The sequence below is a fragment of the Niabella pedocola genome (assembly GCF_021044425.1).
Classification (GTDB): domain Bacteria; phylum Bacteroidota; class Bacteroidia; order Chitinophagales; family Chitinophagaceae; genus Niabella; species Niabella pedocola.
In genome coordinates this window covers 749,555-807,225 of the sequence record NZ_JAJNEC010000007.1, presented here as the reverse complement: position 1 = coordinate 807,225, position 57,671 = coordinate 749,555, and the positions used below count along the sequence as shown (strand labels likewise).

Here is a 57,671-nt window from a genome sequence, read left to right as displayed (position 1 = left end):
GGAACCTGCTGAATGAAAAGGAAAGCGAACTGCGGCATAAGATCCGCGAAAAGGAACAGGTAGAGCACCTGCTGGCCGCCATAAAAGATAAACTGAATGAGCTGAAGCTGCAGCTGGCCGGTACGCGCGAGCGGCTGAACGTGGAATTTAAGATCCAGATCGAAGACATACTGGATGATCCGCGCAGCAGCGAAACGGCAGTGGAAGATTTACAGGAGAAGGCAGACCGGATGAAGAAGCGCCTGGAGAACCTGGGCGAGGTGAACCCCACTGCTATAGAAGCCTTTACCGAAATGAAAAAGCGCTACGAGTTTATTGTAGAGCAGAAGAATGACCTGGTAGATGCCAAGGAAAGTTTGTTGAAAACGATTGAGGAGGTAGAAACCACCGCCAACCAGAAGTTCCTGGACACCTTTAACCAGGTGCGGGAAAACTTTCAGAAAGTATTTAAATCGCTGTTTACCGAAGACGACCAGTGCGACCTGGTGCTGGAAGATCCTGAAAACCTGGCAGATACCGGTATTGATGTAGTGGCCCGGCCCAAAGGAAAACGGCCCACCTCCCTTACCCAGCTGAGCGGGGGTGAGCGTACCTTAACCGCAACTGCGCTGCTGTTTGCCATTTACCTGATCAAACCGGCGCCCTTCTGTATCCTGGATGAGGTAGATGCGCCGCTGGATGATGCCAACGTGGGTAAGTTTACCAATATGATCCGCCAGTTTAGCGAAAACTCGCAGTTCATCATTGTAACGCACAATAAAACCACCATGAGCACGGTGGATGTGATTTACGGGGTAACCATGCAGGAGCCGGGGGTAAGCAAGCTGGTAAGCGTAGACTTCCGCAGCCTGGCTGCACAGAATTAGGTTTTTAGTTGTGTTATCAATAGGGCCACCTGTGTTGCGGGTGGCTTTTTTTATGGGCCTGCTTCTGACGGCCGCAGCCGCACTGAAAATACCTGCCGGTAGCGCCAACCAAAAACAGCGGTGGTTGGGTACCTCCGCTGTTGGCCTCAGAAGCGCTGAAGCACAGACAACCTCTTGTTGTGATGAATGCGGGGGATCGCCATAACGAATTCAGTGCTTCTGTGTTTCAGTGGCAACCAACAGGGTACTGAAAAAATTTATACCTACTGCTGATCTTCATCAGTCTTCAATAGCAGGCTGTCCGTAATTTTGCTGCTCGTAAAACATCCATCATTCTTCAAAACCTGCAACATGTTCAACGAACGCATACGGCTGGAGCGGTTAAAAAGTAAAATAACCACCGCAGAAGAGGCCGTAACATTATTTAAAGACGGCATGACCGTAGGCGCCAGCGGTTTTACCAAGGCGGGCGACAGCAAAGTGATATTGCCGGCACTGGCCGCACGCGCACAAAATGAACGGCTGCAGATCAACCTGATTACGGGCGCGTCCTTAGGCCATGGTACCGATGGAAAACTGGCCGCGGCACATGCGTTAAAAAAGCGGATGCCCTTTCAGGTGGATAAGGTGTTGAGGGATAAGATCAACCAGGGCGAGATCCTGTTTATAGACCAGCACCTGAGCGAAAGCGCGGAGCAGATCCACAACAAGATCATCGACCCGCTGGATATGGCCGTAATTGAAGTAGCCTTTATTGAGCGGGACGGCAGCCTGGTGCCCACCACCTCGGTGGGTAACTCCGTAACCTTTGCGGCGTTTGCCAAACAGGTGATCATCGAAATCAATACCACGATACCCATGGAGGTATATGGTATCCATGATATTTACCAGGCGGAGGACTACCCGCACCGGAACGTGATTCCCATTGTAGCGCCCTGGAATAAGATCGGCCGCAAATCCATACCGGTAGACCCGGATAAAATAGCCGCCATCGTATTTACGGATCTGCCCGACAGTCCTGCAGACATTGCGCCGCCGGATGAAAAAACGGCTGCCATGGCCGCGCATATCCTCCGGTTTTTTGAGGCGGAAGTGCGGCTGGGCCATCTTACGGACCGCTTGTTACCCTTGCAGGCAGGCATCGGCCGGGTGGCCAATGCCGTGCTGGCAGAATTCCGGCAAAGCAATTTTTATGACCTTACCATGTTCTCCGAAGTACTGCAAGACAGCACCTTTGAGCTGATGGATGCGGGCATTCTTTCCTTTGCCTCCGCCTCCTCCCTGGCCGTGTCTGAAGGATGGCACCGGCGGTTATTTGAAAACCTGCAGCAGTACAAGGAAAAATTTGTGTTGCGGCCGCAGAATATTTCCAATACACCGGGCCTTATCCGCCGGCTGGGGGTTATTGCCATTAACACCGCTATTGAGTTTGACCTATACGGTAACGTAAACTCTACCCATATCGGCGGCACGCAGATCATGAACGGCATCGGCGGCTCCGGCGATTTTGCCCGCAATGCCTACCTCAGCATTTTTGTAACACAGGCGGCATCAAAGGACGATGCCATTTCCCATATTGTGCCCATGGTATCGCATGTAGACCATACGGAGCATGATGTAGACATACTGGTTACGGAGATCGGTATTGCCGACCTGAGAGGCCTGGCGCCCCGGGAGCGGGCACAAACCATCATCGATCATTGTGTGCACCCGGATTATAAGGAAGCACTGCAGTCCTATTTTGACCGGGCCTGTGCACGCGGCGGCCATACCCCGCATGTACTGGAAGAGGCCCTGAGCTGGCATACCCGTTTCCGCGAAACCGGGTCGATGAAACCCATACCTGTACTTTAAAAAATAAAAGCGTTAAACACGTTTATGCCTGTATTCAATAAGCCGAGAGGCTATGTGATAAAGCTGATTATTTTATGTGTATTTGCGCTGATTGTGGCCCAGCTGGCCAACCTGCAGCTGGTAAACCGCAAATACCTGGAACTGGCAAAGGACAATGCCGTTTTTCAAAAGATCATTTACCCGGAGCGGGGGATTATTTACGACCGGAAGGGAAGAGCTGTTTTGAACAATACCATCATGTTTGACCTGGTGGTAACACCGGCCGAAGTAAAGCACCTGGATACGGCTGCGTTTTGTACGCTGATGGGGATTGATACGGCAACGCTCCGGAGCCGTATGGTAAACGCTATTGTAAAAAACAGCAGGATGCGGCCCTCCGTATTTCAATCGCTGCTGGAGCCTGGGTTGCAGGCGCGCTTTGAAGAGAACAGCTGGCGCTTTCCCGGTTTTGCCTTGCAGCAACGGCCGGTACGTACCTACCCGTATAATGCGGGCGCGCATTTCCTGGGATACATCGGGGAAGTGGATGAAAAAGATATCCAACGGTCGGACAATTTTTACCATATGGGTGATTACCGGGGTAAGAACGGGCTGGAATACCAGTATGAACAGGTATTGATGGGGCGGCGCGGGGTGCAGTATATGATCAAGGACAATAAGAACCGGCTGGTAGGGCATTATGAAAACGGTAGTTTTGATACCACGGCCATTGCGGGCAGGGGGCTCAAAACCTGGCTGGATGTAGACCTGCAGGTGCTGGCGGAAAAACTGATGGCCAATAAAGTGGGGGCTGTGGTGGCGCTGGATCCCAAAACCGGCGGCATCCTGGCCATGGCATCGGGGCCGGTCTTTAACCCGAATGATCTTACCGGGCCGGAAAAAAATAAAAACTACGCAAAAATGGCGCTGAATGTACGGGCGCCGTTATTAAACAGGGGCATTAAGGGACGCTATCCGCCGGGCTCTACATTTAAACCCTTGGGCGGACTGGTGGCGCTGGACGAAGGGGTAATTACGCCCGCTTCCGGTTACCCCTGCCGCGGCGGGTACTATGCCTGCGGCAGGAGGACGGGCTGCCTGGAGTCCTGGGCCGGGCATGCGGATAACCTGCGCCTGGCCATTGCACATTCCTGTAATGCTTTCTTCGTTAATACTTACCGGCTTACCGTAGATAACCCCAGGTATGGAAATGTGAAAGAAGGGTATAAAAAATGGGAGGCGTATATGCACCGGCTGGGGTTGGGCGTGCGCCTGGGGACAGACCTGCCCAGTGAAGATAAGGGGAACATACCCACCGTAGGAGATTATGATGCGGACTATAAAGGCAATTGGACCTCCTGTACCAATCTTACCCTGGGTATGGGGCAGGACAAGATGCTGCTAACGCCCCTGCAACTGGCCAATGCCACCTGTATTATTGCAAACCGGGGTTATTATTATATTCCGCATTTTATCGACAGCATTGAACGGGAAACAGCGGCGGATGCCCCGCTGTTGAAAAAGTACCGCCAGCGGCAGGAAGCCTTAACGCATATTTCCGCTGTTGCTTATGATGCCATCATTAACGGGATGCAGGATGTGGTTACACAGGGTACCGCAAAAGTAGCGGCCATCCCGGGCATTGATGTATGCGCCAAAACCGGTACGGCGGAAAATGCTACCGTATTGGATGGCCGGCGTATACAGCTGGACGATAACTCGATGTTCATCTGCTTTGCGCCAAAGGACAATCCAAAAATTGCGATTGCCGTGGTGGTGGAAAATGCCGGCTTTGGTGGAACCTGGGCCGGACCCATTGCCCGCATCCTGATGGAGCAATACCTGCTGGATAGCCTGACCAACAGGAGCAAGGCCGACCTGGAGCGGATTGCCCATGCCAACCTGATGCCCTGGTATTTTGACCGGCTGCAATATAAAACCGACTCTATCAGGGCCGAACAATGGACCAAACTGACGAAGGACAGCACCCGGCTGCGAACGTTTTTAAAACACACTGTTCGCACCGTAATGGCTGAAAAAAAAGATAGTGCTTCTGGAACAGTGCGCCCCCAACCCCTCGCCATACCGGTAGCTGCAGGAGGAATGAAGCGCCCGGGAACTCCGCTATACCACATCAGCACCCCCCGGATCGTTGCGGGCGAAAGAAAATGGCGGTGGGGTATTACCGGAACGGGTTACCCCATATAAGAATATGCTCCTGGTTGTTACGGGGTATTACCGGAACGGATTGCGGATGCCGGCGCAGCGCTGCCCGCACCAATGATTCAGTCGTTGGCCCATAAAACATTTCATACGGAAAAATATACATTTCATGCAGCCCTGGCAAGGTGATATCATGGTGTGCGGGCATCTTTGCAGCATCAACCCAACTAACTGCTTTTTTCTTTTACTATTTTTTTGATGATGAAAACAACAGCTCCCCCGCGGTTTAATCTTTTCAACCGGGCACATAAAGCCATCAGGGCCCTGCTCTGCAACACATTACTGCAGGTGCAAAAAACAGACTTTACATCGCCGGATGCCACAGGTTGTGTGGCCGGTATCCGGCTATCGCTGGAAGTGCTGCAGGAACATGCATATCTTGAAGATCATTTTATTTTTCCGCTGCTGCAATCCAACGCACCCTCCCTGGCTGCGTTTTTTGAAAAACAACATCATCAGGATGAATTGCTGACACAGGATGTGGAGGCTGCGCTTACCGGTTTTGAAAGTGCCTCCGGTGAACAGGAACAATTATTAACGGGCATTGTGATCCTGGAACAATATGCCGGCTTTGTGGCTTTTAACCTCTCCCACATGAATATGGAAGAGCAGCTCATCAATCCCTTTTTGTGGACACTTTATTCAGATGCGGAGCTGGTGCAACGGGTAACCGAAGCCCTGCAAAAAGCACCACCGGCGCATGATGACCTGTTGCTGCGCCTGATGATCGAAAACCAAAACAGCAGGGAACTGGCGGCATGGTTTGCCGCAATGGGACCTGAGGCCACGGAAAACCTCAACGCACGCCTTTCTGCCGCCGGCGTGTAACGGACGGTAAAACGGCAATGATCCGGCAAAGAAAGCGGCGAACTGCTTTTTTAAAATAATCCGGATGGTTCCTTTTTCTGCTGACATAAGGCTGTCACACCGTGGTAATAGCTTTGTATTATTGAATCACTTAAATGTGGATGATATGACAACAATAGCACAATGGCCCGCAGATCGTTTACAAACCGTCCTGTACCGGTTGCTGATACATAAAGATGCAGCCCAGGAGCCACTTACCGATTATAGTGAAGGAAAAGGACATTTTGAAACGGCATCCATAGTGGATCCGTTTGGTGCCCTTTTCAGCATGATGACCGGTAAATACACTTCTGCTGTATTGGATCAAACACATACAACCCGTTAACGATGGAACTAAAAGATGGAAAAATAGCGGTGTATGCCAAAACCCGTCGTCAGTGGCGCAGCTGGCTTCAAAAGCATGCCGCCAAACAGGAGCCGGTGTGGCTGATCCTTTTTCACAAGGGGTGTAAAACGCCTTCGGTGGACCGCATTGAAGCCACGGAGGAGGCGCTTTGCTTTGGCTGGATCGACAGCTTGTGTAAGAAACGGGATGCGGAAAGTTATTACCTCACCTTTTCGCCCCGCAACCCCCGGAAAAGCAACTGGAGCCTGCCCAATATTGAACGGGCAAAACGCATGATGGCAGAAGGAAAAATGACGGCGGCAGGACGGCGGCTGATCGAAATTGCAAGAACCAGGGGGGGCTGGCCGGAGGCGTAAACAGGCAGGCTTGATCAAGTATGACATTCCTTGATGACCGAAGAAAAACTGACCATTCTCGAAAATATTCATTTGAACATGCTCTTCGCTTTAATAGTGAAGATTGCAAGAGGACAGGTGTTTTGTATACTTGAAATGGAGCTCAGTTCATAGTAATCGGTTTAAGATTCGAATCTTAGCGAACTTGAGCTCACTGTAAAATCGCTTGTGTCTTTTTGCGTTCCATTTTATCTTTGAATAAAAATTTTTTGATATTTGAATTATATTTATATTTTTATGATACCTAAATAAAACATTAGTATAAATATCATGAGAAGCCTATAGCCTTCAATGAGCTATGAAATATTGAATAACTGCACTAGATCACTTTAGCATGTTTTATGGGGTGAACTTGGGAATATATTATCAATACACCAAAATAAAGAATATGAAAATCCCTAGACAACTATCTGCGCTATTACTGCTTATCTCGCTTTTGCTTGTTTTTTACGGATGTAGCCGAAGGAGCTTTTCCGAATCAGGCATCATGAAAGATGGTTCAGTGAATATAGCTTGGTTAAGAAGTAATTTTGAAAAAGGCAATGCCAATGTGCTGCTGAATGTCTCGTATGGCGCGCATTTTTCCTATAATCTAACTCCACAATGGGAGAAAGCATCAAGTGCTCGAAACGCTGGCGGTAAAGATTATTTTTTTGTGCCCTTGGTTAATGACGAATATGCAACAATAAATGGTGAGAAACGGAAATTAAACATCCTAAATGAGAAGTCTTATTTAGTTGCGTATGCCGCTGATGGTAGTTCAGGGACATTAACTTTCTTAAAGGGGGACTACCAGCTCAAAAACAATCCCTTAGCAGGGAAAAGTGCTATTGAAGGAGGTGCGCCTAATAAAATTTTCTCCGGTGTTGTCAGTTATACGGACATTAATAAAAAGCTCGTTACATACTCGTATAGTTCAAAATCTAAAACTCCAAGTCCTCGTACGCTTGCCCGATCGGTGACTTTGCCTTTGGAAATGGATCCTGCTTGGGTTGATACATTCTTTTGTAAGCAAGTCGCCAATGGCCTAATGGCAGAATGGAATATGCCGTTTACTGTAGATTCGTTATTACAACTAAAGGGTAATGATGACGAATATTTAATCCCAGGACAATATGTTTTTAATATTAATACGCTCCAAAAAATCGATCTTCAGTCTTATTTGGAATTATTTGGTATTGTTGTAGAATATAATCTAGACCTCCTGCCTATCGGTTCTGAGTCGACTATGACGTGTTCCAGGATATGCCATTGGGGTGCTGAGTGTCCGGGGGAGAATGGTTCTTTGAACGAGGTAGCTGTCGCTACTACGACTATTGCAGATAACAGGCTCAATTGTGAGGCCCCAACGTGGAATGGAGCGTGCGGATCCAGTTGGAGTCTTATGTGGTCAGAAACTGGTTCGTGCACTTGGTCTGATGGTGGAGTTGGGACTAACCCAGGAGGCGGGACCCCCTTACCCGGAGATGGTGGCTCTGGTGGTTCCGGTGGCGTCGGTGGCGGCGGTGGTGGTGGCACTACACCAGTAACACGACCTCGAGATAAATTATGCCCCAAAACATTTAAGTTTTCAAAGGGAAATGACAATTCGTATTTTAAAACGAATGTCCGAGGGCTTAGATTCGAAACAAACAACACACAGTATAACAATGTTCCAAACACATTGGTAAGCTTATCAAATGGTATTTCTGATTTGGTAATGAACCAAACGCCCCCAGATGATTATTTTAATAGAGATTTTTCTTCATTGACCTATTTGGAAGATTTTTTCCCAAATCTGTTTGCAAGTAACGATATATTCTCAAAAATGGAAGACGGGAAAAAGTATTGGTATTTTACCGACTATGCGGCAAGCAAGATTACGGCATGGTGTTTGGACTTTGCCGGCCAAGAGGTAGCAAGGATGGATAGATGGGCTTCAAATCCTGGAAGCAGAAGAGCTTATGAGGCATTGTGGGTAGAGGCCAGTAGATTTATTAGATCTTTTATGCCAGGCTCTAATATCAGGGGAGATGAAGATCCCAATGTGGCAGTGTCCCAGGCAATTTATGCACAAAAATGTGAATAATTTGGAACCGAAAAATTTTAATGAGCTTTTAGGGCGGTACTTCTATTCATACCCGGCCAACGACGAAGTTAGATATTCAGGTCTTCACGTAAGAAAGGAATATTTTAATTTAGGAGATCTGCGGCAGTCACTGGAGGCAAGTGATCGCTGGCATAAGTTCTATGATTCAGTAAAGAGAATACATGGAATACGAAAGGTTAGAGAGTTTAATCCCACTAAACATTCAATTAAAATATTGTGTGCTTTGGAAAATTCCATGAGTAATGGTATAGGGGTATACCTCAGTTTGTTGGGTGGTTTTTATGGCTTTTATTATATTAGCGAAACCAATATGTATAAAACAGAATGTTTTGGAATGGAATATAACGCCTACCTATCATACTATCCACTTACTGACGAACTTCGAGATGTATCGAATCAAGTAGAAAAACTTCTAACACGAGAATTTCCTGAATTCGAAAAATTTGACAACAAATGGGCAGACTATCCAATAGAGAATATTCAATCGTACTATAGCTTTAAAGAGAAAACTACGCTATTTGAGCTTATCTTTGAGGAACAGCCCGGTGGAATATTTTTTTAAATACAACAGTTGTTTGAAATTTAGGAAAGGCGTCTTTTTCCTTACTGCATTGTGCCTGTCTCTTATTTATTCGAATAAGCTACATGCACAACTGATTTTCGATGCAAAGGGTATTGATTCGATTCTAATTAATAGCAAGATTTCTGCATACTGCGTTTCCGATCTGAAGCCTAAAAATCTTTTATATTCAGAATTAGGAATTTTAAAAATCGATGGTGATTGTTACATCGAAAAGAGTAAGATACATGAAAATAGACCCACGGTAGAGAAAATATATTGCCGCAGGGTTGGTGGAAAAATTCATACTCTTTATTGGATTTTGGCTAAAAATGACAGTAGTATCGTAAACAGACTACTAGCGTTTTATGGAAAACCTTATCAAAAATTACGTTCCATAATTCGATCCTCCGATAATCAACCGGTAAGTATGGTTTGGGTCTTCTCGAATTATTCAATTTACTATATGGCTGATTTTCTCCAGTTGAGAAATAAAGATCTTATTGTTGTTAATTATCATCAGGAGGCCGACTTTTACAGAGCCTTCGATGGAATTAAAAGTCTACGATAACTAATATCGATTTCCTTCTTTATTATTTGGATGGAGCAATTACTGTCCACCCTGTTGGGATTGAAAAAGGCCGTTGCCAAGGCGGAAGAAACTGCTACAAATTTTTTTAAATCACCTCGGCTTTTAAATCGCCCTCAAAGTTTATCGAATGTTACCTATTTTGTCGTTCCCATTTTTAATAGAAATGCGGAGGTGTAGTTCTGATTTCAGGCGTGCAGCGGCGAGACGCCAAAAGAGATTCATCATATTATAAAATAAATACCGAAGGGAGAGCTCAATAGGGGCAATGACCTATTATATGAAATAGTCAAGACTTAATCTGACAGTAGGGATTAAATTTATAGTTACGACACTATTAAATAACTCCCTAAAACTGTCAGAAAATGAAAAGTACAGAAAAATTAATCAAAACCAAATTAGGTCTACTCAAATTAGCAGAGAATTTAGGCAACGTATCCCAAGCTTGTAAAGTAATGGGTTATAGCAGGGATAGCTTTTGCCGTATTAAAGAGCTATACGATACTTTCTTTGATGAGCACAGTATACCCTTAATGCGAGTTCTAACAGATCGCGGGTCAGAATATAAGGGCAAATATGAGCACCAAAGAAATGCTCTTTCGTTCAGGATCGATTGCCGGTTGTCAAGCGCAAGGTTACGGAACTGGGCAAAGGACGGCGCCACGATGGCCAGCAACAAAAGCAGCAGGATGCTGTTGGTTTTTAACAGGTGGGTCATTTCAATAAAAGGTTTCTGTAAAGCTACGGTAAAATCCGATGACCGAATAAGAGGGCATTTCACGTTTAAGTAACAACGGCCGTTGCTATGCCAGTACGATTTCCGGGATATTGCCTTTTACCACCAGCCGCCCTGCTGTGGCTGCTTTTATATCTTCAACAGATACGCCGGGCGCCCGTTCCAGCAATACAAATCCCTCATCGGTAACATCAAGCACGGCCAGGTCGGTGACAATTTTTTTTATGCATTTTACACCGGTGAGGGGAAGGGTGCATTGCGTTAAGAGTTTCGATTGCCCGTCTTTGCTGGTATGCTGCATGGCAACAATAATATTTTTAGCCGCCGCTACCAGGTCCATGGCACCGCCCATACCTTTTACCATTTTACCGGGGATCTTCCAGCTGGCGATATCGCCGGTATCGCTTACTTCAAAAGCGCCCAATACGGTAAGATCGATATGACCGCCACGGATCATGGCGAAGCTCGTGGCCGAGTCAAAGAAAACGCCGCCGGGGCGGATCGTAACGGTTTGTTTGCCGGCGTTGATCAGGTCCGGATCGGCCGCTCCTTTTTTGGGAAAGGGACCCATCCCCAGCATGCCGTTCTCCGATTGCAGCACTACTTCTATGCCTTCGGGAATATAATTAGCTACCAGGGTGGGAATACCGATACCCAGGTTTACATAGTACCCGTCTTTTAACTCCTGCGCAATGCGTTGTGCTATCTGTTGTTTTGTAAGGCTCATTTTGTTAATTTGAGAATGAAAGAATTTGTTTTGCCTCGACGGGATGAAAATGAAGGATGCGGCATTTTCAAATTACCCAAGGCTTCAAATTTTCAAATTATTGCTCCGTCAACTGTTCAATCCTTTTTTCATAATGCGTTCCCTGGAAGATGCGTTTTATGTATACACCCGGCGTATGGATCTGCATCGGGTTCAGCTGCCCTGCCGGCACCAGTTCTTCCACTTCCGCAATGGTGATCCTTCCCGCGGTGGCCATCGGGTGGTTGAAATTGCCGGCTGTTTCTTTGTAAATGAGGTTGCCATGGGTATCACCCTTCCAGGCTTTTACAATGGCAAAATCGGCCGTTAAGGCGTATTCCAGTAAATGAGGCTTGTCGTTAAACGCCCGCACTTCCTTGCCTTCGGCCACTTCCGTGCCATACCCGGCCGGTACATAAAAGGCCGGGATACCCGCTCCGCCGGCACGGCAGCGTTCAGCCAGGGTGCCCTGGGGGATGAGTTCCACTTCCAGCTCTCCATGTAACAGCTGCCGCTCAAATTCTGCGTTTTCGCCAACATAAGAGGAGATCATTTTTTTGATCTGCTTTTTTTGCAACAGGAGGCCCAGACCAAAATCATCTACACCGGCGTTGTTGGAAATACAGGTGAGCTCTTTCAGTTCCGTTTCGGTAAGTGCATGAATGCAGTGCTCCGGAATGCCGCAAAGCCCGAAGCCGCCCACCATGAGGGTCATACCGCTTTCGATACCGGCGATGGCTTCCTTGGCGTTCTGTACAACTTTGTTCATATTGTTTGTTTTTTATTATCAGCCACAAAGTCACTAAGTGTAACACTAAGATGATCATTTGCTGTAATTACCCTTTGATGGCGTGCCCTTTTCATTAGCGCTCTGCCTGTCTCCGCTTCTCTACTCTGTGTTGCTTTCTGTCTTTATACCTTTGTGGCCCGGGTCTTTAAAATGAATACACCATGCCGATGCCATTTTCTGTAACGGCCAATTCAGGCGCGGTTTTCCAGTAACGCTGCTGTTTTTGATGGCTCAGGTACATGCTTACATCAAACAAGAGCAGCCCCGCACCCTGAACGATCAGCGAATTTCCATAGCCCCTGTTCCTGGCCGGATTTTTTGCACGATTCGCCCGGCCGCTTAAAAATGCGCCGGTGCCCATATACAGCAGGTCCAGCCCTCCATTAATGGCATATAATTTTTTTGTGTTTTTGTAGGCCTTGTATTTGCCGGTGTCGGAAAAAGACAATCCTTTTTCTTTTTTAGCGCGTACCAATCCTAAAACGCCGATACCGGTATTCACCACTCCCCACAATGCATTCATGGTATGAAAAGCCTTTACTTCTGTATTTGTAGTGCTCAGCGCTCCAATGATGCCGCTGCCCATATTGACCACGCCCCACCCGGATAATACCCACATGCCCTTCCGGTTTGTTTCAATCCGTTGCTGATGCAGCGCATCGATATACGGGATATTGTTTTCCTGCGCCTGTAAAAAACAGCATAAACAATTGAGGAGGATAACAGACAGCCATTTCATAGCTATGGATTTTATGTAAGTTACATCATCCTGTTTAAGATTTCAACCGGTTAAAATCGGGGTAGGCTGCGGCGATCTGCTCAATACGGTTTTCATTGAGCCCGGTTGCAATGTTATGCCGCCGGCAATAGTGCAACAGCGTTAATGTATTTACATTGCCCAGTAATTCATAACCGGTAAGCGGGCAACCGCCCAACCCGTTAATGACTCCGTCAAAACTGCGGCAGCCGGCCTTCCAGGCAGCGTCGATCTTTTCCATGGCCTGTTCCGGAAGCGTATGAAGGTGAAGCCCCAGCTCCACATGGGGAAAGCGCGGGATGAGGGTTTTGAAAAGGTTGTAGATCACCTGGGATGTACCCAATCCCGTTGTGTCGGATAAGGTAATCGTTTGCACACCCTTCCCGGCCAGTAAATAAACCGCATCCTGTACCATAAACTCCGACCATTCGTCGCCATAAGGATTTCCAAAGGCCATGCTGATGTACACCCGCAGCGCTTTTCCGTTGCCTTGACTGATGGCTGCAATTTCATCGAGCACATGCAGCACCCTGGAAGCATCGGAATGAATATTCCGTTCCAGGAAGGTATTGGAGATGGAGTAGGGGAACCCTAACACATCTACTTTTTGTTGTGCAGCGGCTTCCGTTGCGCCCCGCGCGTTGCCGATAATGGCCAGCAGTTTGGTGGCCGAACCCTCTTTGTTGATGCCCTCCAGCACCTTTGCCGAGTTCGCCATTTGGGGTACGGCCTTTGGTGAAACAAAGCTTCCGAAATCGATAACGGCAAAACCCGCGTGCATGAGCGCATTGATATAGGCCGCCCGCTTTTCCGGCGGAATCGTATAGGAAAGACCCTGCTGTGCGTCGCGGGGGCATTCGGTTATTTTTAGTTCATTATTCATAGTTGATCGTTCATTGTTCATATGAATTTTCTATATCTACGGGAAGCGTTCTTTATAAAGAATTACGAAGTTTAGCGATCATTTTGCTCAATAATTCGTACTCACCGTACAATTTCTCAAACACATTTGCTGAAATATCGTTTCTCTTTTTTGCCAGGAATAACCCGGCACCGCCTCTATGGCCGATCGTAAGCCAATATTTAAGAATTGTGCGTCAACAGCTCTGTGCCAAACATTCAATTCTTCAAAACGGAATGCCATACTGATTAATATTATTATTGTGATCAACAAGGAGTTGCTTACCGATCATGATTGATGGAAACGCACTCCAAACCATTAACAATAAACGATGAACTACAACCCCAACTGCTTCGCGATCACCATCCGCTGGATCTCCGACGTGCCTTCGCCGATCTGCAGCAGCCGCTGATCCCGGTAAAAGCGTTCTACATGATATTCTTTCATCAGGCCGTAACCGCCGTGCAGCTGTACGGCCGCATCGGCTACTTCCTTGGCAATTTCCGAACAATACAGCTTTGCCATGGCGGCTTCCTTTGTAAAAGGCTGACCGGTATCTTTCAGCCAGCAGGCCTTGTATAAGAAGGTGCGGGCCAGTTCGATCTTTAATGCCATATCGGCCAGTTTGAATTGGTTCACCTGGAAGGAGGCAATGCTGTTACCGAACTGGTGGCGCTCCTGCGCATAGCTTAAAGCCATTTCAAAAGCGCCCTGTGCACAACCCAGCCCCATGGCGGCGATGCTCAGCCGGCCGGCATCCAGGGTACGGAGCATGATCTTCGATCCTTCACCCACCGGCCCCAGCGTATGCGATTTTGGTACACGGCAATCATCAAAAAACAATTGGGCGGTATCGCTGGCCCGCCACATCATTTTGCCGTGCATGGCCTGCTGCGAAAAGCCCAGTGTATCCCGGTCAACAATGATCGTGGTAAATTCTTTTTTACCATTTGTTTCGTTGGTAACAGCTTGCACCGTTGTGCCGCGGTTAAGGGAAACAGATCCGTTGGTGATGAAGATCTTATTGCCGTTGATTACCCAATGATCGCCGTCTGAGGTTGCCGTGGTTTTGGACGCGCGCGAATCACTGCCGGCTCCGGGTTCGGTCAATCCAAACGACCACAGGGCCTTACCCGTGCAAAGCTGGGGCAGGTACTGGAGCTTTTGTTCCTCGGTGCCATAATTATAAATAGGGCCGATGCCCAGGGAGTTATGGGCTGCCAGTGTGGCCGCCTGCGATCCGTCTATCCGTGCAATTTCCTCCACGGCGATGATATACGCCAGGTAGTCCATACCGGCGCCGCCGTATTTTTCCGGAAGGTAAATGCCCATCAGACCCAGTTCTCCCATTTGCCGGGTAAGCTCCGGTGAGAACTTTTCCCGTTCATCCAACTCCTGCGCCTGCGGTTTTATAGTTTTTTCTGCAAATGCCCGCACCATATTCCGGACCGCCTGGTGCTCCTCGCTTAATGAATAGTCCATAGTAAAAGTCTTTTGTCGTTATTATTCCGGTTCCTGCGCCCAGGTTCCTGTCCTCACAAACGCATTATGATGGATGATCCTCCTCTATGTGGATCAGTGTTGTCGTCGTGTCTACCTTATCGCCTTCGGCTACACCAATAGCCGTCACCATTCCGTCCTTTGGACTCAGGATATTGTTTTCCATCTTCATGGCTTCCACAATTAGCAGCAGGTCTCCGGTGCGCACAGCGGATCCGGTGGCTACGGCTATTTTGATCACTTTGCCCGGCATGGGGGCTGAAACCGTTCCGGCTGTAGTTGCTGCAGCTGGTGAAGGCGGCACTGTATTGGCGGCGATATGCAGTATGTCGTTTCGCTTGATGGTATAGTCAAATCCATTATAGCGAACGATAAACACGCCGGGATCGGTTTCAACAATATGTACCGGGTACAATTGCTGATCCAGGAGCAAATTAAACTGCTGGGTTCCTGTGGGGGTTAACGTTGCCCGGGTAAGTGCTTGATGATATTCAAAATCGATTGTTGGAGCGGCCAGCCGGCGGAGCATTACCGGAACGTCTGCTCCCTCTACGTTCAGTATAACCTGCAGCACCGGCCGCCAGTAGCCGATGGCTTCCCAGGTGGACGAAGGTTCTTTTTCTTTGGGAAGTAAACTGAACACCAGCGCTGCTGCCAGCGGGATCTGTAGATCGGCTGTTTTTTTACGGCCATCAAACTGCTGCAACAGGTCACTCAGGTGTATGTCAATATATTTTGTTGAGATCCTGTTGCCGGTAAAATCCGCATGATGAAGCAACCCTGAGAGGAACGCAATATTATTCCGGATGCCATAGATAAAATACTGCTGCAGTGCCTCGATCATTTTTATCCGGGCGGCTTCCCGGTTTTCGCCCCAGGTGATCAGTTTGGCGATCATGGGATCAAAATCTCCGGTAACTGTGGCGCCTTGTTGCAGCTGCATACCGTCAATACGGATGTGTTCGCCATAGGGCTCTTTATAAAAGGTGAGGGTGCCGGGTGCGGGCAAAAACTGCTGTTCCGGGTCCTCTGCATAAATGCGGCATTCGATGGCATGCCCTTTCTGGCGGATGTCCTTTTGCTGAAGATCCAGTGCCGCTCCGCGGGCAATGCGGATCTGTTGCTCCACTATGTCGATGCCGGTGGTCAGTTCGGTAACCGGATGCTCTACCTGTATCCGGGTATTCATTTCAAGAAAATAAAAGTTGAGATCGGGGCCCACCAAAAATTCGAGGGTGCCGGCACTTTGATAACCGATGGCGGCTGCAAGCTGTACGGCGGCATGACAGATCTGCTCCCGTACTTCCGGTGTTAACGTAGGAGAAGGCGCTTCCTCAATGATCTTCTGATGGCGGCGCTGCAACGAGCATTCCCGTTCGTACAGGTGCAGGATATGACCCTGCTGATCGCCCAGCACCTGTACCTCCACATGCCGGGGCGCTTCAATATATTTTTCAATATAAATAGTATCGTCGCCAAAATAATTACGAGCCTCTCTTGCGGTAGCTTCAAGGGCTTCCTTTAATTCCGCATCCTCCTGTACCACACGCATGCCCTTACCACCACCGCCGGCTGCAGCCTTTATCAGCAGCGGAAAGCCAACAGCAGTGTATTGTGCCAGCAACTCGGGTACCGTGCCGGTAATGCCCGGTGTAACCGGCACCCCTGCGGCCTGGGCCGTTTGCCGTGCGGCAATTTTGTTACCCATCGCTTCCATGGCCTCCGGCGTGGGACCAATAAAAATAAGGCCCTCCTTCCTGCAGGCATTGGCAAATGCGGCATTTTCGGAAAGGAATCCATAGCCGGGGTGAATGGCATCTGCGTTGGTTGCCTTTGCCGCCGCTATCATTTGAGGGATGCTCAGGTAGGTTTCACCGAGTGATGATCCTTCCAGCAATACGGTTTCATCTGCCTCATTCAGGTAGGCCGCACCGGCATCCTGGGGCGCATAAACCAACACGGTGCCGATCCGCATTTTTTTTGCCGTCCGGATAATACGTAAGGCGATCTCGCCACGGTTTGCTATGAGGATCTTTTGCATGGAGTGAAGGTGAACTGTTTTATAGTGAGATGTTTGCTCCGGTAAGAGCATGTTATTGTATCCAATTGGGTTTCCGTTTTTCAAAAAAAGCCTGCATACCTTCCTGGCCTTCAGCCGCACTGCGGGCCCTGGCAATGGCCTCCGTTGTGTAGGAAATGCATGCTTCCAGTTCTTTGCTCGCAATATGATGCAGGAGTTGCTTTGATGCGGCAATGGATCCGGGGCCGCCCTGCAACAGCTCCTGTATCAGTTCAGCCACTTTACTTTCCAGCTCTATTTCCTGCAAAACCTGGTTAAGGAGGCCTGCATGGGCCGCTTCCTTGGCATGAAATTGCCGGCCTGTAAGGATGAGCTCTTTGGCTTTTGCTTCGCCGATCTTTTTTAAAATATACGGCGCAATAGTGGCCGGCACCAGTCCCAGCCGCACTTCAGAAAAAGCAAACAGGGTATCATTGCCGGCATAGGCAAAATCGCAGGCAGCAATAAGGCCGTTGGCACCGCCCATTGCAGCTCCATGTACCACAGCGATCGTGGGTTTGGGCGTATGATAAACGGTTTGAAAACAACGGGCAAGCTGCGCGCTTTCTTCCAGGTTCTCTTCGTAACTGTATGTGGCGGTGGCCTTCATCCATTTGAGATCGGCTCCCGCACAAAAAACCTTACCGCGTCCCCGGAGGGTAATCACCCGCACGTCCTCATCGGTACCCAGGGTTTCAAATGCATGGATCAGTTCGGCGATCATGGTACCGTTGAGCGCATTCCGTACCTCCGGCCGGTTCAGCCATACGGTGGCAATGTGATAATGTTGTTCGATTTCGATGGTTGTGTACATAGTTGGTAGATCGTAAAAGTTTTATATTGAGCGGGAACAATGAGCGCCGGATCGTTTATTGTGAATGGTTCACAGCCTGTAGCTGCGATGCACCATCAGCTGTTTTACATCCTGAATACGCCGTTCTTTGTATCCTTCCATTTTTTGTTTAAAGAAACGGCAATGCCCATGGCAATGATCTTCCGGGTTTCAGCCGGGTCGATGATGCCGTCGTCCCACAACCGGGCCGTGCTGTAATAAGCGGAGCCTTCGGTTTCGTATTTTTTTAAGATCGATTCACGCAGCGCTTCTTTTTCGGTTGCCGGAAATTCCCTGCCCGCCGCTTTTAGCTGTTCTTCTTTTACGGTGGTAAGTACGCCGGCTGCCTGCTCGCCGCCCATTACCGATATTTTGGAATGCGGCCACATAAATAAAAAACGGGGATCGTAGGCGCGGCCGCACATCGCATAGTTGCCCGCCCCAAAAGAGCCGCCAACCACCACGGTAAATTTGGGCACATTGGCATTGGCCACGGCATGCACCATTTTGGCACCGTCGCGCGCGATGCCTTTATGTTCATATTCCTTTCCTACAATAAAGCCGGTTATATTCTGTAAAAATAAAAGGGGTGTTTGCCGGGCGGTGCACAACTCTACAAAGTGCGCGCCCTTTAAAGCCGATTCCCCGAACAACACTCCGTTGTTGGCAATGATACCCACCGGGTAACCCATAATATGTGCAAACCCCGCAACAAGGGTAGGGGCATAGTTGGCTTTGAATTCATGAAAGCGGCTGCCGTCTGCCAACCGTGCGATGATCTCTTTTGCATCTACCGGCTTTTTCAGGTCCGTTTGCAGCAGACCGTACAATTCCTGCGGATCATACAAAGGTTCTTCGGCCGGAACGCGCTCCAATGACTGTGTTTCCGGTTGTTTAAAGGTTTGTATGATGTTCCTGCAAATGACCAGCGCATGCGGATCATTTTCTGCAATATGATCGGCCACTCCCGAAACCGTAGTATGTACCACTGCACCACCCAGTTCTTCGGCGCTTACTTCCTCACCGGTAGCCGCTTTTACCAGGGGCGGACCGCCGATAAAAATAGTGCCCTGGTTCCGCACAATGATGGTTTCATCGCTCATGGCCGGAACATAGGCCCCGCCTGCGGTACAGGACCCCATTACGATGGCGATCTGCGGAATACCTGCAGCCGACATTCGTGCCTGGTTGTAAAAGAAGCGGCCAAAATCATGACGGTCCGGAAATACTTTGTCCTGCTCGGGCAGGAAGGCCCCGCCGGAGTCTACCATATAAATACAGGGAAGCTGGTTTTCCAGCGCAATTTCCTGGGCCCGCACATGTTTTTTTATGGTGAGTTCCATATAGGTGCCGCCCTTTACGGTGGCATCATTGGCAATGATCATTACCATATGTCCGTGCACCGTGCCGATACCCGTAATGATCCCCGCCGAAGGAAATTGATCTGCATACATGTCAAAAGCCGCCAGGGGCGAAAGTTCCAGGAAGGGCGTATTCGGGTCGAGCAGGTTATCTATCCGTTCCCGGGCCAACAGCTTTCCTCTTTTTTTATGCTTCTGTACCGCCGGCTGTGCCTCGGTATGCAGCACCGCTTTCATCCGCTGGTAATACTGCTCCAGCAGCTGCAGATATGCATCTTTATTTTTATGAAACGCAGGAGAACGCGGATCTACCGCTGATTGAATCTGGTACACAGGTCTCAAATTTTTGTTCCATTAAAGTTATACGAAGTACGGGAAAAAAAAGCACATATACTAACAATTGTTAGTGTTTGTGTGAGGCCTTGCGTAAACGGAGCTATAAGCGGATGGATGGTTGTTGGGTGGACTGCGGTGCTCCTTTCAGTTTCCTCATGCCTGTTTGCCATGGCGGATCGCTCACCGGTGCAGGGCCTATAGCAGCATGAGGTGTGTGGTGGGTGTTAGCTATTTGCCTGTGGCGTTAAAAATGGGAGTTGCCCCGTTCAAACCGGCGGCGCTGTTCCATCAGGATAAAGTGCCGGAGGCATTGCCCCGGTCAGTTAGCGGGCCGATCAAAAAGGCGCCTACTTTCATACCGGAACCGTTCGGCATCAAATGGGATTACCTGTCAGGAGGTTCCGAAACAAGCGTAGAACAACAGGTTGTTATAAACAATCCTTTGGCCATCCTTATACCCATACCTGCCCAACGACAGGAATGGATATGCCATCAGATCATTTCATTTTATAAAACACCCCCGCCAATCATCAGCCGGAAAATACCTACGAGGATCACAATGATGCTAAGTGTTTTGCCGGTAGAAGAGCCGCCGATAACCGAAACGATCAGCGACAGGATGCCGATGGGAATCACCAGCCAGTAAAGCCAGCCCAATAAAGGAATGAATGCAACAACGGCCAATATACTGGCGATAAGGGCAAATAAAACACAGATTATTTTCATTGTTTTTATTTTAATTAAGAATACAAAGATGCCGCCTTTAAAAGCCCGCCGCCAGTATCAATCGGTAAAACAAACGCAGATGCCGGTAAAAAGGCAGACGAGCCCCTTTAGTAAAATTTGCCAGTACATTAGTGATTACAGGCATCTGCGTTGATGGGGTTTCCAGTACATTTATCTTCCTGTACGGGGATATAAAAAAACGGTAAAATAATGCCATTGTGAAACGGTTGTACATTGCTTTAATTACAATTTTTTTTGCTTCGCTGGCCGGCACGGCGCAGGTGTATATTGCTCCCGGCGGAAATGATGCAGCTGCGGGCACCGCCAGTGCGCCTAAAGCTACATTGCGTGCGGCCATCCGCCAGCTGCGGGAACAGCGGCGCCTGCAACCCGGAAGCAACAGTAACATCCTGCTCAAAAGTGGCACCTACTATTTAAACGAACTGGTATATATACGGCCCGAAGACAGTGGCACACCGGGCAGCCCGCTGGTGATTGCTGCTGCACCGGGAGCAACGCCGGTGCTGAGCGGCGGCATTTTGATCAAAGACTGGAAGAAACCCTCAGGGCCGGTGAAGGGGCTTCCGGATGCGGCGCAGGGTAAGGTTTGGGTGGCAGACCTGCCTGTAACGGCCGGCAATGCCCCGCTTCGCCAGCTTTGGGTAAATAATAAAAAAGCGGTGCGGGCAAAAAGTACCACCGGCAATAGCATGCAGCGCATCTTGAACTGGGATAAAAAAACCGCAACGGCGGTTATTCCATTGCATCCATTTGAACGTCTTGAGGTAACCGCGGGCCTGGAGTTCTTTATCCATCAGTGGTGGGAGGTAGCCCGTCTCCGCGTTCGGAAACTGGAGAAAGCAGGGGACAGCTGCCGGGTTTGGTTTTACGAACCGGAAAGCCGTATCCAGAATGAGCATCCCTGGCCGGCACCGTGGCTTTCTGCAGAAACCGGAAACTCCGCTTTTTACCTGAGCAACGCGCTTGCTTTCCTGGATGAACCGGGAGAATGGTATGCGGATGCAGCAAGCAGAAAGCTTTACTATTACCCGCGGCCCCAGGAAGAAATGAACATCGCGGAAACGGCAGTGCCTTTGCTGGAGCATCTTTTGGTCATCAACGGCACGCCCGAACATCCGGTTGAAAACATCGTGATCAAAGGGCTCGCTTTCCGGCACAGCGCCTGGAACCGCCCTTCATGGCAGGGACATGTGCCGCACCAGGCAGGCTTATATATGACGGAAGCCTATAAGCTCAAACCGGCGGGCACACCGGAAAAGCCTTCGCTGGATAACCAGGCCTGGGTAGGCCGGCCGGAAGCAGCGGTTACCGTATCCTATGCAAACAATCTTCGTTTCGAAGACAGCCGTTTTGAGCACCTGGCGGCCACAGGCCTGGATCTTCGGATCGGTGTAAAGGCTGCTGCTGTTACCGGAAGTCTTTTTAAAGAGATCGGCGGTACGGCGATACAGGGCGGTTATTTTGGAGACGATGGTGCAGAGATCCACAAACCCTATAACCCGGCAGACCCACGTGTGATCTGCGAAAATATTACGCTTGCCAATAACCTGATTACCGATGCGGGGAATGAAGACTGGGGCTGTGTAGCCATCGGTATGGGATTTTCGAGGTTCATCACCATTGAAAAAAATGAAATTGAAAACGTACCCTACTCAGGTATCAGCATGGGCTGGGGCTGGACACCGTTGAAAAATATAATGGCAGATAACCGCATCCGGTATAATAAGATCCATCATTACGGGCGTACCAATTATGATTGTGCAGGCATCTATACCTTAAGCGCGCAACCGGGGACGGTAATTGAAGAAAATTACATCGATAGTATTTATAAAGCGCCCTATGCGCACCTGCCTACGCATTGGTTTTACCTGTATACGGATGAAGGTTCGTCTGGTATAACCATACGTAACAACTGGACACCTGCCCAAAAATACCTGCAAAATAACAACGGGCCCGGTAACTGGTGGAACAATAATGGTCCGCAGGTAGCGGCAGCTATAAAAAATAATGCCGGACTCGAAAACAACTACCGGTTGTTGCTAAGGAAAAAAACATCCGGTGCCGTACACCAGGAGATCAACCGGCAGCGTAAAGAACTCATCGAGCTGGTGAACAATACCGGCAGTCCGGTTGACTTAAAAAAGCTGAAAATATTGCTTCAGGAAAAAGGCGTGCAACAGCAAACCATCGGGCAATGGAAGGAGCATACCGTGGTTTATGGTTTGATAACGGATGTGAACGTACTACGCGGGCAATTACAAAAGGCATTTCCGGATGTAACGATCCATGTATATCAGGATATGGTATATGAATTTGACCGGGCAGCGCGCTGTGCGGCAGCGGATGTTGCTGCAAACTGGACGGATATCATCATGACAGCCAACCTGGTTAAGGACCCGGCAAAACAACAGGCATATCTTGATTATCATGCTACACAGTTTGATGTTTGGCCCGAGGTTTCGAACGGCTTTTGCAAAGCGGATTTCCAGCAGTTGCGGGTATTCAAAAATGGAAGGCAGCTGATGCTGGTGATCAGTATACCCAAGGGAAAAACGCTCGATGAGCTGAACCCGAAAACAACGGAAAATAATCCAAGGGTGCTGGAATGGAACCGGATAATGAGTGGTTACCAGGAAGGCATTGATGGAACGAAGAACGGAGAAACCTGGGTGGAGTTCAGCGGCGAATAATGAACGGATCAGCTCCGTAGGAGCGGCACATTTATAGCACGATAAAGCGCGGTGAGTGGTAAATGACGAATTAGGTAGCTCCGTAGGAGCAGCATATTTATGGCATGATAAAGAACGGTAAGCGGTAAATGGCGAATTGCGCAGCTCCGTAGGAGCGGCACATTTATAGCACGATAAAGAATAGTGAGCGGCGAACGGCGAATTAGGCAGCTCCGTAGGAGCGACATATGTATAGCCCGGTGGGGCAAATGGTAATAATAAAAATAAACGCATGTTAAATATCGGAATTGTAGGATTGGGGGAAGGCCGGAGTACCATGTCGGCCGCATTGCAAAGCAAAAAGTTGCGGTTAACGATGATCTGTGATGCCAATGAAGCATTGTGTAAGCAACGAAGTACCGAATTCCGGTTTGAGCATTATACCACCCGGTATGAAGCATTATTGAATAATCCGGATATCGATATTATTGCTATTTACACGCCGGATCATTTGCACGCGCAGCATGTGCAGCTGGCATTGCAGCACGGCAAACACGTAGTGTGTACCAAGCCTTTTATTGACAACCTGGCGGATGCCCCGGCGTTGCTGAAGCTGCAGCAAAAAAGCGGAAAAAAAGTTTTTGTCGGACAAAGCTCGCGTTTTTTTGAGCCGTATAAACGGCAGCGGGCAGATTTTGAAAAAGGCCTGATCGGTGAGCTGATTACGGTAGAAAGTCATTATAATGCCGACCACCGCTGGTTTTTAAAAAAGAAATGGGCCCTGGAAAAATCGTTTAAATGGCTGTACGGCGGATTGAGCCACCCGGTTGATTTTATCCGTTGGTACCTGCCGGATATTGAAGAGGTAATGGGCTATGGTATGATCAGTGCCAATGGGAAAAAGGCCGGACTGAAAAATGAGGACACCCTGCATTTTATTTTCCGCAGTAAAGATGGCCGTATTGCCCGGGTGAGCGGCGCGTATACCGGTCCGGTGCAACCCACGTACCGCGAAAGCGAAATGAGTTGCATCCTGCGCGGAACCGAGGGCGCCAGCCAGGCCGATTATCATGAGCTGCGTTATGCCATTACCGATAAGCAAGGTGCGCAGCAACTGATCACCTGGGGTGATAAACAGTTAAATCATTATTTTCGTTTCGAAGGGCAGAGCCATCATGCCGGTGAATATCAGAACTACCTGGAGTATTTTGCCGACAGTATTACCCATAATACCACAGCCTATCCCGATATGCGTGAGGGCATCGGAACGGTGGCATTATTGCAGGCCATGGACCGGAGTTTAAAAACAAAGCAGCCGGTTGCGCTTAAAGCCTTGCTGAAAGAGTATGGGCTGGGAAAGTTGGGGTGATTAATGATAGCAGTAGAAGCTCCATAGGAGCGTAACATTTGTAGCCGATAAATGGTACCACAGCCCAAGGGCGCGACGCAAGGAAGTTGAACAATGATAGCAAGTAAAAGCTCCGTAGGAGCGTAATAATTATAGAATAGCGGGTAGTGGGCACCCAGCTCCATAGGAGCATAACATTTGTTGCCAATAAATGGTACCATAGCCCAAGGGCGCGACGCAAGGGAGTTGAACAATGATAGCAAGTAAAAGCTCCGTAGGAGCGTAATAATTATAGAATAGCGGGTAGTGGGCACCCAGCTCCATAGGAGCATAACATTTGTTGCCAATAAATGGTACCACAGCCCAAGGGCGCGACGCAAGGGAGTTGAACAATGATAGCAAGTAAAAGCTCCGTAGGAGCGTAATAATTATAGAATAGCGGGTAGCAGGCACCCAGCTCCATAAGAGCATAACATTTATAGCCGATAAATGATGCCACAGCACAAGGGTGCGACGCAAGGAAGTTGATAGGAGCACAACAGCCCGGACAAAAAAAATAAAAGATAACGAATCAATGAACCATCTTATTTCCAGATTGCAGCCCATCGATTATGCCATTGTAGTGGTGTACCTCGTGGTGCTGCTGGTTATTGGCTATCGTGCCAGTTTTGGCAAAAAGAAAAAGGATGAAACCCTGTTCCTGGCCGGCAAATCGCTGAACTGGTATAGCATCGGGTTCAACATGTGGGGTACCAATGTGGGCCCATCTATGTTGCTGGCCTTTGCCAGCATCGGTTATGCCACGGGTATTGTGGCAGGAAATTTTGAATGGTATGCCTTTGTGTTCCTGATGCTGCTGGCCATGGTATTTGCCCCGAGGTATTTGGCCAGTAATGTGACCACCATGCCCGAGTTTATGGGACAGCGGTACGGAGAAAGCACCCGGAATATACTGGCCTGGTATGCGCTGATAAAAATATTGATCTCCTGGTTGTCGCTCGGTTTATTTGCAGGCGGCTTCCTGGTACGCCAGATCCTGGGCATCCCCATGTGGCAGTCGGTGATCGTACTGGTATTATTTGCCGCATTGTTTGCGGTAGCCGGAGGGTTAAAAGCCATTGCGCGGGTGAATGTATTCCAGATGATCCTGCTGATCATTGTATCCTGTATCCTTTGTGTACTGGGTGTTCAGAAAGTGGGAGGCCTTGCTGCCTTGTTTACAAAAACGCCGGGATCCTACTGGAGCCTGGTTAAACCCGCCACCGATCCTGCTTATCCCTGGCCGGCCATCTTATTGGGGTACCCGGTATCGGCGGTGGCTTTTTTTTGTACCGATCAGGCCATGGTACAATCGGTGCTCGGCGCCCGCAACCTGGAGCAGGGGCAACTGGGTATCAGTTTTATCGGCTGGCTGAAGATCCTTTCCATTCCACTCTTTATTATCCCGGGTGTGGCCTGTTCGGTATTGTACCCGCAGCTGGCCAGCCCGGATGAAGCCTATATGACCATGGTCACCAACCTGTTTCCTGCAGGATTAAACGGCCTGGTGATCGTCGTACTCATTGCCGTGTTGGTAGGTACCATCGGCTCTTCATTAAATGCACTCAGCACGGTATTTACAACAGATATTTATGTAAAGAAAATAAATCCTGCAGCCACTAACCGGCAGGTCATCAAAGTTGGCCGGCTGACCGTGTTGGCCGGGTGCGGGTTTGCGATCTTAATGGCCATAGCGGTTGACAGCATCAAGGGACTCAATTTGTTTGATGTATTTCAGGCGGTACTGGGCTTTATCGCGCCGCCGCTGTCGGCCGTGTTCCTGCTGGCGGTATTCTGGAAAAAGACCACCCGAAGGGCGGTGAATTTTGTCCTTTCCTGGGGATCGGCCATCAGCCTGGGTATCGGCGTGGTTTATTTATGGGTGTTGCCGGCAAAGGAATATACGTTCTGGCCGCATTATTTGCTGCTGTCGTTCTTTATCTTCCTGCTGCTGGTGGTAATTGCGGTGCTGATTGCTGTAACCGATCCGCATCCTGTACGTACGGCTGTGCCCGTACAGGAGTTGGCCAAGCCCACCCGGAGGGTGAAAATTGTATGGGGTGCTTTGTGTTCGGTTATGATTGTTTTGTATTTAATATTTGGTTAGTATATGATGAATAAAAAAAATAATAATGTACCCGGCAGTAGTGCTGCTATGTTGCTTTACTTGCGTCGCACACTTGTACAGCAGTGCAAGGCCCAGCTTTTGAAACCTTTTGTGTGTCTTTGTGCCTTCGTGTCTTTGTGGCTTACTACATCCGCCCAAACCTGGATCTGGTATCCCGGCGACTATGAAATATGGCTGTCTAACGAAATGCAGAACCGCCGAACGGAGCGGGGCACATTTTATCCGGTGTTCTGGAAGGTAGACAGTCATTACCCGTTGGTGGATTTTCATAAAGAATTTGATCTCACCAGGCCGGAAACCGTAACCATTCATGCCGAAGGAAGGTATAGCGTGAAACTGGATGGTAAGGCGTTCCCGGGAACGCCGCAGGCGATCGCAGTGCCGGCCGGCAAACATAAGATCAATATTAAAGTATTCAACCAGGCCACGCCGCCGGCGGTATTTGTAAAGGGGGCAACGATTGTATCCGACAGCAGCTGGCAGGTGACCTTTGAGGACAAGGAATGGATCGATGAAACGGGGAAAGCATCCGATCTGTCGGCCACGGTTTTCAGGCATGCCGGCAGCTGGAATTTTAATGACAGGGCGGCAACACCTTCAGCTTATAAACTGCCGGTGACGCCGGTAACTGCCATTACTACGGAAAAGGTAAACAAGGGCCTGCTGGTGGATTTTGGAAAGGAAACCTTTGGCTTTGTAAAACTACACGGTGTAAAGGGAAAGGGGATCATCTCATTGTACTATGGGGAGAGCCGGGAGGAGGCGCTGGACACCGCAGCTTCGGAAACCTTTGATCGCATCACCCTTGATCAGCCAACGGCTGCAGATACCATTAACCCCGGTTCAAAGGCACTGCGGTATGTATATATTACCACGGAGGAGGATGTGCAACTGGATCATGCCTCGCTTTTATATGAATATGCCCCGCTGGAAGATAAAGGCGCTTTCCGTTGCAATGATGAAGAAATTAACCGGATCTACGATGTGGCGAAATATACCCTACATCTGAGCACGCGAGAATTTTTTATCGATGGAATCAAGCGCGACCGCTGGATCTGGAGTGGGGATGCTTATCAGAGCTACCTGATGAATTATTACCTGATGAACGACAATGAAACGGTGAAGCGTACTACCTATGCATTGCGCGGAAAAGATCCTGTAACCGGCCATATCAATACCATTATGGATTATACCTTCTACTGGTTTATGGGCGTTTATGATTATTACCTGTATAGTGGCGATAAAAACTTTCTGGTACAGAATTACGGGCGTATGAAATCGCTGATGGATTTTGTATGGAAGCGGCGGAATCAAAACGGTTTGCTGGAAGGGCTGCCCGGCGACTGGATCTTTATTGACTGGGCAACAGGGCTCAGTAAAGAAGGTGCGGTAAGCTTTGAACAATTGCTTTTTGCCCGGGCGCTGGAAACGATGGCGCTTTGTGCGGCATTGGCCGGTCGTGCAGAAGATGCGGCACAGTACAAAACTGCCGCCGCGGAACTAAAACAGCAATTATTTTCCATTTACTGGAGCGATAAGGCGAAGGCGCTGGTGCATAGCCAGGTAAACGGCCGGCCTACAGAAAACGTAACCCGTTACGCCAATATGTTCGCGATCTTTTTTAACTACTTTAACGAACAGCAGCGGCAGGCGGTAAAAAACTCTGTGTTGCTGAACAAAAACGTGCCGGAGATCACTACGCCGTATATGCGCTTTTATGAATTAGAAGCGCTCTGTGCATTGGGTGAACAAAATTATGTGCTGAAGGAAATGAAAAATTACTGGGGGGGCATGCTAAAACTGGGAGCTACCTCTTTCTGGGAGGAGTATGACCCTTCAAAAACAGGTGCGGAACATTATGCCATGTACGGACGCAAGTATGGAAAAAGCCTCTGTCATGCCTGGGGAGCCAGCCCGTTATACCTGCTGGGTAAATATTATCTGGGTATAAGCCCAACGGCCCCCGGCTACGCGGAGTATGAAGTAAAGCCTGCACTGGGTGGCCTAAAATGGATGGAAGGAAAAGTGCCTACTCCCGCAGGAAATATTGAATTGTATTGCAGTGATAAGGAAATTAATATGGTTTCACCGGTGGGCACCGGAAAGCTGATGATTACCAGTAAGACAAGGCCGGTGTGCAAAGAAGGAGCGGCTGTGGACAAGGGGAATAACGTGTATGAAATCATCATCGAAAAGGATAAGAAATATCGTATCCGGTATCAGGCAATGTAAACCGGGAACATTCTTTTGAAGATGCCGGGCTTGCTCCCGGTCCGTGAGGCACGAAAGCCGTCAACTTCAGCTTACGGTACCGACAGGCCCGCCTGAAATATACCGTTTCTACGGCATCTCCGTCCCGTACTGGCAGCGCTATTTCCGGAATCAATTCCGGCGTTATCTGCAGATATCAGGCCCATGGCCTCATGTGGGGAGAGGTATTGCAGCCGGCATTGCTTCGCCTTGCTGTTTCAGCCATGGGCCGGGGATCGTGAGGAAAAGCATAGCGCCCGAGATTTTTATAAAGGCGGGGCTTATAAAATGATACTGTACAATTAAATGAGCCGTTAAAATGAAGAAATATTTTTTGACAATGAGTTTTGCCCTGTGTCATATCGGCACTGCTGTTTACGCCCAGCAGGGGTTGGTGAACACGGGTAAAAGTCCTTATGCAGCATTATCGACGGTAGATCTGGGAGCGGTTCATTTTACCCATGGCTTCTGGGCAGAGCGTTTTGCGGTTTGCCGCGATGAAATGGTACCCACCCTTTGGAAAACGTATACCAGCGATACGGTTTGTTATGCATTTCAGAATTTCAGGATCGCTGCGGGGTTGGATACCGGGGTGTTCAGGGGACCTTCATTTCATGATGGTGATTTTTATAAAACGCTGGAAGCATTGGCCGCCATGTATGCGGTTACAAAAGATCCGGGATTGTATCAACGGATGGAGCAGGCCATTGCGGTGATCGGTAAAGCACAGCGCGCAGATGGCTATATTTATACAAAGAATATTATTGATCAGCAGCATACCGGAGCGCAAAAGATGTTTGATGATAAGCTTAGTTTTGAAGCCTATAACTTCGGACACCTGATGACGGCGGCCTGTGTGCATTACCGGGCTACGGGCAAAACCAGCCTGCTGCACATTGCTGAAAAGGCAGCGGATTTCCTGATCGGGTTTTATAACACCGCCACACCGGAGCAGGCGCGCAACGCGATCTGTCCCTCGCATTATATGGGGTTGGCGGAGTTGTATCGCACCACGAATCAGGGCAGATATCTGAACCTGCTGAAAAAGCTGATCGATATCCGTGGTACGGTTGAAGGTACTGATGATAACAGCGATCGCGCCCCCTTCCGCGAAATGAAAAAGATTGTAGGCCATGCCGTAAGAGCCAACTACCTTATGGCCGGCGTTGCGGATCTGTACGCGGAAAACGGAGACCAGACCTTGAAGCATACATTGGATCAGTTGTGGAGCAATGTATGCACTACAAAAATGTATATTACCGGTGGCTGCGGCGCCTTATATGATGGGGTTTCTGTAGATGGTACTTCTTATAAGCCAGACACCGTGCAGAAGGTACATCAATCTTATGGAAGAGACTACCAGTTGCCCAATTTGAGTGCACACAATGAAACCTGTGCCAATATCGGTAATGTGCTTTGGAACTGGCGCATGTTTTTATTGACCGCGGACGAACGGTACATGAACATCGTGGAACTGGCATTGTATAACAGCGTGCTGAGCGGGGTAAGCCTGGATGGGAAAGATTATTTTTATACCAACCCGCTTGCCGCAGCAAAAGATTATCCGTATCAGCTGCGGTGGAGCGGGGGGCGGCAACCCTATATCAGTTTATCGAATTGCTGTCCGCCCAACCTGGTACGCACTGTTGCAGAAGCAGGCAATTACATGTATAGCATCGGTAAGCAGGGATTGTACATCAATACCTACAGCGATAATCAGTTGAAAACAAAATGGCAGGATGGCAGCGAAGTACAGTTAACACAGCAAAGCAATTATCCCTGGGAGGGCCGGGTGATCATTACTATTCAAAAAGCACCGGCAACCATGCCTGTTTACCTGCGGATTCCGGGGTGGTGTAAAAGTGCTGCGATAAAATACAAAGGCAGCATCAAAAAGGTCAAAGGTGGTCAGTATGTACCGGTAGATAACAGTTGGAAACCCGGCGATAAAATAGAACTGGTCCTGGAGATGCCGGTTCAGCTGGTGGAAAGCAATCCGCTGGTGGAGGAAACCCGTAACCAGGTAGCGGTAAAAAGAGGCCCCATCGTATACTGTATGGAATCTCCGGATTATAAGGGAAACAATATAACCGATATACGGATCCCTGCGGATATCCGGCTGCACCCGGTGCCGGTGGCCCTGGGGCATACAAGGCTTATGGCCCTGACAGGAACCGCAAAAGCGGTTGCGGACGAAAACTGGGATCAGGTACTTTACCGGGAAATAAAAAAGGAGCTGCGGCCGGTGCCGGTCACACTGATCCCTTATTATGCCTGGGCCAACCGGGGCCAATCCGATATGCGTGTATGGTTACCTTTGATACGCTGATAATAGGCTCCCCGGCGGCATTGCTCCTGGCGGGTATATTTGATCATTAATTATAAAAGAAATCCTGAATGAAATATCAAGGAGGAAGAACGGGATGGCGGTATCAACTGATGCTTTGTCTTTTGTGGGTGAGTGGTTTTCAGGTAGCGCATGCACAGCATACAGCTGCAGATGTGAAGGCGGTCTTTGCCCATCCCCCGGAACAGGCCCGCCCATGGGTATTCTGGTATTGGATGCATGCCGCTGTTTCAAAGCAGGGCATTACAGCGGATCTTGAGGCAATGCATAACGCAGGAATTGGCGGGGCCTACCTGATGCCGATTGGCGATACATCCGTAAAACTGCCGTTTGATCATCCGGTACGGCAGTTGACGCCGGAATGGTGGGGCATGGTCAATTATGCCATGAAAGATGCAAAACGGCTCAATTTAAAACTGGCCATGCATTTCAGCGATGGGTTTGCGCTGGGCGGCGGACCCTGGATTACGCCGGAACGGTCTATGCAAAAGATAACCTGGAGCAAGCGATACATCCGGTCCGGATCCAACAGTTCCATAAAGCTGGATCAGCCGGAAACAAGCGAGGGCTATTACAGGGATATTGCTGTATTTGCGTATCCTGCTAAAAGCAGTGCGGCCTTTGCCGGCGAAAATATAAAACCCGGTGTAACCACCAGTACGGGGATGGCGGCAGATTTCCTGGCATTGCCGGGTGTAAACAGCAGGCAAAGTTTTAAAACCGATTCAGCTGCCTGGATCCGCTATGAATACCCGCAGCCTTTTACAGCAAGATCGGTACGTATTCATATTGGCGGCAATAACTACCAGGCTCTGCGACTCATCCTCGAAAGCAGTGATGACGGCATACATTTTAAAACGGTTACCCGGCTGGAGCCGCCCCGCCATGGCTGGCAGGACACGGATGCCGATTATACGTTTTCCATACCGGCGATCCGTGCAAGGTATTTCCGGTTTGTTTATGACAGGGCCGGGTCGGAACCGGGAGCAGAAGACCTGGATGCGGCCAAGTGGAAACCCTCCCTGAAGGTGATGGGCATTTATCTGGATGATGAACCGGTGATCCATCAATACGAGGCAAAGAACGGCAGCATCTGGAGAGTGGCGGCAAATACAGACAGCATGCAGGTTCCGGACCAGGATGCGGTACCGTTGAAAAGCATGGTCGACTTAACGGGCAAACTGAACAAGGACGGCACCTTAAACTGGAATGCTCCTGCCGGCAATTGGGTGATCATCCGCATCGGGCATACCAGTACCGGGCATGTAAACGCCACCGGCGGGGCCGGAAAAGGCCTGGAATGTGATAAGTTTGATCCGGAGGCCATCAACCTGCAATTCAATAACTGGTTTGCGAAGGCTTTTGAAAAAACAGACCCCGGCCTGGCAAAAGAAGTGCTGAAGGTTTTTCATGTAGACAGCTGGGAATGCGGCAGCCAGAACTGGAGCCGGAATTTTCTTTCTGAGTTTCAAAAGCGGCGGGGCTATGATCTGAAGCCCTGGCTGCCGGTGATGACCGGTGTACCGCTGGAAAGTGCGGCGGCATCGGAAAGGGTGTTGCACGATGTACGCAGCACCATCGCCGAACTGATCCATGATGTTTTTTATACAACACTGAAAACGCGCGCACATGAAAAAGGAACCGCCTTCAGTGCAGAAAGTGTGGCACCTACCATGGTGAGCGACGGGTTGCTGCATTACCGTTCGGTAGATATACCGATGGGTGAATTCTGGCTCAACAGTCCTACGCACGACAAGCCCAATGATATGCTGGATGCCATCAGCGGTGCCCATATTTATGGCAAAAATATCATACAGGCGGAAGCCTTTACCACGCTGCGGATGGACTGGAGCGAACATCCCGGTAGTATGAAAGTGCTGGGCGATCGCAATTTTGCAATGGGGGTTAATAAAATGGTGTTACATGTGTTTGCCCATAATCCGTTCCTGGATAAAAAACCGGGTGTAACGCTTGACGGTGTTGGTTTATATATGCAGCGGGATCAAACATGGATGCAACCGGGTAAGGCCTGGATCGATTACCTGGCAAGAACTGCTGCCTTATTGCAACTGGGAAAACCGGTTACGGATATTGCGGTGTTTACGGGAGCAGAACTGCCCCGGCGCTCCGTATTGCCGGAGCGGCTGGTACAAACCCTGCCGGGTCTTTTTGGTGCGGCAGCTGTAGCCTGTGAAGAAAAACGGATGGAGAATAAAGGAGAACCCATGACCACCCGACCTTCGGGGGTGCTGCATGCGGCAAACATAGCGGACCCTGGCAATTATGTAAATGCATTGCATGGATATAAATACGATTGTTTTAACCCGGATGTATTATTACAGATGCGTGTGGAACAGGGCAGGGTGGTAACCCCGGGCGGTGCATCCTATGCCGTGCTGGTGATTCCGGGTAAACAGGCATTGAATCCCAACAGCCGCCTGCTGCCGGTTGCAGCGGCAAAAAAAATACAACAACTGGTGCGCGATGGTGCTACGGTGATCATGGACAAGGGATTTGAAGCCCCAGTTGGATTTAATGAAGATCCGGCGGTGCTAACGCATGTACTGAAAGCGCTATACGGCGGGGCAAAGGCAAAAGGAAAACTGGTCGCAGCACCTTTCCGGCAGGCAGATTTGAGCAGCCTGGGTGTGAAAAAGGACGTGGAAGTACTGAACGGCGGAGATACCATTGCCTGGGCACATCGCGGCCTGGCGGACGGAGATCTTTATTTTATTTCGAACCCCTTTGAACGGAAACGTACCCTGGAAATTGCGTTCCGGGTGAAGGCGGGCCTGCCGCAATTGCTGGATGCCGTAACCGGCACAATTACTCCTGTTACTGATTGGCGCAGGGAAGCCGGACGTACGGTTGTAACGCTGCTGCTGGAACCGGCTGCTGCAGTATTTGTACACTTTCAACGCTCCGGGCAGCAACCGGCACGGGTAGCCAAACCTGCTCTGGCAAAAAAACAGTTGGTTATAACCGGCAACTGGGAGGTTACATTTGACCCGGTGTTTGGTGGTCCGCCTACCGGGGTAACCATGCCGGTGCTGAAAAGCTGGAACACGTATGATGAACCGGCTATTAAATATTATTCCGGAACAGCAGTGTACCGGCATCCGTTTGAATGGAAAGAGGCGTTGGCCGGCAAACCCGTTTGGCTGGAGCTGGATAGCCTGTATAACCTGGCATCCGTAACGGTTAATGGGGTGCACTGCGGTACCATCTGGACCCATCCGTTTCGGGTGGATATTTCAAAAGCGGTTAAAAAGGGAAGCAATACATTGGAAATTGCGGTAACCAATACCTGGGCCAACCGGCTGGCTGGTGATCAGCAATTGCCGGAAGGCGAGCGGGTAACCTGGACCACCGCGCCCATCCGTTTACAGGACAAACCGTTGCTGCCGGCAGGTTTGAAAGGAACCGTGCGGGTCGTTCAATAACCGGGGAAATTGAAAAGCAGGGCCGCTTTATGTTTTATGAAGTAGGGTTCATTAGATACCGGCCCTTCCGGCACACGGGTTTAACTACGCCCGGGCTTATCGTTTGGGACGTATAAATTCTTTGTAATGATCGTTGATATAAGCGATCATATCTGCATGATCCAGGGTGCGGGCCAGTTGATAGGAAGGGCGGTACTGGTACATAAACTGGCGCAGCGAATCATTTTTTAAACCGGTAAGCTTGGTTACCCAAACCGGTGAAAAAACATAATCGATATACGCCTCTTCCTCGTTTTTCAGGAGCTGCTTCCGGAACTTCCGCTGTTCCCGCGATTTTTTTGAAAAATGACTGATCGGGCTTAAAGAAATTCCAACCCCGTCCGGAGGTCGGTTGCCGCCGGTGATGCCCGGCCCTTTTTCAAAATACCGGCCATACTGTTCCCTGCGCCTTAAAGAATCCAGCTGGTAATTGCTGGTTACGGTTACGTTCTTTAGTGTATACGGGTCTTCTTTAAGTCCTACATCATAGCCCGTCTTTAACAGTTGTTCTTCCACTTTAACCGTATCGCTGGTAAGCCCCGTAAAAGAAAAGACCACCATATCTTTATTCCGGGCTTCAATAACATAGGTACCGGCAGGCGTGGCAAGAATGGTTTTACCCGTAGTAAGATTGGTAACGGATGCGCCCGGTACGGGTGTGTCATTCGTGTACATGAAAATATTTCCTCTCAGGTAGGTTTGGCAAAAGCCTATGGCCGGCAGGGTCAGCAGTATCAGCGACAATATAAAAAAACGGATTGACATGTATATTAAAATTAAGCAGGCTTTTTCTTTGGGCGTCTGCAGTGTATCCAATGTTTTGTTAAAGCGTCTTAACGGTACCGTAAATTACTGCGCCTTGCTATAACCAAGCGGGTTAAAGGTGTAGGTTTTAAGAACATCGCCTGAACTCTTTTTGGTCACCGACCATAGGGCTTCATTGAAAATATTGGAGGGATCTTTCCCGCAATCGGGAATGGGAGTGCCGGACGGGGTAGTGTTACAATTGATCACTATTTTTTGTACATCTCCAATGGTTATGCGGGCCATATTGAGCACCGGCGGTGTAAACTGCGGCGCACAATCCTTTAAACAAACGGTTTCTACAACCTGTGTACTGGAATTGGCGTCAATAAGAATCTTTTGCCCCGAGAAAAGAATCGTAGTATCGCCATTGGGGCTGATCCGGGCATTAAAATATTGTACGGTAACCGGCTCGGGCAGGGGATTTTCAAAAATGGTGGTGCGGATATAACCGTCAGGCGTGGAATCGCCGTTCTTCTGGCAACCGGTAATCATTCCGGCAATGCCAAAAGCAAGCAGCCATTTTATGTACCTGAAACCATTCATTTCCTGTTTTTAACAAAAGACGCATAGGTATTAAGAAATAGAACAGGTAGCTTCTAACCATAACAATACAACAGAACCGGCAGCCTGAAATCTGATAACCCACCGTCGGATACAAATTTCCGAAAAATTAAACTAATTTGCCCGGAAATTTTCAAAGCATATTATAATGGCGTTGTTTATGAAGAAATGTTTACTATTAACCGGGCTGCTGTATATGGGGTTGGGATTAACTGCCCAGCAAAAAAAGGTATTTACCACGGCAGATTACGACCAGGCGGTACGGGTAATGAGCGGCGGCAGCGCTGCAAAAGCGTACAATAGCCAGGCCGTAAATCCCCAATGGCTGCCGGACGGAAAGCTTTGGTACCAGCTGCCTTCAACCAAACAGTATGTCATCATCGATCCTGCCGTAAAGAAAGGCGGACAGGTAACGACCAGCCAATCTCCGGAAGCGGGTAAACCGGCCGCCAGGAGAAAGGCCGCCGTTCCGGGTGTGGTATCGCCTGATGGACAAAAAGAAGTGTACATAAAAGACTGGAATCTTTGGGTAAGAGACCTGGCATCCGGGAAAGAACAACCGTTGACCACAGATGGAATAAAAGATTTTGGTTATGCAACGGATAACGCGGGATGGACGCATTCGGACCGGGCAATTGTTTTGTGGTCGCCCGATAGCCGGAAAATTGCCACCTTTCAACAGGATCAGCGTCATGTAAAAGATATGTACCTGGTGCGTACGAAGATTGGAGCACCCGAGCTGGAGCAATGGAAGTATCCCTTGCCCGGTGATAGTGCCATTATAAAAATACACCGGCTGGTGATTGATGTGGAAACAGCGGCCATAACCCGTTTTAAAATGCAGCCGGACGATCGCCGGGGAACACTTTGCGATGATATTGCCTGTGACGGCGATTTTGGTGATAATGAATGGAGCGCCGATGGTAAACAACTGGCCTTTGTATCGGTAAGCCGGGATCATAAAATAGCACAGTTCCGGATCGCTGATATTGCTACCGGAGCCATACGTACCGTATTTGAGGAACAGGTTCCCACACAATATGAATCCGGTCAGGGAATGGCGAACTGGAAATTCCTTTCCGGTACAAATGAAGCGATCTGGTACTCGGAACGGAGTGGATGGGGGCATCTTTATTTGTATGACCTGGCAACCGGAGCTGTAAAACAGCAGCTTACCAAAGGCGATTTTGTGGTGACCCGGATGCTGCAGGTAGACGTTAAAAAAAGGCAGATCCTTTTTGAAGCCAAAGGAAAAGAGCCGGGCGAAAATCCCTATTTCAGCCATTTTTACAGAACAGACTTTAATGGTAAAACGCCGGTGGCGCTTACGCCGGAACCGGGAAACCATGCGATCACCCTATCTCCGGATAAAAATTATTTCATTGATAAGTATTCCACACCGGTGGTACCACCGGTAACCAAGCTGAAAGATCTGTCCGGAAAAACCATCCGGGATTTGGGCGCAATCGATCTTGCAGCACTGAAACAGGCGGGCTGGCTGGCACCGGAAGTGTTTACCGTAAAATCGGCCAATCAGCAATTTGATCTTTACGGCTTGCTCTATAAACCGGGCAACCTGGATCCTGCGAAGAAGTACCCGGTGGTGGTGTATATCTACCCCGGCCCGCAGGGTGGAAGCGTAGGCAGCTGGTCGTTTAATGCGGCTGCCGGGGATTTTCAGGCCCTGGCTGAACTGGGATTTATTGTTGTACGGCTGGAAGGCAGCTGCAATCCTAACCGTTCCAAGGCATTTCATGATGCCTGCTATGGCCATATGGGCGAAAATACGTTACCGGATCAGATTGCCGGTCTGCGGCAGTTAGCGTCCAGAAACAGCTTTATGGACCTGGATCGGGTGGGCATCTGGGGCCATTCCGGTGGTGGGTTTGCAACGGCGTCGGCCATGTTCAAATATCCGGAGATCTTTAAAGTGGGGATCGCGGAATCCGGTAATCATGATAACCGGAATTATGAAGATGACTGGGGCGAGCGGTATATCGGGTTACTGCAAGGCGATAATTATGAGAAACAGGCCAACCAGCTTTATGCAAAAAACCTGCAGGGAAAATTAATGTTGGTAACAGGAGGGATGGATGATAATGTGCCGCCCTATAATACCTACCTGGTGGCCGATGCCTTGATTAAGGCGAATAAATCCTTCGACCTCGTGGTAATTCCCAATGCACGGCATGGTTACGGAACGGATTCGTATTATATGATGCGGCGGCGCTGGGATTATTTCGTGGAACACTTGCTGGGCGCCACGCCACCCAAAGACTATAAGATCAACACACAATAACCTTCAATAAAAAAAATCGGTCCGGGTAAATACGGACCGATTTTTTTTATTGAAGGTGTTGGATGCGCTCCGGGAACGCTTTAACGTTGCTTCATTTGAAGGTTTGTTTCCACAGTGGCCTCCATAGGCACTTCCATTCCCTGTACTTTCATGGTTCCCTTAAGTTGCTGAACCAGGTTAGAAGTATCGGTGATGCCCGTGGCATTGTCCATAGATATGGTGCCGCTAACCGTACCATCCAGGTTTACTTCCACTTCCATGCCCTGTTGCTCCATTTTTGTAACGCCATTGGTACCTACTTTGCCGTCGATGCTGATCAGGCTTTTACCACCCTCGATCTTTTTCAGGGTATACGTATTGTGCATCGTCAGTTTGTACGGTTTTTCAATCCGGATAACAGATGACCAGGTGCTTCCGGCCGACACCGGTTTTTCGGGATACATTTTAAATCCCTGTTCCAGCAAACTTTTTATAGTGGCTTCGGAGAATAATTCGCCGGTGATGGCCTGGGATTCCTGATCGGCACCCATTGCCTCTGTTAGTTGCTCCCAGCCTTCCATTTTTGTTACCGTACCATCTGCGGCGATAAAGGCTTTCACTTTTTTGCCGCGGATAGACCGGAATATGTTGTTGGCGGCATTGGCCGTATCGGGGCTCTCGCTGTCAATATGCAATTCCTGACCTGCAAAATTGATATCCGTTTTTACAGCGCCATAGCTGATAATTGCAGTTTTCTCGGCACCCGCATCTGCCAGTTCATAGCGCATGTTTGCAGTAGTGCTGAAGTCTATGTTCATTACCTGCCCCATCAACGTTTGTTTCATGCGGAGGATATTGGTATTGATGACATCATACCTGCTGCCGTTAGCAGGATTGAACTTCAGGGTAACGGTTTGCGCATGCAACAGGGAAACCGCTGATGCGGTGAATGCGAAGAGTACCAGGGCCATTTTTTTCATGATGATGTTTTTAGGTAGGGATGATTACAGGGTAGCGATCAGTTTTTGATTGTTGCGTACATAATCATCGTTGTTATTTTCTTTAGCCAGCTGCATGGATGCTTCAGCTGCAGCCCGGGCATCCTTTTTCCGTCCGGCTTTTGCCAGTGCCTTTGCATACTGATACTGGATCCAGTAAGCCTTGGGCTGGGCCGCTGCTGCTTTTGCAAACCAGTCGATCGCCTTATTAAGGTCTTTATTATTTTCAAGGTAGTAGGTTGCTGCCGGGAAGTAAGCCGGTTTGTCTGATTGCATAGAAGCATCAATAGATGCCATGATCCGGCCATCGATGTCGGTTTTTACCGGAACAGGAACCAGCACATTACCCCAGGAAAGCTGTAACTCCGCTGTTGTAGGCGTAATATTGGCCAGTTGGATGGTAAAGGTTTCCGTATTGTTTTTTGTAGTTACCGGTGCTACCGATACCCTTACCACATCATCAGCTGTTTTATAGGCCGTGGGATCACTGGTTACATCGGTTTGTTTGGTGAGAATAACGGTCCAGGATTTACGGTCGGGAATCGTAAGCAATCCGTACTTACCTGCGGGAATGGTTTTACCTCCGATAATGACCTCATCGCTGATGGTTAGGGTAGTGGAACCGTTGGCTCCTGTACGCCAGAGCTTTCCTGCCGGGGCAAGATCGGTGTACAACTGACGGCCCTTCAGACTGGGACGGCTATAAGACCATTCAATAGTGCCTAAGCCAAAATCCTGTTTAATAGTTTGCGCCGGGCTGGCTGCGGGGAACTTTACCTGTGCCTGAACCGAGCACAGGGCTCCTGCTAAAAGAAATGATAAAAAGATTCGTTTCATTGATGATTGTTTTTGGTAGTTGCGAAAATAGAAGAATATTATAAGTTGCCCTTGTCTATTTGGCATGCGTCCGGAAAATTTTTGTGTAACCCATTCCTGCACTGCTTCCTTTAAGGTTCGGCCGCCAGCGAAAACACGCTGATAAACCTGGTTTACCGGCGACTTTCCGGTTGCCCGGTACCTGCAAAAAAAAGGAGCTGCATTCATTTATACAATGCGCGCATTGACGCACATCCTGCAACCTAACAATGTTCAGTTGTTTTTGTTGAAAAGCGGGTGAAACTGGTCCAGGGTTTTCCGGAGGAATTCCCGGTCAAGATGGGTGTAAATTTCAGTTGTGGTAATACTTTCATGCCCCAGCATTTCCTGCACCGCGCGCAAATTGGCGCCTCCTTCGATTAAATGGGTTGCAAAAGAATGGCGGAAGGTATGCGGTGAAATGGCTTTTTGAATCTGTGCTTTTAAGGCAAGGTCTTTGATGACCAGGAAAATCATTACCCGGGTAAGCAATGTGCCCCGTTTGTTTAAAAAAACAATATCCTCGTTGCCGGGCTTTACAGTCAGTTGCGGGCGAATTTCCTGCAGGTATATTTTTATATGTTTGATGGCCGTGCCGCCAATAGGTACCAGCCGTTCCTTATCACCTTTGCCGATGACCCGTATATATCCAACATCCAGGTAAAGCTGCGAGATCCGCAACTGCACCACTTCACTTACCCGCAACCCACAGCTGTACATGGTTTCTATAATCGCTTTATTGCGGGTACCCTCGGGTTTGCTAAGGTCGATAACCGAAAGGAGCTGCTCAATTTCTTCGAAGCTCAGCACGTCCGGCAGGATGCGCCGGGTTTTAGGGGCTTCCACCAACAGGGTGGGATCCTGTTGTACAATGTTTTCCAGCAGGCAGAACCGGTAAAAGGCACGGATACCCGAAATGACCCTTGCCTGGGAGGTGGGCTGCATCCCCAGTTCTGTAATCCACTCGAGGAAAGCCTGCAGGTGTTTTAACGTGATGTCTGCCGGCGCCAGCGCCAGCGATTGCAACTGCAGGTAGGCGGTCAGCTTATCGATATCCCTCAGGTAGGCTTCCGTGGAATTGCCGGAAAGTGATTTCTCCAGTTTTAAATAGGCCTGGAAACTTTTCTTATAGGACTCCCACATAAAAATAAAAAAAGATTGTATCAAAAGTTCTTGCGTTGCCGTATCAAACAGGTGCCGGCCGCTGAAAAGGATATCCCTTCATTAGATGCCGGAACTGCTGTTGAATGACGGTGCATCGTAAAACGACTTTTGATACAACCTCCTTTACTGGTTTTATTTAGTTATTTAAAAGAAAGGGGTACATCATGCACGATGTCTTTCCCTTCATATTTGATTTTAGCATACAGGTGGTCTTTCTGGATATTTACAGAGTCCAGGAAGGAATGCACATTGTCATGATCCACCCCTTTTACACCGGTATCGGTCAGTAAGGTTTTTGCAACCTTACCGGTTTGTACATCTTCCACATACAGGAAGGTATTGTCGTAATAGGACACCAGGCCGTCTGCAACCCTGAATTTCGGGTCGAAGCTGTTAACCGCACTGAAATATTTCATAGGGCTAACGCCTTTGGCCGCCGGTACTTTAATAAGATAACCGCGCCCGGTGGCACAGTCGTTGAATTTTAACCAGGCGGCCTGTCCATCGCCAAATTCATACCCGAAAAGTGATTTGCTCGGTTTTACCGGACGTCCTCCAAAGAAATCAGCAAAGCCGATCTTGGCGTTGCCTGCTTTCCCGTTGTCAAAAACAATGGAGTCGATCTGACAATCTTTAAAACTTACGGTTACCGAGGGTTTATCTGGTGTAGGGCTGCCCAGGCGGATGGGGTCTTTAATACAGGCAGAATCGGTACAAAAAGAAGTAGCCGTTGTTTCGGTTGTTCCTTCAGCGCCGCCACCACAGGAGGCAAGCAGTGTAGCCAGCGCAACAGCACTTAATGAAAAGGGTTTTAGTCTCATTCCTTGTTGTTTAGATCGTTATAAAATAAATGCAGATCGCTAATTTACAACTTAACGGCGAGTTGTCGGCCATCAGCTTTGAGAATTGGATTTTGAGACCACCGCCCGCTGCCGCAAACTCAAATCTGCCTTCTGAAATCTCGAATCTGAAATCTCGGATCTCGAATCTGAAATCTCAAATCTCAAATCTCCACTCACAAAAACACATCTTCGATCAAAAAAAACTCAGGCTGGCCCGCGCGGAAGGTAATCGACACAATATCGTACTGGATCCGGTAATGCCCGGGGTGCTGATACAGGAATTCGTCTGCCGCCTGTTGTAAATAGCGGAACTTCTTTTTGGTAACACTTTCTTCGGGGTAGCCAAATTCCTTGCTGCTTCGGGTTTTTACTTCTACAAAATGCAATTTGTTGTTTTTGGTGGCAATAATGTCAATTTCATAATGAGAATAGCGCCAGTTTTGAAACAGGATGGTATAACCGCTTTGGGTCAGGTAGGCCGCTGCGAGGTCTTCGCCGTGTTTTCCTAATTGATTATGTGTGGCCATTCAGTTATCTTTACCCCCAAGTTAATCCAATTTTTAATATGCAAAAACTGGCGTTACTCAAAGGCGATGTAAAGCATTACGATTGGGGAGGTGTGTCGTTCATTCCGGCACTGCTCCAGGTAGAAAATCCACAGATGAAACCCTTTGCAGAATACTGGATGGGCGTGCACCCAGCGGCCAATTGTACCCTCGAACTTAACGACGGCCGGGAGGTATTGCTGCGGGATTATATACGGATGAACCCGGATGCATTGCTGGGAACCGCTGTAAACGCTGCGTTTGGCCAGATGCCCTATTTATTAAAGGTGCTGGATGTAAAGGATATGCTTTCCATTCAGGTGCATCCGTCTAAAGCCCAGGCTGCATTGGATTTTGAGGCCGAAAACCAGAAAGGCACTCCTTTAAATGCACCCGACCGGAATTATAAAGATGCCAATCATAAGCCGGAACTGATGGTGGCCTTAAGCGGGTTTTACCTGCTGCATGGCTTTAAGCCGGAAAAGCAATTGCTTCAAACGCTGGAGGCGGTGCCGGAATTGCATGTTTTTATACCGGTATTTAAGACCGAAGGCTATAAAGGACTGTATAAAATGGCGATGGAGTTGCCTCAGGAAGAGGTGAATGAATTGCTGCAGCCGCTCATTAATCGCATCATCCCATTATACCTGCAGGAAAAACTGGATAAGTCTTCCGGAGACTTTTGGGCGGCCCGCGCGGCACAAATCTTTATACAGCCCGGCTCCATCGACCGGGGTATTTTTTCGATCTATTTTTTTAACATCGTGCACCTGAAAACGGGGGAAGCTATTTTTCAGGATGCGGGGGTGCCACATGCCTACCTGGAAGGATACAACGTAGAGATTATGGCCAGCTCGGATAATGTGCTGCGCGGAGGACTCACATCCAAGCATATCGATACCGTTGAACTGCTGAAACATACCAAATGCGAAGCCACGCATCCGCAAGTGATTCCTGCAAGGGGCGACAAAAAGGAAAAAGTATACCCCGCTCCCGTGCCGGATTTTGAGCTGCACTCGTATGACCTGAAAACGGGGGATGAGCTGGTGCTGGAACCGGCAACAGCCGAACTTTTTCTGTTAACGGATGGAGAAGCAGAACTGTCGGCCGATGATACCCGCATTGTATTGAAAGCCGGATCTATTGCTGCAGCGGGCTTTCCGGGCGCCGTTATAAAAATACTGGCCGGTGCACCTTCCCGCATATTCAGGGCTACGGTTCCCTTATAACTCAAGAAGACTTAATAAACGGATATAAACATGACGCGCGAACAATTAGTGAAACAGATCTATGATAAAGGATCGTATTTGTGTGTAGGACTGGATACGGATAGTACAAAAATTCCGGCTCATTTGTCGGGAAACCCCGATGCGATATTTCTTTTTAATAAAGCCATTATCGATGCCACAAGGGAAACCTGTGTAGCCTATAAAATCAATACGGCTTTTTACGAAGCCCTGGGTACAAAGGGCTGGGATGCGATGGAAAAGACCGTGCATTATATTGGCGCCGATCATTTTAAGATTGCAGATGCCAAGCGGGGCGATATCGGCAATACCAGCGATCAGTATGCCAAGGCGTTTTTTGAAACCCTTCCTTTTGACGCCGTAACCGTGGCGCCTTATATGGGTGAAGACAGCGTACGGCCGTTCCTGGAATACGAAGGCAAATGGGCCATTGTACTGGGGCTTACATCAAATAAGGGTGCGCGGGATTTTGAACTGCAGGCCAGCGGTGACGGACTGCTGTATGAAAAAGTATTAAAAACCGTGTCGTCCTGGGGCACCAGCCAAAACCTTATGTTTGTGGTAGGAGCCACGCAGGCGGAAGCCTTTACCCGGATCCGGGAGTTGATTCCCGATCATTTTCTCCTGGTACCCGGAGTGGGAGCACAGGGCGGAAGCCTGCAGGAGATCTCTGAAAAAGCGATGATCAAAGACTGCGGTCTTTTGGTAAACGCAAGCCGGGCTGTTATTTACGCTTCCGGACAGGAAGATTTCAGCAGCGCTGCGGCCGCAGTTGCCAAACAATACCAGGAAGAAATGGGAACCTATTTGTAATCGGGCAGATCAGGAACTGTAAGATCGGGCGCAGCACCAGCAGGGCGGCCGGTGCTAAGTTTAGAGAAGCGATACTACCGGGAATGAATATCGGCCTGCAACCAAATGGTTAACAGCCCGTCGTCCATACCAAGGACCGGATCGGTTTCCGGGATCGGAACATCAGCCACACGGCCGGGATCTTTTGAATTACCGGAGGCTTCCTTCCGGATCTTGGGCACCACATCAAGAGCGGAGGCACCGGTGATCTTAAAATCGGCACTGGATTCAAGATGCTGCAGGCCTACCCCGGCCGGAATCACCAGCACGTCTCCTTTTTCAATAACCATGGTCAAACCCAGTGTTCCGCCAAGCTGCCATTTGGCAGCTCCGGCACAAACACCCAGAACAACATGTGTATTCATATAATAAAAAGGGACATCCAGCGGCGGCACGCCAGCAAACAGGAACCACTGATGAGCGGTGAACTTCTTTTTTAACCAGTTTTCGCAGGCATCACTTTCTTTGTCGAAAAAGGTTCTGTATACAAGCAAGGGGTGCGGACTGTTGGGAATAAGGTTGTCTTTTCTGAAATAAAAGATATCCGGATTGCTTCGTCGCTGTTCCCAGGGCACCCATTCACGGAGTTTGTTTTTTTTGAGCATGCTTTTATTATTACAAGTCATATGCCAGTAACCGGCTATGCCAGATCTCGATCCTTGTTTTTAGAAGACGGCCGGCAACACGAAGTGCAAAAATATTCGAAGATCAGGTGCGGACGTCTTCAGTAAAAAGAAAATAAAAAACCGTTTCAAAGCAGAAACGGTTTTTGTTATTTGGAAGGTTAATGGTTCTTGCTTGGAAAAATTACTGTCTTTGGAAATTGTAAACGATGTAAATGGTTTTTCCTTCAAATGAAATAGGAGACTGGGCGATAAAATGACCATCTCCGGAAGAAGTTACTTCCATTGAGTATCCCTCTGCAACGTTTTTAGACTGGTTCTTTTTTAATCCGTCTACACGTTTGAAATTGAGATGCGTAACGCCGTTGCTGTTGCGGGTAGACCATAAGATCTGACGTGCGCCTCCTGAGCAATCCTGTCCGTTGATCGTATAGCTGCCATAGCCATTGTTGGGAAATACCCATACACTGCCTTCAAAACATTTTAACGCCACATCATCAAAAGCTTCCACCTTCAGGTTCTTTGTATCTGTACCTTCCACACTGGTACCGGTTACCACCCAGGTACCTTTAAAATCCTGGCGGGGAACGGTGGTGGAAGCGGCTTTTTTGCTATTGGAGCAGGCCGTGCCTATAACAGCAACGGTAATCAGAAGCAGGGCGATTTGTGAAATTCTTTTCATAATCAATGTTTTTATGCTTTATGCAATTGAAATGCCAAATTTTGAGGGATAGACGGCAGACTTCAAAGAAAGGTTTGATCCGGGCTGTTAAAAAACAAAACAACGGGGGATCGGCCGGCATTAATTAATCAGGATCAATCAGATCTTAAAAATTGACTGGGCCGGGATCCATTTTTCGCCCGGGTTTGCCGTTGGCAGAGCCTGTTGGTATTTCCACATCAGGGTTTCCCATTCCTGCACCTTCTCATTTTGCGCATCGGCAGCCCCTTTTTTCTCAAAAGAAAATTCCGGTCCGGCCTCAATAATCATAAACAAGCGGTTCTCCACCCGGAAAATTTCCATATGCCGGATGTCCGAATCACGGATGCTTTGCAGGATTTCCGGCCACACATCGCGGTGATAGGCCTCGTATTCGGCAATCAGTGTTGGATCGTTCTTTAAATCCAGGGCCAGGCAATATCGTTTTAACGCTTCCATTTTTGTTTTTGAGAATTGAATTTTCAGATTTAAGCTTTCAGCCAGCAGTCGGGTGCTGGAAGTGAAGATCACTCGCGCATCATATCAATCAGCACTGCCGCAATTTCCTCCGCATTGGGTTTGCTGAAATAGTCGCCGTCGCTTCCGTAACCCGGGCGGTGTTCCTTTGCGGTAATCGTACGCGGAGCTACATCCAGGTAGCGGTATCCGCCTTGTTCTTCCATTACTTTATTAAACATATAGGCCGCTGCACCTCCGGGCACATCCTCATCAATAAAAATAATGCGGTTGGTTTTCTTTAATGAATCTAAAATCCGGTGATGCAGGTCAAACGGCAACAGCGTTTGCACATCAATCAGCTCACAGCTGATGCCCAGCGGGGCAATCTTCTGTAATGCGTCCTGGATGATCCGAAGGGTAGAGCCATAGCTAACGATGGTGATATCGGAGCCTTCCTGCAATACCTCCGGTATACCCAGCGGAACGGTCATCGTGTCCAGGTTTTCCGGCAGCCGTTCTTTGAGCCGGTAACCGTTCAAGCTTTCTACGATCAGGCCGGGATCATTGCTTTGCAGCAGCGTATTATACATGCCGGCGGCCTGCACCATATTGCGGGGTACGCAAATATGGATGCCCCGCAGCGAGTTAATGATCATGCCCATGGGTGACCCGCTGTGCCAGATACCTTCCAGCCGGTGGCCCCGGCTCCGGATAATAATCGGACAAAACTGTTGTCCGCCGGTACGGTACTGAAGTGAAGCTACATCATCGGTCAGTGGTTGTAGCCCGTATACCAGGTAGTCGAGGTACTGGATTTCGGCAATGGGTCTTAATCCTCTTAAGGCAAGTCCGATCCCGCGTCCCATAATGCTCAGTTCGTGGATGCCGGTATCCGAGATCCGCTCTACACCGTGCTTTTTTTGTAAGCCGGCAAATCCCTGGTTTACATCTCCGATCTGCCCCAGGTCTTCTCCAAATGCCAGTACCTTGGGATTGATGGCAAAGAGCTGGTCAAAATAATGGTTCAGGATCTCATACCCGTTGATCAGCGGTGAATCTTCGGTAATCACCGGAGCTACCGCCGGTACCTTTAACGCGCTTTTAGCGCCCTCGTTATATAAATTTGAATTATAAATAACAGCATTTTCCTTGCACAACGCATCATAGTATGTTTGTATACTACCGGCTTTATCACCACAGATAAGAATGGCTTTGTACAAGGTTTGTAATACATTTTTGCGGAGCGGCTCCCGGTTGGTAACCAGGTCGGGAATCAGCTTTTTTAGTTCGGCACCTTTTTCAGGTACTTCCTGTATCAGCTGGGTCAGCAGGTTTTTGGTTTGCTCCACCTGGTCCTTAATCGGTTTCAGATAGGCCTTCCAGGCATTGTCGCGGCCTTCTTTTACATTTTTCCGTGCATCCGCTTCTATTTTTTCAAGTGTAGCTTCGTCTGTAAGCCCGTTTTTCAGGATCCATTCCTTCATTTTTTTCAGGCAATCGCGCTCCCGTTCCCATTCCAGGCGTTCGGTGGATTTATACCGCTCATGGCTTCCGGAGGTGCTGTGCCCCTGCGGTTGTGTAAGCTCGTCTACATGAAACAGCACCGGGGTATGGGTTTCGCGCGCCAGGGCAATGCCTTCATCAAAGGCCTCGATCATTCCCATATAGTCCCAACCCTGCACTTTTGAAATATAAAAGCCGTTGGTACCTTCTTCTTTCTCAAATCCTTTCAGGGCTGCGGAAATGGAGCCTTTTGTGGTCTGCATTTCACGCGGTACTGAGATCCCGTACCCGTCATCCCAAACAAAAATAACAAGCGGCACCTGCGCCACACCCGCTGCATTTACGGTTTCCCAAAAATGGCCTTCGCTGGTAGAGGCATCCCCAATGGTACAAAAGCAAACCTCGTTGCCGTTGTTGGATAAGTTTTTAAACTGCTGCAATTCCGGTACTTCCCGGAAACTTTTGGAGGCGTATGCCAAGCCAAAGGACCGGGGCATCTGAGCGGCGGTAGGCGCCATATCCGTGGCCGTGTTCTTGATCTCGGCCAGTTTCAGCCAGTTACCTTCCGCATCCACATTCCGGCTGGTGTAGTGGCTGTTCATTTGCCTTCCCATGCTGAATGGTTCATTTTGCGGATCCGGATCTGCGTACAACTGTGCAAAATATTGTTGCGGGGTTCCCACGCCAATGGCAAACATAAAGGTCTGGTCGCGATAATACCCGCTGCGCCAGTCACCCGGTTTAAAAAATTTAGCCATCGCTACCTGGGCTACTTCCTTTCCGTCTCCAAAAATGCCAAATTTTGCTTTGCCGGTCAATACTTCTCTACGTCCCAGCAAGCTGGTTTCACGGCTCAGGCAGGCAATATAATAGTCATGAAGAACGCCATCTTTGAACCGATCAAAAGAAAGCATTTCACCCGGGGTAGTAAGGTTGGAAGTCTTATTCTCCATATTGGCAAAAATAGGGATATCACAATATACTCATTGCTGAATAATTTTTCAAAGAACCGTGCAACTTTTGCAAACTGTTGAACATCTATATCGTAATTTTGTTGTTTTTACATCAGTCATCACAAAAAATAGGAATATGAAGAAATTTTATCTTTTAGCGGTTTTGTTTTTGGTGGGTTTTGCAGTTACAACTCAGGCGCAGGAAGCAACACCTGCAGACCAGGTGATTAAAATGGCAAAAGAAAAATATGATCTTGGTAAAATCAAGTATAAAGAGGCCACTACCTTTTTTATGGAGTTTACCAATATCAGCAAAAAACCGGTGATTGTAGAGAACGTAGTGGTGGGTTGTGGTTGTACGGTTGCTGAAAAGCCTGCAGCACCCATTATGCCGGGAAAAGTAGGTAAAATAAAAGTAGGTTATGATGCTACCGCTCCGGCGGGTCAGCCTTTTAATAAAGATGTTACCATAAAAATTAAAGGTGTTCAGCCCAAAACAGTGTATTTTACGGGTGAGATCATCTAAAGAGTTTAGTTTTTTTTAGTTTTATTGAACAGTTTCAACTTATTCCATCTGTAAAGATGGAATTTTTTTATTTTTGCCCTCTTATTTTTCAGTATGCTTAGAATTTCTCAAAGAGGAGTAGATATGCCGGCTTCACCCATCCGGAAGCTGGTTCCTTATGCCGAAGCGGCAAAACGAAGAGGGATGACGGTTTATCACCTCAATATCGGCCAGCCCGATATCGAAACCCCTCCGGCCATTATGCAGGCGGTAAGGGATGTGCAGATGCCGGTACTGGAATACAGCCACAGCGCGGGCAATGAAAGTTACCGCCGTAAGTTGGTGCAATACTACCAGCGGATCGGGATCCAGGTTACGCATGAGCAGATCATGGTAACCACCGGTGGGAGCGAAGCCATATTATTTGCATTCTTCAGTTGCCTGAACCCGGGCGATGAGGTAATTGTGCCCGAACCGTTCTACGCGAATTATAATGGGTTTGCCTGCACGGCCGGTGTAAAGGTTGTGCCCATTCCATCTTCGATCGATACCGGGTTTGCATTGCCGCCCGTACCGGAATTTGAACGGGTGATCTCCGACCGGACCCGGGCCATACTGATCTGTAATCCCAATAACCCTACCGGCTATCTTTACAGCCGGCAGGAGGTGGAAGCACTGGGCGTTATTTGTCGGAAATACCAGTTATACCTTTTTTCGGACGAGGCTTACCGGGAATTCCGCTATGCCGATACCGAATACATCAGCGCGCTCCAGCTGGAAGGACTGGATGAAAATGTTGTGCTGCTGGATACCATCAGCAAGCGTTACAGTGCCTGTGGTGCGCGGATCGGCGCACTGGTTACCCGCAATGCGGCCATATACAGTACGGCGCTGAAATTTGCGCAGGCGCGCCTGAGCCCACCAGGGCTGGCTCAGATCATGGGCGAAGCAGCCGTAGATCTTCCCGAAGATTATTTTGATGGTACCAAGGAAGAGTACGAACGCCGCCGCGATTTGCTCGTGCGCCGGCTGAATGCTATGGAAGGCGTATTTTGTCCTAACCCCGGAGGCGCTTTTTATGCAATGGCCCGGTTACCGATCGATGATTGTGACCGGTTCTGCCAATGGTTGCTGGAATCGTTTAGCTATAAAAACCAAACCCTGATGCTGGCGCCTGCAACCGGCTTTTATGCCACACCGGGGTTAGGGATCAACGAGGTACGCCTGGCTTATGTACTCAACACAGATGCCATTAACGCCGCTATGGATTGCCTGGAGCAGGCGTTAAAAGAATATCCCGGTAAATACTGATACCCGAATCAAGTGATTTTTAAGCCCTGGCAACAGGGCTTTTTTTATGCTTCTGAGCGCAAAAAGGTATGCGATAATAAATATTGGAATAATTTTTAATGTTTGTACTGGGGTGCTGAAAGCCTAGTAAATGGCGGAAAACGGGCTCTTTTAAATATTATAAATAAAATAATATGAATAATTTTATTGTTTTTTTTAAATATTTTGATTTTTGATGCATATTTTTGGTGAACAAACAGTCTGTTTTTATTCCTATTTACATTTTGTGATTGATAATTTAAAATACTAAATTTACGTAATATGTCAATGACTCGAAAACTAGCTATCATCCCCTTTGCATTGTTGATCCTGATTGTAATCCTCAGTTTATTGTTTGGCCATAATCCCACCGAAATAAAACAATTCGCGGAGATCAATTCCGGTGACACGGCCTGGATGCTGACCTCGGCAGCCCTTGTTTTAATCATGACGCCAGGCCTGGCTTTCTTTTATGGCGGCATGGTAAAAAAGAAGAATGTAATTTCTACCATGTTGCAAAGCTTTATTTGCATGGCAATTGTTTCGATCATTTGGGTGGTTTTCGGATTTAGCCTGGCCTTCGGTGATTCCATCGGCGGTTTTATCGGCAACCCGGGAACCTTTTTCCTGATGAACGGGGTGCTGGAGCATAAACCCTGGTCACTGGCGCCCACGGTACCGTTAGTGGTGTTCGCCTTCTTTCAGTTAAAATTTGCAATTATAACGCCGGCGCTGGTAACCGGAGCGTTCTCCGAGCGTATTCGCTTTACCTCTTATATATTCTTTATATGCCTGTTTATTATTTTTATTTACTGCCCGCTGGCGCATGCTACCTGGCATCCGGACGGCTTTTTATTTAAATTGGGTGTGTTGGATTTTGCGGGAGGCACGGTAGTGCATATGAGTGCGGGACTTGCTGCACTGGCCGGAGCTATTTACCTTAAAAAGAGGACGGACACCAGCGAAAACAAGCCTGCCCGGATCACCTATGTACTGTTGGGTACCGGCTTGCTGTGGTTTGGCTGGTTCGGGTTTAACGGCGGATCTGCCATGGGCGCCAACGCGCTGGCGGCCTCGGCATTGGCTACTACCGCCGTGGCTTCAGGAGCTGCCGCATTTGCCTGGGTTATTTTTGACGCGCTGAGAGGTAAGAAACCGTCTGCTATGGGTACAAGCATCGGAGCTGTTGTAGGATTGGTGGCTATTACTCCTGCAGCAGGTTTTGTAAGTCTTCCGCATGCACTGGTAATAGGAGTGGTTGCGGCCATCATCAGCAATATGATGGTAGAATGGAGAACAAAGACCGGTATCGATGATACCTTGGATGTATTTCCCTGTCACGGTATAGGTGGTATGGTGGGCATGCTGCTGACCGGTGTTTTTGCAAATAAGGCCATCAATACGGCCAACACCACCGGTAATGGGTTGTTCTTTGGTGAAACCAAATTGTTTACCACCCATGTATTGGTGCTATTGGGAGTGATTGTATTTGTGTTGGTGGCTTCGTTCATTCTTTTAAAAATAACCGACCTCATCACTCCGCTGCGCGCCAGTGAGGATGAAGAGCTGGAAGGCCTGGACCGGTCGCAACATGGTGAAAGCTTATAAACGCCATATATAAGGCTGCCTGTATACGGCAGTATTGTGGGAGGCCCATCGGTCTCCCACAACTTTTTAATACAGATCCCACCCGGATGTGCAAGGTGGCAGAACTGGCTGTAAAGCAGATAATTTATTCGATCCGCCGGCCTTCCTCCAGTATGATGCCTGCTACCGGTCGGGTGCCTGGTATGGTCCGTTCCGGAATGCACATGCAGCGTTGCCGGTATCCTTGCTTAATGCCGTGTACAAAGTTTGTTGCCATACCTGCGGTTGCAGGGTTATGCATTGTCTATGATTGGTTTTCAAATGAATCTGCAGAAACGGATTATTTTTCCTATTTTCCTGAAAATTTCTTTGCGAATGAAAAAATTGCTACTGCTGCCGGTGAGTTGGCTGCTGAGCCTGGCAGCTACCGGCCAAACTACCTTTCCGGTTAATGGTGTTGCGGATCCTCGGTCCGGATATTATGCCTTTATAAATGCTACCATTATTAAGGATCCGGCAACCACATTGCAAAAGGCTACATTGATTATAAAAGAGGGAAAAGTAGTCAGTGTGGGCAACAGTGCGCCTCCTGCGGATGCAGTAGTGATCGACTGTAAAGGTAAATTTATCTACCCTTCCCTGATCGATATATATAGTGATTATGGGGTATCTGCATCGCAGCGTCCGTCAGACCCCTTCGATTATACAGCTCCCCAGCAATTTGGCAGTGCCACCAAAGGCGCTTATAGCTGGAACCAGGCTATTAAAAGTGAAACCAATGCCGCGGACCTGTTCGGTACCGATGACGGAAAGGCGCAGCCGTTACGGGAGCTGGGTTTTGGAACTGTATTATCGCATTATAAGGATGGCATTGCCAGGGGTACCGGTGTGGTAGCCACATTATCTGCAAAGAAAGAAAACCTGGTCATTATAAAGGAGCGGGCAGCGGCCTTCTATTCCTTTAACAAGGGCTCCTCCAGGCAAAGCTACCCTTCGAGCACGATGGGAGCCGTAGCGCTGCTGCGGCAAAATTACCTGGATGCACAATGGTACAAGACCCGGCCGGCAAAAGAGGGTATTAATAAAACACTGGAGGCCTGGAACGAACAGCAGGCCCTGCCACAGATCTTTGAAACAACCGATAAATGGGCCGGTTTGCGAGCAGACCAGGTGGGAGATGAGTTTGGAGTGCAGTATATTATAAAAGGAGGGGGAAATGAATACCAGCGCATCCAGGAAATTGCGGCTACTAAAGCGCCTTATATCCTTTCGCTGAATTTTCCGGATGCTCAAAAGGTGGAAGATCCTGCAGACGCCCGGTTTATTGCCTGGAAAGACCTGGCCCACTGGGAGCTGGCTCCCACCAACCCCGCGGCTTTTGAGAAACAAAAGATCCCGTTTGCATTAACCGCTGCGGATCTGAAGGATCTGAAAACGTTCTGGCCGAATCTTCGGAAGGCACTGCTGGCGGGACTTTCAGCAAAAACCGCGCTGGAGGCATTAACAACCACTCCGGCTACGTTTTTAAAAATAGCCGATCGCGTAGGCCGCCTGGAGCCGGGTTACCTGGCAAATTTCCTGATCACCAATGGTGAGCTGTTTGCAGAAAAAACCACCGTACTGGAAAATTGGATCCAGGGCGAGCGTTACGATATCAATGCAAAGAACAGTACCGAGCTAAAGGGACAGTACGCATTGCGGGTTACCGGGGCGGGAGGTGTAACGGACTACCAGCTGGAAGTAAAAAGCAACAGCCTGGCCACAGTGAAAGCAAATGAACCATTAACTACCAAATTCAGTGCCGACGGTAATCTGGTATCGCTGAGCTTTTCATTAAAACCTACTACCAAAGTCATCGGGACCGGGCAAAAGGATTCTGTGTTTGAAAACAAGCAAGCCGGAGCGTTGATCCGGCTGAGCGGTGTAAATTATGGAGATAGCTGGCAGGGCGTGGGCGCCAATGAAAAAGGATTACCGGTAAGCTGGATGGCAACCCTTACAAAAGAAACGGCTGCAGGGAAAGATTCAGCGCGCCAGGTTTGGGAACAACCCGAAGCCCGTGTGGTATATCCCTTCAGCAGCTACGGAAATGCGCGGTTGCCGGAGCAGGAAACCATCCTGATAAAAAGTGCCACCGTATGGACCAATGAGGCCGGTGGCAAACAGGAGCAAACGGATGTGCTGGTAAAGAACGGGAAGATTGCACAGATCGGGAAAGGACTTGCTGCAGCGGGGGCACGGGTGATTGATGGTACCGGCAAACACCTTACACCAGGTATCATCGACGAGCATTCACACATTGCAGTGTTTTCCATAAACGAGGGTGCACAGTCCGTTACTTCTGAAGTAAGGATCGGCGACAATCTGAACCCGGAGGATATCAATATTTACCGCCAGCTGAGCGGTGGGGTAACCACCTCCCAGATCCTGCACGGGTCTGCAAATACTATTGGCGGGCAAAGCCAGCTGATCAAGCTGCGCTGGGGTACAGATGCCGAAGGACTTAAGTTTAAAGGAGCCGATCCGTTTATAAAATTTGCATTGGGCGAAAATGTAAAGCGTACTACGGTTACACAGGGAAACAACCGGTTTCCGGATACGCGCATGGGCGTATCCGAAGTGCTGAATGATGCCTTTCAGCGAGCCCGCGATTATGAAAAGGCGTTGAAATCGGGCGATAAAACCGTCCGGCGCGACCTGGAGCTGGATGCGCTGGTGGAGATCCTGAATCATAAGCGCTTTATAACCTGTCATAGTTATGTGCAAAGTGAAATACTGAGCCTGATTCACATAGCAGAGAAATATGGCTTTAAGGTAAATACCTTCACCCATATACTTGAAGGGTATAAGGTGGCCGACCGTATCCGCCAGCACGGAGCAAATGTATCCACGTTTTCAGACTGGTGGGCCTATAAGACCGAGGTGCAGGATGCCATACCTTACAACGCCGCGCTCATGCAGCAGCTCGGTCTGAATGTATGCATCAACAGTGATGATGCGGAAATGGCAAGAAGATTGAACCAGGAAGCTGCAAAAACGATCAAATACGGGGACGTGTCTGAAGAAGACGCGTTAAAAATGGTCACCCTTAATCCTGCAAAGGCCCTCCACATCGATAATCGCGTAGGCAGTATTAAAGTAGGGAAGGATGCGGACCTGGTGCTATGGAGCGATGATCCGTTGAGTATTTATGCACGTGCCATGTATACCCTGGTAGATGGAACCATCTACTTTAACCGGGAGCAGGACCGGGAATCCCGCGTACAGGCGGCGGCCGAGCGTAACCGGTTGTTGCAGAAAATGCTGTCGGCCGGTAAAAACGGAGCGCCCACAGTGCCTGCCAAACCTACGGCGCAGGTGGTGCTGCATTGTGAAGAGCATGAACAGACCACCGGTGTGCTGGACGTAGACGCATTTGATCTTTAATCATAAAACCATATTTCATGAAATTTTTGATATATATTTTTGTACTGTTCTTGGTTGTTCCGGCAACCGCGCAGGATGATATTTATCCTGCAAAAAAGCAAACCGGAACGATCATTATTAATAACGGTACCATTCATACGGGCACGGGCCAGGTAATACCCCGGGGGACAGTAGTTGTTACGGACGGCAGGATCCAGAAGGTGGGCGACCGGCCGGAAAATATGGCCGGTGCCACGGTGATCGATGCCGCGGGTAAGCATGTTTACCCCGGGCTGATACTAGCCAATACGGATCTTGGATTACGGGAGATCCTCAGCGGTGTACGAGGCAGTAATGATTACTATGAGCTGGGCGACTATAACCCGGATGTACGGTCCATAGTGGCCTACAATGCCGATTCAAAGGTTATCAATACACTCCGGTCGAACGGTATCCTGCTGGCGAATGTGGCACCTTCCGGGCGTTTTTTAACCGGAACCTCATCCGTGGTGCAGCTGGATGCCTGGACTTGGGAAGACGCCCTGTATACCGCAGATATTGGTATGTTTCTGAACCTGCCTGCATTGTTCCGTTCGCCACGCTCCTCGGGGGGCGATCCGGTAAAGGAAGACATGAAAAAGATCGAAGCACTAAAGGTCTTTTTCCAGGAAGCAAAGGCCTACCTGAAAGGAACGGAGCGTAGGGAAACCAATCTTAAGTTTGAAGCAATGCGGCCGCTGTTTGAACAAAAACAACAACTGTTTATTAACGCCGATATCTCCAGGCAGATCTTAATGGCCATCGATCTCGCAAAAACCTTTGGCATCCGTGTGGTGATCGTGGGCGGCAGCGACAGTTACCTGCTGGCAGATTTGCTCAAGCAGAATCAGATTCCTGTTATCCTTAACTCGATCCATGCCCTTCCTACAATGGAAGATGACGACGTGGATCAACCCTTTAAGACACCTGCAATATTGCAGAAGGCCGGCGTGCTTTTTGCACTCAACGATAATGAAGGATCGAGCCGGTACCGTAACCTGGCGTTCTTTGCCGGCACTGCCACTGCGTACGGACTTTCCAAAGAGGAAGCGTTGCAGGCGATTACACTTAATGCGGCGCGGATCCTGGGAATTGAAAAACAGACCGGCTCACTGGAAACCGGCAAGGATGCAAATATTGTGATCGCCACCGGCGATATCCTGGATATGAAAAGCAGCGTGGTAACCGATGCGCTGATCCAGGGGCGGAGGATCGATCTGAATAACAAACATAAACAACTGTACGAACGGTACCGGCATAAATACCAGTTGCAATAATCCTGTTGCTCTAAAAGCTCGACGCATTTATAAGCACCGGCCGACGCCGTTTGCTGCCACTTTGCGTCGTTGCGGAAAATAAAAAGCACGCTATGCCGTTGCCGGAATTGCATGCCTGTGCTGCTGCCAAGGCTTCGGCAACCGGCGGGTTTTCACGTGCGGCCTCAAAATTCCGGGACCCGCAATATGCATGATCTCCAAACCTTGGAGCGGCAGCATTCAGTTTTGTAATTCAATTAAATAACAACAAATCTTCTTTTATGGCCAAGCCAATGCCGGCTTTAAAGGGCTGATACGCATGACTTGACATGGGTTAATTTTTCTACCCGATTTGTAGAAAATTAAACA

At 48.8% G+C, this 57,671-nt stretch carries 43 protein-coding genes and 1 pseudogene (1 of these 44 cut by a window edge); 23 read left to right on the top strand and 21 right to left on the bottom strand.

Annotated features, from left to right (window positions below; translation table 11 throughout):
* From smc to LQ567_RS24170, 9 genes and pseudogenes are all read left to right on the top strand, one after another.
* On the top strand, nt 1-866 hold the 3' end of the coding sequence (gene smc / locus LQ567_RS24210; protein ID WP_231008496.1) for a chromosome segregation protein SMC. Its footprint begins 2,665 nt before the window's first position; 866 of the gene's 3,531 nt are visible here — the last part of the coding sequence; the start codon falls outside the window, past its left edge; it ends in the stop codon at nt 864-866.
* A 351-nt stretch (nt 867-1,217) separates the two neighbouring features.
* Complete coding sequence (locus LQ567_RS24205; RefSeq protein WP_231008495.1) at nt 1,218-2,720, top strand: succinate CoA transferase; 1,503 nt, start codon at nt 1,218-1,220, stop codon at nt 2,718-2,720.
* A 24-nt stretch (nt 2,721-2,744) separates the two neighbouring features.
* A complete protein-coding gene (mrdA, locus tag LQ567_RS24200) occupies nt 2,745-4,907 on the top strand; it encodes a penicillin-binding protein 2 (RefSeq protein ID WP_231008494.1) in 2,163 nt (720 codons plus the stop codon).
* Between the two features lie 213 nt (nt 4,908-5,120).
* A complete protein-coding gene (locus tag LQ567_RS24195) occupies nt 5,121-5,750 on the top strand; it encodes a hemerythrin domain-containing protein (RefSeq protein WP_231008493.1) in 630 nt (209 codons plus the stop codon).
* 145 nt (nt 5,751-5,895) lie between these two features.
* The gene (locus LQ567_RS24190) at nt 5,896-6,114 is read left to right on the top strand and encodes a hypothetical protein (RefSeq protein ID WP_231008492.1); all 219 of its coding nucleotides are present in this window, start codon (nt 5,896-5,898) and stop codon (nt 6,112-6,114) included.
* 2 nt (nt 6,115-6,116) lie between these two features.
* Nucleotides 6,117-6,491 (top strand): YdeI/OmpD-associated family protein, encoded by a 375-nt coding sequence (locus tag LQ567_RS24185; protein WP_231008491.1) that lies wholly within the window; start codon nt 6,117-6,119, stop codon nt 6,489-6,491.
* A gap of 427 nt (nt 6,492-6,918) precedes the next feature.
* Nucleotides 6,919-8,598 (top strand): hypothetical protein, encoded by a 1,680-nt coding sequence (locus LQ567_RS24180; RefSeq protein ID WP_231008490.1) that lies wholly within the window; start codon nt 6,919-6,921, stop codon nt 8,596-8,598.
* Between the two features lies 1 nt (nt 8,599).
* Nucleotides 8,600-9,181 carry a hypothetical protein gene (locus LQ567_RS24175; protein ID WP_231008489.1) on the top strand — a complete coding sequence of 194 codons (582 nt, stop codon included), beginning with the start codon at nt 8,600-8,602 and terminating at the stop codon, nt 9,179-9,181.
* A gap of 951 nt (nt 9,182-10,132) precedes the next feature.
* Nucleotides 10,133-10,270, top strand: a pseudogene (locus LQ567_RS24170) (helix-turn-helix domain-containing protein); the annotation flags it as partial.
* Nucleotides 10,271-10,570: 300 nt separating this feature from the next.
* Here LQ567_RS24170 and LQ567_RS24165 read toward each other — a convergent pair.
* The 9 genes from LQ567_RS24165 to LQ567_RS24125 all read right to left on the bottom strand — a co-directional run bounded on the left by LQ567_RS24165 (nt 10,571) and on the right by LQ567_RS24125 (nt 20,510).
* Nucleotides 10,571-11,230: a CoA transferase subunit B gene (locus LQ567_RS24165; protein WP_231008488.1), complete on the bottom strand. Its 660-nt coding sequence runs from the start codon at nt 11,228-11,230 to the stop codon at nt 10,571-10,573.
* A 97-nt stretch (nt 11,231-11,327) separates the two neighbouring features.
* The gene (locus tag LQ567_RS24160) at nt 11,328-12,017 is read right to left on the bottom strand and encodes a CoA transferase subunit A (RefSeq protein WP_231008487.1); all 690 of its coding nucleotides are present in this window, start codon (nt 12,015-12,017) and stop codon (nt 11,328-11,330) included.
* A gap of 166 nt (nt 12,018-12,183) precedes the next feature.
* Nucleotides 12,184-12,777: a DUF6992 family protein gene (locus LQ567_RS24155; protein ID WP_231008486.1), complete on the bottom strand. Its 594-nt coding sequence runs from the start codon at nt 12,775-12,777 to the stop codon at nt 12,184-12,186.
* Nucleotides 12,778-12,811: 34 nt separating this feature from the next.
* Nucleotides 12,812-13,678 carry a beta/alpha barrel domain-containing protein gene (locus tag LQ567_RS24150; RefSeq protein ID WP_231008485.1) on the bottom strand — a complete coding sequence of 289 codons (867 nt, stop codon included), beginning with the start codon at nt 13,676-13,678 and terminating at the stop codon, nt 12,812-12,814.
* A gap of 354 nt (nt 13,679-14,032) precedes the next feature.
* Nucleotides 14,033-15,178, bottom strand: a complete 1,146-nt coding sequence (locus LQ567_RS24145) for an acyl-CoA dehydrogenase family protein (protein ID WP_231008484.1) — start codon at nt 15,176-15,178, stop codon at nt 14,033-14,035.
* Nucleotides 15,179-15,242: 64 nt separating this feature from the next.
* Nucleotides 15,243-17,237, bottom strand: coding sequence for an ATP-binding protein (locus LQ567_RS24140; RefSeq protein ID WP_231008483.1), 1,995 nt, complete (start codon nt 17,235-17,237; stop codon nt 15,243-15,245).
* Nucleotides 17,238-17,289: 52 nt separating this feature from the next.
* Entirely contained in the window at nt 17,290-18,069 is a 780-nt protein-coding gene (locus LQ567_RS24135; RefSeq protein ID WP_231008482.1) for an enoyl-CoA hydratase/isomerase family protein, read from the bottom strand.
* Nucleotides 18,070-18,173: 104 nt separating this feature from the next.
* Entirely contained in the window at nt 18,174-19,781 is a 1,608-nt protein-coding gene (locus LQ567_RS24130; protein WP_231008481.1) for a carboxyl transferase domain-containing protein, read from the bottom strand.
* Between the two features lie 510 nt (nt 19,782-20,291).
* The gene (locus LQ567_RS24125; RefSeq protein WP_231008480.1) at nt 20,292-20,510 is read right to left on the bottom strand and encodes a hypothetical protein; all 219 of its coding nucleotides are present in this window, start codon (nt 20,508-20,510) and stop codon (nt 20,292-20,294) included.
* Nucleotides 20,511-20,728: 218 nt separating this feature from the next.
* Here LQ567_RS24125 and LQ567_RS24120 point away from each other — a divergent pair, with 218 nt between their 5' ends.
* The 6 genes from LQ567_RS24120 (at nt 20,729) to LQ567_RS24095 (ending at nt 34,755) form a co-directional block, all read left to right on the top strand.
* Complete coding sequence (locus tag LQ567_RS24120) at nt 20,729-23,221, top strand: L-rhamnose mutarotase (RefSeq protein WP_231008479.1); 2,493 nt, start codon at nt 20,729-20,731, stop codon at nt 23,219-23,221.
* Nucleotides 23,222-23,492: 271 nt separating this feature from the next.
* Nucleotides 23,493-24,569 carry a Gfo/Idh/MocA family protein gene (locus tag LQ567_RS24115; protein WP_231008478.1) on the top strand — a complete coding sequence of 359 codons (1,077 nt, stop codon included), beginning with the start codon at nt 23,493-23,495 and terminating at the stop codon, nt 24,567-24,569.
* Between the two features lie 553 nt (nt 24,570-25,122).
* On the top strand, nt 25,123-26,694 hold the full coding sequence (locus LQ567_RS24110; protein ID WP_231008477.1) for a sodium:solute symporter family transporter: 1,572 nt from the start codon (nt 25,123-25,125) through the stop codon (nt 26,692-26,694).
* 3 nt (nt 26,695-26,697) lie between these two features.
* Complete coding sequence (locus tag LQ567_RS24105) at nt 26,698-28,947, top strand: alpha-L-rhamnosidase-related protein (protein ID WP_231008476.1); 2,250 nt, start codon at nt 26,698-26,700, stop codon at nt 28,945-28,947.
* Between the two features lie 337 nt (nt 28,948-29,284).
* Nucleotides 29,285-31,294 carry an aceric acid hydrolase gene (locus LQ567_RS24100; RefSeq protein WP_231008475.1) on the top strand — a complete coding sequence of 670 codons (2,010 nt, stop codon included), beginning with the start codon at nt 29,285-29,287 and terminating at the stop codon, nt 31,292-31,294.
* Nucleotides 31,295-31,362: 68 nt separating this feature from the next.
* Nucleotides 31,363-34,755 (top strand): glycosyl hydrolase, encoded by a 3,393-nt coding sequence (locus LQ567_RS24095; RefSeq protein ID WP_231008474.1) that lies wholly within the window; start codon nt 31,363-31,365, stop codon nt 34,753-34,755.
* 96 nt (nt 34,756-34,851) lie between these two features.
* Here the strand turns inward: LQ567_RS24095 and LQ567_RS24090 are convergent, their stop codons facing one another.
* Complete coding sequence (locus LQ567_RS24090) at nt 34,852-35,559, bottom strand: hypothetical protein (RefSeq protein ID WP_231008473.1); 708 nt, start codon at nt 35,557-35,559, stop codon at nt 34,852-34,854.
* An 84-nt stretch (nt 35,560-35,643) separates the two neighbouring features.
* Nucleotides 35,644-36,144, bottom strand: a complete 501-nt coding sequence (locus LQ567_RS24085) for a hypothetical protein (RefSeq protein WP_231008472.1) — start codon at nt 36,142-36,144, stop codon at nt 35,644-35,646.
* A 178-nt stretch (nt 36,145-36,322) separates the two neighbouring features.
* Between LQ567_RS24085 and LQ567_RS24080 the strand changes: the two genes are divergently transcribed.
* Nucleotides 36,323-38,461 (top strand): S9 family peptidase, encoded by a 2,139-nt coding sequence (locus LQ567_RS24080; RefSeq protein ID WP_231008471.1) that lies wholly within the window; start codon nt 36,323-36,325, stop codon nt 38,459-38,461.
* A gap of 80 nt (nt 38,462-38,541) precedes the next feature.
* Here the strand turns inward: LQ567_RS24080 and LQ567_RS24075 are convergent, their stop codons facing one another.
* The 5 genes from LQ567_RS24075 to LQ567_RS24055 form a co-directional block, all read right to left on the bottom strand.
* Nucleotides 38,542-39,420, bottom strand: a complete 879-nt coding sequence (locus tag LQ567_RS24075; protein WP_231008470.1) for a DUF6263 family protein — start codon at nt 39,418-39,420, stop codon at nt 38,542-38,544.
* A 24-nt stretch (nt 39,421-39,444) separates the two neighbouring features.
* Nucleotides 39,445-40,275 (bottom strand): DUF2911 domain-containing protein, encoded by an 831-nt coding sequence (locus LQ567_RS24070; RefSeq protein WP_231008469.1) that lies wholly within the window; start codon nt 40,273-40,275, stop codon nt 39,445-39,447.
* A gap of 252 nt (nt 40,276-40,527) precedes the next feature.
* A complete protein-coding gene (xerD, locus tag LQ567_RS24065; protein ID WP_231008468.1) occupies nt 40,528-41,436 on the bottom strand; it encodes a site-specific tyrosine recombinase XerD in 909 nt (302 codons plus the stop codon).
* A 161-nt stretch (nt 41,437-41,597) separates the two neighbouring features.
* The gene (locus LQ567_RS24060) at nt 41,598-42,278 is read right to left on the bottom strand and encodes a hypothetical protein (RefSeq protein WP_231008467.1); all 681 of its coding nucleotides are present in this window, start codon (nt 42,276-42,278) and stop codon (nt 41,598-41,600) included.
* Between the two features lie 194 nt (nt 42,279-42,472).
* On the bottom strand, nt 42,473-42,826 hold the full coding sequence (locus tag LQ567_RS24055) for a YraN family protein (RefSeq protein WP_231008466.1): 354 nt from the start codon (nt 42,824-42,826) through the stop codon (nt 42,473-42,475).
* Between the two features lie 38 nt (nt 42,827-42,864).
* Here LQ567_RS24055 and manA point away from each other — a divergent pair, with 38 nt between their 5' ends.
* Both manA and pyrF read left to right on the top strand, forming a co-directional pair.
* Nucleotides 42,865-44,073, top strand: coding sequence for a mannose-6-phosphate isomerase, class I (gene manA / locus LQ567_RS24050; RefSeq protein ID WP_231008465.1), 1,209 nt, complete (start codon nt 42,865-42,867; stop codon nt 44,071-44,073).
* Between the two features lie 30 nt (nt 44,074-44,103).
* Entirely contained in the window at nt 44,104-44,904 is an 801-nt protein-coding gene (gene pyrF, locus LQ567_RS24045) for an orotidine-5'-phosphate decarboxylase (RefSeq protein ID WP_231008464.1), read from the top strand.
* Nucleotides 44,905-44,978: 74 nt separating this feature from the next.
* Here the strand turns inward: pyrF and LQ567_RS24040 are convergent, their stop codons facing one another.
* The 4 genes from LQ567_RS24040 to LQ567_RS24025 form a co-directional block, all read right to left on the bottom strand.
* Nucleotides 44,979-45,548: a cupin domain-containing protein gene (locus LQ567_RS24040; RefSeq protein WP_231008463.1), complete on the bottom strand. Its 570-nt coding sequence runs from the start codon at nt 45,546-45,548 to the stop codon at nt 44,979-44,981.
* Nucleotides 45,549-45,750: 202 nt separating this feature from the next.
* Nucleotides 45,751-46,248: a lipocalin family protein gene (locus LQ567_RS24035; RefSeq protein WP_231008462.1), complete on the bottom strand. Its 498-nt coding sequence runs from the start codon at nt 46,246-46,248 to the stop codon at nt 45,751-45,753.
* A gap of 138 nt (nt 46,249-46,386) precedes the next feature.
* Nucleotides 46,387-46,725 (bottom strand): L-rhamnose mutarotase, encoded by a 339-nt coding sequence (locus tag LQ567_RS24030; protein ID WP_231008461.1) that lies wholly within the window; start codon nt 46,723-46,725, stop codon nt 46,387-46,389.
* Nucleotides 46,726-46,793: 68 nt separating this feature from the next.
* Nucleotides 46,794-49,181: an alpha-ketoacid dehydrogenase subunit alpha/beta gene (locus tag LQ567_RS24025; RefSeq protein ID WP_231008460.1), complete on the bottom strand. Its 2,388-nt coding sequence runs from the start codon at nt 49,179-49,181 to the stop codon at nt 46,794-46,796.
* Between the two features lie 136 nt (nt 49,182-49,317).
* Between LQ567_RS24025 and LQ567_RS24020 the strand changes: the two genes are divergently transcribed.
* The 3 genes from LQ567_RS24020 to LQ567_RS24010 all read left to right on the top strand — a co-directional run bounded on the left by LQ567_RS24020 (nt 49,318) and on the right by LQ567_RS24010 (nt 52,623).
* Nucleotides 49,318-49,707: a DUF1573 domain-containing protein gene (locus LQ567_RS24020; protein ID WP_231008459.1), complete on the top strand. Its 390-nt coding sequence runs from the start codon at nt 49,318-49,320 to the stop codon at nt 49,705-49,707.
* A gap of 93 nt (nt 49,708-49,800) precedes the next feature.
* Nucleotides 49,801-50,997, top strand: coding sequence for a pyridoxal phosphate-dependent aminotransferase (locus LQ567_RS24015; protein WP_231008458.1), 1,197 nt, complete (start codon nt 49,801-49,803; stop codon nt 50,995-50,997).
* Between the two features lie 306 nt (nt 50,998-51,303).
* Nucleotides 51,304-52,623 carry an ammonium transporter gene (locus tag LQ567_RS24010; RefSeq protein WP_231008457.1) on the top strand — a complete coding sequence of 440 codons (1,320 nt, stop codon included), beginning with the start codon at nt 51,304-51,306 and terminating at the stop codon, nt 52,621-52,623.
* Nucleotides 52,624-52,747: 124 nt separating this feature from the next.
* Here LQ567_RS24010 and LQ567_RS26145 read toward each other — a convergent pair whose 3' ends face one another.
* Entirely contained in the window at nt 52,748-52,879 is a 132-nt protein-coding gene (locus LQ567_RS26145; protein ID WP_262909698.1) for a hypothetical protein, read from the bottom strand.
* A gap of 98 nt (nt 52,880-52,977) precedes the next feature.
* Here LQ567_RS26145 and LQ567_RS24005 point away from each other — a divergent pair, with 98 nt between their 5' ends.
* A complete protein-coding gene (locus LQ567_RS24005; protein WP_231008456.1) occupies nt 52,978-56,028 on the top strand; it encodes an amidohydrolase family protein in 3,051 nt (1,016 codons plus the stop codon).
* A 17-nt stretch (nt 56,029-56,045) separates the two neighbouring features.
* Nucleotides 56,046-57,323: an amidohydrolase family protein gene (locus LQ567_RS24000; protein WP_231008455.1), complete on the top strand. Its 1,278-nt coding sequence runs from the start codon at nt 56,046-56,048 to the stop codon at nt 57,321-57,323.
* Nucleotides 57,324-57,671: the final 348 nt, after the last annotated feature.

What these genes read in the sequence shown, in the direction of transcription:
- LQ567_RS24180 (WP_231008490.1), top strand. Translation starts at nt 6,919, where the DNA reads ATGAAAATCCCTAGACAACTATCTGCGCTATTACTGCTTATCTCGCTT.
- LQ567_RS24070 (WP_231008469.1), bottom strand. Translation starts at nt 40,275, where the DNA reads ATGAAACGAATCTTTTTATCATTTCTTTTAGCAGGAGCCCTGTGCTCG.
- LQ567_RS24085 (WP_231008472.1), bottom strand. Translation starts at nt 36,144, where the DNA reads ATGAATGGTTTCAGGTACATAAAATGGCTGCTTGCTTTTGGCATTGCC.
- LQ567_RS24135 (WP_231008482.1), bottom strand. Translation starts at nt 18,069, where the DNA reads ATGTACACAACCATCGAAATCGAACAACATTATCACATTGCCACCGTA.
- LQ567_RS24150 (WP_231008485.1), bottom strand. Translation starts at nt 13,678, where the DNA reads ATGAATAATGAACTAAAAATAACCGAATGCCCCCGCGACGCACAGCAG.
- LQ567_RS26145 (WP_262909698.1), bottom strand. Translation starts at nt 52,879, where the DNA reads ATGGCAACAAACTTTGTACACGGCATTAAGCAAGGATACCGGCAACGC.
- LQ567_RS24005 (WP_231008456.1), top strand. Translation starts at nt 52,978, where the DNA reads ATGAAAAAATTGCTACTGCTGCCGGTGAGTTGGCTGCTGAGCCTGGCA.
- LQ567_RS24110 (WP_231008477.1), top strand. Translation starts at nt 25,123, where the DNA reads ATGAACCATCTTATTTCCAGATTGCAGCCCATCGATTATGCCATTGTA.
- xerD (WP_231008468.1), bottom strand. Translation starts at nt 41,436, where the DNA reads ATGTGGGAGTCCTATAAGAAAAGTTTCCAGGCCTATTTAAAACTGGAG.
- LQ567_RS24030 (WP_231008461.1), bottom strand. Translation starts at nt 46,725, where the DNA reads ATGGAAGCGTTAAAACGATATTGCCTGGCCCTGGATTTAAAGAACGAT.
- LQ567_RS24020 (WP_231008459.1), top strand. Translation starts at nt 49,318, where the DNA reads ATGAAGAAATTTTATCTTTTAGCGGTTTTGTTTTTGGTGGGTTTTGCA.
- LQ567_RS24140 (WP_231008483.1), bottom strand. Translation starts at nt 17,237, where the DNA reads ATGCAAAAGATCCTCATAGCAAACCGTGGCGAGATCGCCTTACGTATT.
- LQ567_RS24095 (WP_231008474.1), top strand. Translation starts at nt 31,363, where the DNA reads ATGAAATATCAAGGAGGAAGAACGGGATGGCGGTATCAACTGATGCTT.
- LQ567_RS24025 (WP_231008460.1), bottom strand. Translation starts at nt 49,181, where the DNA reads ATGGAGAATAAGACTTCCAACCTTACTACCCCGGGTGAAATGCTTTCT.
- LQ567_RS24015 (WP_231008458.1), top strand. Translation starts at nt 49,801, where the DNA reads ATGCTTAGAATTTCTCAAAGAGGAGTAGATATGCCGGCTTCACCCATC.
- LQ567_RS24190 (WP_231008492.1), top strand. Translation starts at nt 5,896, where the DNA reads ATGACAACAATAGCACAATGGCCCGCAGATCGTTTACAAACCGTCCTG.
- LQ567_RS24055 (WP_231008466.1), bottom strand. Translation starts at nt 42,826, where the DNA reads ATGGCCACACATAATCAATTAGGAAAACACGGCGAAGACCTCGCAGCG.
- LQ567_RS24185 (WP_231008491.1), top strand. Translation starts at nt 6,117, where the DNA reads ATGGAACTAAAAGATGGAAAAATAGCGGTGTATGCCAAAACCCGTCGT.
- LQ567_RS24105 (WP_231008476.1), top strand. Translation starts at nt 26,698, where the DNA reads ATGATGAATAAAAAAAATAATAATGTACCCGGCAGTAGTGCTGCTATG.
- pyrF (WP_231008464.1), top strand. Translation starts at nt 44,104, where the DNA reads ATGACGCGCGAACAATTAGTGAAACAGATCTATGATAAAGGATCGTAT.
- manA (WP_231008465.1), top strand. Translation starts at nt 42,865, where the DNA reads ATGCAAAAACTGGCGTTACTCAAAGGCGATGTAAAGCATTACGATTGG.
- LQ567_RS24080 (WP_231008471.1), top strand. Translation starts at nt 36,323, where the DNA reads ATGAAGAAATGTTTACTATTAACCGGGCTGCTGTATATGGGGTTGGGA.
- LQ567_RS24195 (WP_231008493.1), top strand. Translation starts at nt 5,121, where the DNA reads ATGATGAAAACAACAGCTCCCCCGCGGTTTAATCTTTTCAACCGGGCA.
- mrdA (WP_231008494.1), top strand. Translation starts at nt 2,745, where the DNA reads ATGCCTGTATTCAATAAGCCGAGAGGCTATGTGATAAAGCTGATTATT.
- LQ567_RS24145 (WP_231008484.1), bottom strand. Translation starts at nt 15,178, where the DNA reads ATGGACTATTCATTAAGCGAGGAGCACCAGGCGGTCCGGAATATGGTG.
- LQ567_RS24100 (WP_231008475.1), top strand. Translation starts at nt 29,285, where the DNA reads ATGAAGAAATATTTTTTGACAATGAGTTTTGCCCTGTGTCATATCGGC.
- LQ567_RS24205 (WP_231008495.1), top strand. Translation starts at nt 1,218, where the DNA reads ATGTTCAACGAACGCATACGGCTGGAGCGGTTAAAAAGTAAAATAACC.
- LQ567_RS24160 (WP_231008487.1), bottom strand. Translation starts at nt 12,017, where the DNA reads ATGAACAAAGTTGTACAGAACGCCAAGGAAGCCATCGCCGGTATCGAA.
- LQ567_RS24115 (WP_231008478.1), top strand. Translation starts at nt 23,493, where the DNA reads ATGTTAAATATCGGAATTGTAGGATTGGGGGAAGGCCGGAGTACCATG.
- LQ567_RS24010 (WP_231008457.1), top strand. Translation starts at nt 51,304, where the DNA reads ATGACTCGAAAACTAGCTATCATCCCCTTTGCATTGTTGATCCTGATT.
- LQ567_RS24155 (WP_231008486.1), bottom strand. Translation starts at nt 12,777, where the DNA reads ATGAAATGGCTGTCTGTTATCCTCCTCAATTGTTTATGCTGTTTTTTA.
- LQ567_RS24075 (WP_231008470.1), bottom strand. Translation starts at nt 39,420, where the DNA reads ATGAAAAAAATGGCCCTGGTACTCTTCGCATTCACCGCATCAGCGGTT.
- LQ567_RS24040 (WP_231008463.1), bottom strand. Translation starts at nt 45,548, where the DNA reads ATGCTCAAAAAAAACAAACTCCGTGAATGGGTGCCCTGGGAACAGCGA.
- LQ567_RS24125 (WP_231008480.1), bottom strand. Translation starts at nt 20,510, where the DNA reads ATGAAAATAATCTGTGTTTTATTTGCCCTTATCGCCAGTATATTGGCC.
- LQ567_RS24165 (WP_231008488.1), bottom strand. Translation starts at nt 11,230, where the DNA reads ATGAGCCTTACAAAACAACAGATAGCACAACGCATTGCGCAGGAGTTA.
- LQ567_RS24000 (WP_231008455.1), top strand. Translation starts at nt 56,046, where the DNA reads ATGAAATTTTTGATATATATTTTTGTACTGTTCTTGGTTGTTCCGGCA.
- LQ567_RS24090 (WP_231008473.1), bottom strand. Translation starts at nt 35,559, where the DNA reads ATGTCAATCCGTTTTTTTATATTGTCGCTGATACTGCTGACCCTGCCG.
- LQ567_RS24060 (WP_231008467.1), bottom strand. Translation starts at nt 42,278, where the DNA reads ATGAGACTAAAACCCTTTTCATTAAGTGCTGTTGCGCTGGCTACACTG.
- LQ567_RS24035 (WP_231008462.1), bottom strand. Translation starts at nt 46,248, where the DNA reads ATGAAAAGAATTTCACAAATCGCCCTGCTTCTGATTACCGTTGCTGTT.